Annotated in this window: 46 protein-coding genes and 10 pseudogenes (1 of these 56 running past the window's edge); 26 read left to right on the top strand and 30 right to left on the bottom strand. The window is 61.6% G+C overall.

The window, feature by feature from the left end; genetic code table 11:
- On the bottom strand, positions 1-264 hold a 264-nt coding region (locus BC360_RS32520; protein WP_208858181.1), incomplete at its 3' end, for a hypothetical protein.
- On the opposite strand from BC360_RS32520, the pseudogene BC360_RS15100 reads away from it, so the two are divergent.
- The 3 genes and pseudogenes from BC360_RS15100 to BC360_RS15115 form a co-directional block, all read left to right on the top strand.
- Positions 233-499: pseudogene (locus tag BC360_RS15100) on the top strand (EAL domain-containing protein); the annotation flags it as partial. The gene BC360_RS32520 and the pseudogene BC360_RS15100 overlap by 32 nt on opposite strands.
- Positions 500-1,365: 866 nt before the next feature.
- Positions 1,366-1,842, top strand: a complete 477-nt coding sequence (locus BC360_RS15110; RefSeq protein WP_065795758.1) for a ProQ/FINO family protein — start codon at positions 1,366-1,368, stop codon at positions 1,840-1,842.
- Between the two features lie 332 nt (positions 1,843-2,174).
- Positions 2,175-2,378 carry a cold-shock protein gene (locus tag BC360_RS15115; RefSeq protein WP_065795759.1) on the top strand — a complete coding sequence of 68 codons (204 nt, stop codon included), beginning with the start codon at positions 2,175-2,177 and terminating at the stop codon, positions 2,376-2,378.
- A 573-nt stretch (positions 2,379-2,951) separates the two neighbouring features.
- Here BC360_RS15115 and BC360_RS33145 read toward each other — a convergent pair.
- The 5 genes from BC360_RS33145 to fsa all read right to left on the bottom strand — a co-directional run bounded on the left by BC360_RS33145 (position 2,952) and on the right by fsa (position 6,862).
- A complete protein-coding gene (locus BC360_RS33145; protein WP_083222567.1) occupies positions 2,952-3,278 on the bottom strand; it encodes a universal stress protein in 327 nt (108 codons plus the stop codon).
- 53 nt (positions 3,279-3,331) lie between these two features.
- Entirely contained in the window at positions 3,332-3,709 is a 378-nt protein-coding gene (locus BC360_RS15130) for a GreA/GreB family elongation factor (protein WP_065795762.1), read from the bottom strand.
- A gap of 403 nt (positions 3,710-4,112) precedes the next feature.
- Positions 4,113-4,427, bottom strand: a complete 315-nt coding sequence (locus BC360_RS15135) for a hypothetical protein (RefSeq protein ID WP_065795763.1) — start codon at positions 4,425-4,427, stop codon at positions 4,113-4,115.
- Positions 4,428-4,485: 58 nt separating this feature from the next.
- Positions 4,486-6,021, bottom strand: coding sequence for an FAD-dependent oxidoreductase (locus tag BC360_RS15140; protein ID WP_065795764.1), 1,536 nt, complete (start codon positions 6,019-6,021; stop codon positions 4,486-4,488).
- Positions 6,022-6,205: 184 nt separating this feature from the next.
- The gene (gene fsa / locus BC360_RS15145) at positions 6,206-6,862 is read right to left on the bottom strand and encodes a fructose-6-phosphate aldolase (RefSeq protein WP_065795765.1); all 657 of its coding nucleotides are present in this window, start codon (positions 6,860-6,862) and stop codon (positions 6,206-6,208) included.
- A 118-nt stretch (positions 6,863-6,980) separates the two neighbouring features.
- Here fsa and BC360_RS15150 point away from each other — a divergent pair, with 118 nt between their 5' ends.
- Both BC360_RS15150 and BC360_RS15155 read left to right on the top strand, forming a co-directional pair.
- Positions 6,981-7,346 carry a DUF488 domain-containing protein gene (locus BC360_RS15150; RefSeq protein WP_065795766.1) on the top strand — a complete coding sequence of 122 codons (366 nt, stop codon included), beginning with the start codon at positions 6,981-6,983 and terminating at the stop codon, positions 7,344-7,346.
- Between the two features lie 239 nt (positions 7,347-7,585).
- On the top strand, positions 7,586-8,437 hold the full coding sequence (locus BC360_RS15155) for a LysR family transcriptional regulator (protein WP_065795767.1): 852 nt from the start codon (positions 7,586-7,588) through the stop codon (positions 8,435-8,437).
- Here the strand turns inward: BC360_RS15155 and BC360_RS33150 are convergent.
- Positions 8,434-8,562: pseudogene (locus tag BC360_RS33150) on the bottom strand (two-component sensor histidine kinase); the annotation flags it as partial. The gene BC360_RS15155 and the pseudogene BC360_RS33150 overlap by 4 nt on opposite strands.
- Positions 8,563-8,624: 62 nt before the next feature.
- Here BC360_RS33150 and BC360_RS15160 point away from each other — a divergent pair.
- From BC360_RS15160 to istB, 3 genes and pseudogenes are all read left to right on the top strand, one after another.
- Positions 8,625-9,329: pseudogene (locus BC360_RS15160) on the top strand (IS6 family transposase).
- 575 nt (positions 9,330-9,904) lie between these two features.
- Positions 9,905-11,443, top strand: a complete 1,539-nt coding sequence (locus BC360_RS15165) for an amidohydrolase (RefSeq protein ID WP_244512734.1) — start codon at positions 9,905-9,907, stop codon at positions 11,441-11,443.
- 10 nt (positions 11,444-11,453) lie between these two features.
- Positions 11,454-11,970, top strand: a pseudogene (gene istB, locus BC360_RS15170) (IS21-like element helper ATPase IstB); the annotation flags it as partial.
- Positions 11,971-12,961: 991 nt separating this feature from the next.
- On the opposite strand, the pseudogene BC360_RS30760 reads toward istB, so the two are convergent.
- From BC360_RS30760 to BC360_RS15185, 4 genes and pseudogenes are all read right to left on the bottom strand, one after another.
- A pseudogene (locus BC360_RS30760) lies at positions 12,962-13,168 on the bottom strand (IS5/IS1182 family transposase); the annotation flags it as partial.
- A gap of 334 nt (positions 13,169-13,502) precedes the next feature.
- Positions 13,503-13,835, bottom strand: a complete 333-nt coding sequence (locus BC360_RS15175) for a cupredoxin domain-containing protein (RefSeq protein WP_083222569.1) — start codon at positions 13,833-13,835, stop codon at positions 13,503-13,505.
- Positions 13,832-14,356 (bottom strand): DUF4142 domain-containing protein, encoded by a 525-nt coding sequence (locus tag BC360_RS15180; protein ID WP_065795769.1) that lies wholly within the window; start codon positions 14,354-14,356, stop codon positions 13,832-13,834. The genes BC360_RS15175 and BC360_RS15180 overlap by 4 nt, the downstream gene beginning before the upstream one ends.
- A gap of 84 nt (positions 14,357-14,440) precedes the next feature.
- Entirely contained in the window at positions 14,441-15,064 is a 624-nt protein-coding gene (locus BC360_RS15185; RefSeq protein ID WP_065795770.1) for an RNA polymerase sigma factor, read from the bottom strand.
- A gap of 194 nt (positions 15,065-15,258) precedes the next feature.
- Between BC360_RS15185 and BC360_RS15195 the strand changes: the two genes are divergently transcribed.
- Together BC360_RS15195 and BC360_RS30765 are read left to right on the top strand one after the other, a co-directional pair.
- A complete protein-coding gene (locus BC360_RS15195) occupies positions 15,259-15,621 on the top strand; it encodes a hypothetical protein (RefSeq protein WP_065795772.1) in 363 nt (120 codons plus the stop codon).
- 194 nt (positions 15,622-15,815) lie between these two features.
- Positions 15,816-16,400, top strand: a pseudogene (locus BC360_RS30765) (transposase family protein); the annotation flags it as partial.
- A gap of 28 nt (positions 16,401-16,428) precedes the next feature.
- Here BC360_RS30765 and BC360_RS15205 read toward each other — a convergent pair.
- The 5 genes from BC360_RS15205 to BC360_RS15225 all read right to left on the bottom strand — a co-directional run bounded on the left by BC360_RS15205 (position 16,429) and on the right by BC360_RS15225 (position 21,428).
- Positions 16,429-17,589 (bottom strand): amidohydrolase family protein, encoded by a 1,161-nt coding sequence (locus BC360_RS15205; protein ID WP_065795773.1) that lies wholly within the window; start codon positions 17,587-17,589, stop codon positions 16,429-16,431.
- 64 nt (positions 17,590-17,653) lie between these two features.
- Entirely contained in the window at positions 17,654-18,703 is a 1,050-nt protein-coding gene (locus BC360_RS15210) for an extracellular solute-binding protein (protein ID WP_065795774.1), read from the bottom strand.
- 18 nt (positions 18,704-18,721) lie between these two features.
- Positions 18,722-19,495 (bottom strand): ABC transporter permease, encoded by a 774-nt coding sequence (locus tag BC360_RS15215; protein ID WP_065795775.1) that lies wholly within the window; start codon positions 19,493-19,495, stop codon positions 18,722-18,724.
- A complete protein-coding gene (locus BC360_RS15220) occupies positions 19,492-20,364 on the bottom strand; it encodes an ABC transporter permease (RefSeq protein ID WP_065795776.1) in 873 nt (290 codons plus the stop codon). Before BC360_RS15220 ends, BC360_RS15215 begins: the two co-directional genes overlap by 4 nt.
- Positions 20,361-21,428 (bottom strand): ABC transporter ATP-binding protein, encoded by a 1,068-nt coding sequence (locus BC360_RS15225; RefSeq protein ID WP_065795777.1) that lies wholly within the window; start codon positions 21,426-21,428, stop codon positions 20,361-20,363. The genes BC360_RS15220 and BC360_RS15225 overlap by 4 nt, the downstream gene beginning before the upstream one ends.
- A 539-nt stretch (positions 21,429-21,967) precedes the next feature.
- Here BC360_RS15225 and BC360_RS30770 point away from each other — a divergent pair.
- Positions 21,968-22,507, top strand: a pseudogene (locus BC360_RS30770) (hypothetical protein); the annotation flags it as partial.
- A 51-nt stretch (positions 22,508-22,558) separates the two neighbouring features.
- Here the strand turns inward: BC360_RS30770 and BC360_RS15240 are convergent.
- From BC360_RS15240 to BC360_RS15290, 11 genes are all read right to left on the bottom strand, one after another.
- On the bottom strand, positions 22,559-23,272 hold the full coding sequence (locus BC360_RS15240) for an IS6 family transposase (protein ID WP_065795780.1): 714 nt from the start codon (positions 23,270-23,272) through the stop codon (positions 22,559-22,561).
- Between the two features lie 165 nt (positions 23,273-23,437).
- Positions 23,438-24,139 (bottom strand): type 1 glutamine amidotransferase, encoded by a 702-nt coding sequence (locus BC360_RS15245; RefSeq protein WP_065795781.1) that lies wholly within the window; start codon positions 24,137-24,139, stop codon positions 23,438-23,440.
- 22 nt (positions 24,140-24,161) lie between these two features.
- Positions 24,162-25,034, bottom strand: a complete 873-nt coding sequence (gene aguB, locus BC360_RS15250; protein WP_065795782.1) for an N-carbamoylputrescine amidase — start codon at positions 25,032-25,034, stop codon at positions 24,162-24,164.
- Positions 25,035-25,059: 25 nt separating this feature from the next.
- The gene (locus BC360_RS15255; protein ID WP_065795783.1) at positions 25,060-26,364 is read right to left on the bottom strand and encodes an NAD(P)/FAD-dependent oxidoreductase; all 1,305 of its coding nucleotides are present in this window, start codon (positions 26,362-26,364) and stop codon (positions 25,060-25,062) included.
- A 1-nt stretch (position 26,365) separates the two neighbouring features.
- The gene (locus BC360_RS15260) at positions 26,366-27,724 is read right to left on the bottom strand and encodes a glutamine synthetase family protein (RefSeq protein ID WP_065795784.1); all 1,359 of its coding nucleotides are present in this window, start codon (positions 27,722-27,724) and stop codon (positions 26,366-26,368) included.
- A 69-nt stretch (positions 27,725-27,793) separates the two neighbouring features.
- Entirely contained in the window at positions 27,794-29,227 is a 1,434-nt protein-coding gene (locus BC360_RS15265) for an aldehyde dehydrogenase family protein (protein ID WP_065795814.1), read from the bottom strand.
- A 42-nt stretch (positions 29,228-29,269) separates the two neighbouring features.
- Entirely contained in the window at positions 29,270-30,940 is a 1,671-nt protein-coding gene (locus BC360_RS15270; protein WP_065795785.1) for an amidohydrolase, read from the bottom strand.
- Positions 30,941-31,023: 83 nt separating this feature from the next.
- Entirely contained in the window at positions 31,024-32,046 is a 1,023-nt protein-coding gene (locus BC360_RS15275; RefSeq protein ID WP_065795786.1) for an extracellular solute-binding protein, read from the bottom strand.
- Between the two features lie 35 nt (positions 32,047-32,081).
- Positions 32,082-32,906 carry an ABC transporter permease gene (locus BC360_RS15280; RefSeq protein WP_065795787.1) on the bottom strand — a complete coding sequence of 275 codons (825 nt, stop codon included), beginning with the start codon at positions 32,904-32,906 and terminating at the stop codon, positions 32,082-32,084.
- Positions 32,899-33,804, bottom strand: coding sequence for an ABC transporter permease (locus BC360_RS15285; RefSeq protein ID WP_065795788.1), 906 nt, complete (start codon positions 33,802-33,804; stop codon positions 32,899-32,901). Before BC360_RS15285 ends, BC360_RS15280 begins: the two co-directional genes overlap by 8 nt.
- A gap of 4 nt (positions 33,805-33,808) precedes the next feature.
- Entirely contained in the window at positions 33,809-34,861 is a 1,053-nt protein-coding gene (locus BC360_RS15290) for an ABC transporter ATP-binding protein (RefSeq protein WP_244512735.1), read from the bottom strand.
- Between the two features lie 437 nt (positions 34,862-35,298).
- Here BC360_RS15290 and BC360_RS15295 point away from each other — a divergent pair, with 437 nt between their 5' ends.
- Positions 35,299-35,979 carry a GntR family transcriptional regulator gene (locus tag BC360_RS15295; RefSeq protein ID WP_244512736.1) on the top strand — a complete coding sequence of 227 codons (681 nt, stop codon included), beginning with the start codon at positions 35,299-35,301 and terminating at the stop codon, positions 35,977-35,979.
- Positions 35,980-36,031: 52 nt separating this feature from the next.
- Here the strand turns inward: BC360_RS15295 and BC360_RS15300 are convergent, their stop codons facing one another.
- Complete coding sequence (locus BC360_RS15300) at positions 36,032-36,361, bottom strand: hypothetical protein (RefSeq protein WP_065795791.1); 330 nt, start codon at positions 36,359-36,361, stop codon at positions 36,032-36,034.
- 171 nt (positions 36,362-36,532) lie between these two features.
- On the opposite strand from BC360_RS15300, the gene BC360_RS15305 reads away from it, so the two are divergent.
- Positions 36,533-37,396: a Ku protein gene (locus BC360_RS15305; protein ID WP_083222570.1), complete on the top strand. Its 864-nt coding sequence runs from the start codon at positions 36,533-36,535 to the stop codon at positions 37,394-37,396.
- A gap of 3 nt (positions 37,397-37,399) precedes the next feature.
- A complete protein-coding gene (locus tag BC360_RS15310; protein WP_065795792.1) occupies positions 37,400-38,206 on the top strand; it encodes a Ku protein in 807 nt (268 codons plus the stop codon).
- 448 nt (positions 38,207-38,654) lie between these two features.
- On the opposite strand, the gene ligD is transcribed toward BC360_RS15310, so the two are convergent.
- A complete protein-coding gene (gene ligD / locus BC360_RS15315) occupies positions 38,655-41,291 on the bottom strand; it encodes a DNA ligase D (protein WP_065795793.1) in 2,637 nt (878 codons plus the stop codon).
- Between the two features lie 394 nt (positions 41,292-41,685).
- Between ligD and BC360_RS15320 the strand changes: the two genes are divergently transcribed.
- From BC360_RS15320 to BC360_RS15335, 4 genes are all read left to right on the top strand, one after another.
- A complete protein-coding gene (locus BC360_RS15320; protein WP_083222571.1) occupies positions 41,686-42,384 on the top strand; it encodes an ABC transporter ATP-binding protein in 699 nt (232 codons plus the stop codon).
- A complete protein-coding gene (locus tag BC360_RS15325) occupies positions 42,381-44,792 on the top strand; it encodes an FtsX-like permease family protein (RefSeq protein WP_065795794.1) in 2,412 nt (803 codons plus the stop codon). The genes BC360_RS15320 and BC360_RS15325 overlap by 4 nt, the downstream gene beginning before the upstream one ends.
- Before the next feature lie 31 nt (positions 44,793-44,823).
- A complete protein-coding gene (locus BC360_RS15330) occupies positions 44,824-45,855 on the top strand; it encodes a lipocalin-like domain-containing protein (RefSeq protein ID WP_167590839.1) in 1,032 nt (343 codons plus the stop codon).
- A 569-nt stretch (positions 45,856-46,424) separates the two neighbouring features.
- On the top strand, positions 46,425-48,050 hold the full coding sequence (locus BC360_RS15335; protein ID WP_139110062.1) for an ISL3 family transposase: 1,626 nt from the start codon (positions 46,425-46,427) through the stop codon (positions 48,048-48,050).
- A gap of 288 nt (positions 48,051-48,338) precedes the next feature.
- On the opposite strand, the gene BC360_RS15340 is transcribed toward BC360_RS15335, so the two are convergent.
- A complete protein-coding gene (locus BC360_RS15340) occupies positions 48,339-49,223 on the bottom strand; it encodes a LysR substrate-binding domain-containing protein (protein ID WP_065785866.1) in 885 nt (294 codons plus the stop codon).
- 113 nt (positions 49,224-49,336) lie between these two features.
- Between BC360_RS15340 and BC360_RS15345 the strand changes: the two genes are divergently transcribed.
- The 8 genes and pseudogenes from BC360_RS15345 to BC360_RS15375 form a co-directional block, all read left to right on the top strand.
- Positions 49,337-50,530, top strand: coding sequence for an aromatic ring-hydroxylating oxygenase subunit alpha (locus BC360_RS15345; RefSeq protein WP_065785867.1), 1,194 nt, complete (start codon positions 49,337-49,339; stop codon positions 50,528-50,530).
- Positions 50,531-50,537: 7 nt separating this feature from the next.
- Complete coding sequence (locus BC360_RS15350; RefSeq protein WP_083222573.1) at positions 50,538-51,509, top strand: PDR/VanB family oxidoreductase; 972 nt, start codon at positions 50,538-50,540, stop codon at positions 51,507-51,509.
- A gap of 92 nt (positions 51,510-51,601) precedes the next feature.
- On the top strand, positions 51,602-54,025 hold the full coding sequence (locus BC360_RS15355; RefSeq protein WP_065795796.1) for a GcvT family protein: 2,424 nt from the start codon (positions 51,602-51,604) through the stop codon (positions 54,023-54,025).
- A gap of 58 nt (positions 54,026-54,083) precedes the next feature.
- Positions 54,084-54,221 (top strand): annotated as a pseudogene (locus tag BC360_RS31585) (DeoR family transcriptional regulator); the annotation flags it as partial.
- Positions 54,222-54,435: 214 nt separating this feature from the next.
- Complete coding sequence (locus BC360_RS15360) at positions 54,436-55,275, top strand: DMT family transporter (RefSeq protein ID WP_065795797.1); 840 nt, start codon at positions 54,436-54,438, stop codon at positions 55,273-55,275.
- A 197-nt stretch (positions 55,276-55,472) separates the two neighbouring features.
- A pseudogene (locus tag BC360_RS33055) lies at positions 55,473-56,495 on the top strand (putative 2-aminoethylphosphonate ABC transporter substrate-binding protein).
- A 449-nt stretch (positions 56,496-56,944) separates the two neighbouring features.
- The gene (locus BC360_RS32525; protein ID WP_065795798.1) at positions 56,945-57,253 is read left to right on the top strand and encodes a hypothetical protein; all 309 of its coding nucleotides are present in this window, start codon (positions 56,945-56,947) and stop codon (positions 57,251-57,253) included.
- 80 nt (positions 57,254-57,333) lie between these two features.
- A pseudogene (locus BC360_RS15375) lies at positions 57,334-57,671 on the top strand (IS110 family transposase); it runs 680 nt beyond the window's last position.

Below are 57,671 nucleotides of genomic sequence, written 5' to 3' on the forward strand. Positions count from 1 at the left end.
CTCGTGGTTGGGCTCGCAACCCTCGAAGCGGCACGAATATTTCTGTCGGTGCTCCTTGCTGGCTGCATGACAGCTATCACGCTTCAGGATTGGCGAAGCCTCAGGGTTTCGGATTTTACCAATGCGCTGGTCGCCGTTATCGGCATCACAGCATGGTTCGTTGGCGTCGATCCGGTGGGAGTGGCGACGTCGCGAACTCTCCTTCAGATCGCCCGCGATGCCGCACTGACCGGCGGTCGACGAAAGCAACCAGGCGGCCACCATCGTGCGCGCCGTCCTCGGTCTCGGGCGGGGTCTTGAGCTGCCTGTGCTGGCCGAAGGCGTCGAGACGGCCGGAGAGCACGCATTCCTCGACGCCGAGGCCTGCCAGGAAATACAGGGCTATTTCCTTGGCCGGCCGCAACCGATCGAGGCGTTCCGGCGCGTGACGGGCGGCGATTCGAGCTCCCCGGCCCTGTTGCAAAGCGCGATGGCGGGTGCAGAACGGGCTCCTGGTTGATGCTTCAGGCCGACATTTTTGCAACAGGGTCAGTTTACGAGGTTCTGTCGGAAACCGAGCGGTCAAAAATAGCGGCCTTGCACGCCGGCCGGCAGGGCGAAGGCGCCGATCAGGACGCGACAACCAATGCCAGATCATATTCGATGCGCCCGGGAAGGCCGCCATCCCTTTATAAGGCAGGACCGCGATGCCGCCGCCGACAATCAGGCCCCCGAACCAGCGGGCGTATGCGACGGTTGCGACTGCGGCCGCCAACCGGGCCCTGATTGGCAGGCTGGCACTGATCGGCATGACAGCCGGCCGGATGGGCCTCGTAGACCCCATCTGGCCGGCTGTGGCCATCGCCTTGGCAGGCTCATGGCTCGGGTCCGCCACAACTTGGACGGCCCGCTTGTACCGGATGGCTGGAGTGGTGTCGATCCTCGAACTCGGCTCTTCAGTCGTCCGAATCGGGTTTCAACGCCACCGTGATCTTATCGCAACGGTACGCCAATGCCCACGGTGGGGAATAAAGCAGAGATTGGAGTAGATCTGCCACCCCAAGGGTGTCGACGGCAGAGTAAAAGCCGGCCACGAGGGCGTAACCCGAGCGGGGTCTCCGGCGCGCGGCGATTTTGTTAAGAATTGCTGGTGGCCTTGCGGGCTCGGCTTTGAGCGAGGCGGCAACAAGATGATCCTGCTGCGGCAGGGGCAATCGCCTGCCGTCGCCTCGACGATCCGTTACCACGAAGATAAGGCGTGCAGCGATCTGTTCTCGCATTCCGTAGCAGTGCGGCTAAGGTCTTCACCGAGGTCGGACGTCGCTGGCTTTTCGTGTGGCGTGACAATACATGACAATTGCCAGATTGCTGCGGGTAACAACTGTGATGCGTGAGAAGCCCTTCCCAACGAAATCTCTGCGAGACACCTCCGGCCCGGTGGTGGCACGCGAGAAGGACGTCTTCAAAGCCGCGGCGATCAATGCGCTTCTCACCCGGCCGATCGCCATCCTTCCCGGCAAGGTTAGCGATCCGATCCGGCCATTCGCCCTCGGTCTCTGGAATGACATTCGATGCCTGCTGAAGCCGGAGATCAGCGTCTCGACATTGCGCAAGGCGATCGGAGCCTACGTGTACTCGAGGAGCTATCAGGTTGCGATCGCACGCCCAGGTTCCGTCCGCCATGACGTCAATGGAGCACCCGTCGCCAGTGTCTCGCACGCGGACAGATTGGACGCCCAGCAGAAATATGAAAGTCTGAGAACAGGCGATGGGTCGCGCAACACAAAGGCAGCATCACCTCTTGCTCGCCCAACCTCGCTGTCAAAGGCCGGGATGATCCGCGGCGTGGACACGAAGGAGTGAGTTGCTCAGCCGCGCGCCCTCTGTTTTTGCCGAACCGTACCGGAATCCGGGAAACAGACCTTCCCTTCCCGTCGATTTCATCGATAACTTGTCCCCGTTTCTGTTGGGGCTGTTTTCCCCCGCGTCCAGCGAGCCATCTGGATGCGATCCTCGCCCCGCCTAATCGGCGGGGCTTTTTCTCCGGCACACATCGACCTCGACCGACGCGGGTGACAATTGGCTCACCGAGCGCGCTGGCTCCCCTTTTTGCACTGGCGAAAGGTTGCAGGCGGCCCGGGCTATGAATAAGCTCCGCCGGCGGCGCACAGGCCGCTCAGTTGACGAGGATGAACATGACGACCGGTACCGTTAAGTTTTTCAACCAAGACAAGGGTTTTGGCTTCATCACGCCCGACAATGGCGGGGCAGATGTTTTTGTCCATGTGTCGGCGGTGCAGGACTCCGGACCTCTTCGAGACGGACAGAAAGTCAGCTACGAGCTGGGACAGGACCGCAAGACCGGGAAGTCAAAAGCGGAAAACGTCCGGTCGGTCTGACCTCCAGTTGTCTCACTCCAACATGAACGCTCATGCCGCTGTCTGTTCCAGGTAGCGGCAGCGCTCGCCGCGCAAGGCCTGGCACGTGCGCGCAGCGGCGCATTGAGAATGCAGCACCTGGAGCCGCGCTGCAGCGGGACCATCGCGCGCGAGGCCGCTGCCGCGATCGCCGTTCCGAGGAGGAACTGGCCGGGCGAGAAGGATGTGAGCAGCATCCACATCAACACGAGTGCAGCCGCGGATAGGGTAGCACTCGGCTCATCTGGCACTGCCCCCGGCGTGGTTCGCTCCCAGCGCGCCTCGGATGTAGCTGGATTGATGATGCAGCGAGCGGGCCGCAGGCTCGGTGTAACTGATCTTCGCGCCTCCCTCGACCGGGGCCCGGGTGTCACCGGTCACAGAATTTCCGCACCGGGCAATGATATCGAATTTCGCGTCCGCATTCTCGCCGGCCACATCCTGGACAAAGTTCCGGCATGCGCGATCGCTGACGCCTCGAACTGGATGTCGAAGGCCGCCCTGTCATCCACCCAGCCGCGATATGGGGGTTCGAACGCATGAAAAAGGGGCAGATTACGAACTGGAAACCATTGCAGGGCGACTCTCATATATCAGGGCGGGCTTAGATGAGTCCGACAGATCGGTCGCCACCGCTGCCCTAGCGTCAGTGTCAAGCACCTTCTTCTTGACGACCAGAAGATGGACGGGGGACGTTCGTGCGAGCGTGGTGGCGGTGCTTCCGATCAGCCCTTGCGCCAGGGGGCCGGTCCTTCCTATGCCGATCACAGTCAGTTCGGCCCGCTCCCTGGCCACAGCAGCCAGAATCACGGCCTCTGCCGGCCCCTCCTCCACTACCACCAACGAGCGGAGTCCTTCAGTATAGGCTAGTTCCTTGCGCAGGAGATCCGCAACGTCGAGGTGACCACCTTTGAGGTGCCTGGAAGGCTAAGAGCTTAGAAATCAAGCCTAATCACATTGATCTTCTGTAAGCCGCCCGTTTCTGTTTCCACGGCAATTGCCCGACCCGCTCTCAGGCCGAGCAGCCCCAACCCCAAAAGCGACTCTACTGAGACAGTGTAATTGGGAAAGTCCTGGCTCTCATTCCGGACCACATTGGCTGTTCTCGGAACACCTGCATCGACGCAGAAGGTCACGCGACTGTTTATCGTCACGACATCATCGGGGACATTCCTAGCGGAGCAAATTTCCGCCTGCGCCAGCTTTCTTTTAAGCAATCGGCCGTAGGCGTTGTCGCGAGGCGCCTGATCAAGAATTTCCCTAAGGATCGCATGGTCTTTTGTCGTTAGATAACACTGCGGCCGCTTGGACATGGTATGACTCCTCGGAACGCCTCAGCTCCGGCAAATAAACTGGATCTCAATTCGATTAGTCGATTACCCTGGCCGCTCGGTTCTCTGGTGCCAGGGCTCACGGTCCTGAAATGGAGCTACCGCCTTGAGCCAGAAAACGACGGAGTCGTTGAGAAAGCAGGACGAAATCCGGGTCCTTTGCAGCTATTAGACGATAGACAGCCTGCCAGTCGGAACTTGGATACTGCGTCGGCTCGCGGCATCGTAGCATCCGGACTTCGGGCAAGGCGGACATTGGTTCGCTCCGCAGGTCGACTGCATTTCGATACACTATCAGCGCTGAGTCGCCTCACTAAGGCTTCTTACACTTAATGCAGGCTGGTTAGGATTCTTCACCCCACTACCACTCGCTCAATTTGCGTCATTACCAGTCCTCTCCGGTTCGCTCGAAGACGAGCCACGCGGTTCCCTTTTGCGCGATCCGCGTCCTGCGGGCCTCCTGAACCCGCTCCGCCTGTCGTTTGGTGAAGGGCCCCATTGGCCGGGTCTTCTGTTCGCCGCAACGGACCTGGCAGTACCATTTGTTGCCATCGTGCGAGAAGATATCGACCGAGGTAGACGTCCCGTGCGGCTCGTGCTTGGCGATCTCGTCGATGAAAATGATTGACCTTGAGTAATGCCTGGCGGGCGCGGGCATATGCACGCCGGCAGCCAGATCACGATCGGGCAACGTTGGCATAGTTCAACTCCTCTTCTTCGCTGTGGCGGTGCCCGAGCCTTCGGCGCCTGTCTTGTCGTCAGAAGGCCATTTCATGCTCCATCGCCAGCTCGATCATCAGATTTTCGATGTCACGGGATATCGAAGCGGCAGCCAGTACGCGTCCGTCGCGCTTGAAGCGCAGCAGACAGTCCCTGCCGGCTATGTCGCCTTCGACCATGATTTCGTCCCATCGTTCCGCATGGCCGACATAATTGATGCTGACGTCGTAGTGCTGGCTCCAGAAGAACGGCACGGCTGTAAACTTCTCGCTCCGGCCGAGCATATTGAGCGCCGCGGTCTGCCCTTGCCGTTCGGCCACCACCCAATGTTCGACGCGAATGTTCTCTCCGCTATGGGGATCGGGCCAGCGCGCGATGTCACCGGCCGCGAAGATCCTCTGTTCGCTGGTTTCCAGAAATCCATTCACGACGATGCCGCGGTCCGTTACCAACCCTGCCGTTTCGGCGAGCCCCGTCCGCGGCCGTACGCCGATGCCGGCGACAACGAGGTCGGCGGCCAGCGTGTCGCCGCTGCGAAGCTTCACCTCGCCGCCATTGATGCTGCTTGCAGTCTCCTCGAGGTGGAAAACGACTCCGTTCTTCTCGTGAAGGGTCCGGATGAAGTCGCCCATCTGCGGACCCAGGACCCGCCCCATTGGGTGCTTGTCGGGTGCGACGACATGGACTTCGACGCCGCGAGCGCGCAGGGCCGCGGCGACTTCGAGGCCGATGAAACTCGCTCCAAGCACGACCACCCGGCGGGCCGTCGCGGCCTGCTCGATTATGGCCCGGCAGTCGGCGAGCGAGCGCAGCGTGTGAACATGGGGCTGGTCGGCACCCGGAATCGTCAGGCGAACCGGCTCTGCACCGGTCGCCAGCAGCAATCTGTCATAAGGGACCGAGTATCCGCCTGCGAGGATGACCTCGCGGGTCCGCGGTTCGATGCGAACCGCTTGCGTCCCGAGACGCAGGTCGATCTGGTTCTTGGAATAATAGCTCTCCCCCCGCAGTGGGACCCAGCTCTCCGGCGCCTTGCCGGCAAGGTAGTCCTTGGAAAGGTTCGGCCGGTCGACAGGCGGCGCCTCGTCGTCGCTGAGCATGACGATGCTGCCGGCATATTGCTCTCGCCGCAGCATTTCCGCGGCGGCAAAGCCGGCCGCGCCGCCGCCGACGATGACGATCTTCTCCGGCATTGCCTCGACGGGACGCTCGCTCGTTGCCGCTTCCGCATGCTTGCGCTGGCCGACGACGAAAATATGGCCGTCGCGCTGTTCCACCCACCAGCATGCCAGCGACCTGAAGGCGGGTGCGCGCAGGGCCTCCCCGGTCCTCAAGCTGAAACATGCGTGATGCCATGGGCAGCGGACGGTGTCGCCGGCCACCAGCCCGTCGGCGAGCGGACCGCTGTAGTGCGTACAATGCGCGTCAACGGCGAAAATCTCAGCCCCGCGGCGCACAAGCAGCACCTGCGCATCGCCGCAATGGCCGACCAGCTGGCTGCCGTCAGGAAGATCGGCAAGTCTGATGCCCCGCGCCAGATCAGGCCTAGTCATGCTTCTGTGCTCAGCAGCCATTCGGTTCTCCTTGGCTATCGAGATGGCGCCCGCTGCGAGGGCTGAAAGCTCCTTTGCGGGTCGCGGCCTTTGATCTCGCCAGCCAGTTTGTGGCCGCTGCGTTTGTTAAGCAAACGAATATAATCGTCCATTGCGTGCAGTTTTTCTGCTGGATCGCTCATGACAAGCGGCGAACAGGACATCACTAAAGAATGACTTGCCCCGTCCTGCCCCAGTCGGCGAGGAAGGACGCCAGTCCCTTCTCGGTGAGCGGATGTTTGGCCAGATTCCTAAGTACTCCCGGTGGCACCGTCGCAATATCGGCGCCTGCCATTGCAGCCTGTGTGACATGCAGAGGCGTGCGAATTGAGGACGCCAGAATTTCCGTATTGAAGGACTTGTCGTTGTCGTAGATCGCCCGGATTTCCCGGACGACTTCCATGCCATCGAGGCCGATATCGTCCAGCCGTCCGACGAAAGGCGAGATGTAGGCCGCACCGGCTTTCGCCGCGAGCAAAGCCTGGTTGGCTGAAAAGCAGAGGGTCACATTGATCCTCAGCCCGCGTTCGCTGAGTGCCCGGCAAGCCCTGAACCCATCCCAGGTGGATGGCACCTTGACGGCCACATTGGCAGCTATGCTGGCCAACTGCTTCCCCTCGGCGACCATACCGTCGAACTCAGTCGCGGTGACCTCCGCTGAGACCGGGCCCTCGATCGCCGTGCAGATTTCCTTGATGACCTCCCGGATCGGTCGGCCGGTCTTTGCGATCAACGACGGGTTGGTGGTCACCCCGTCGACAACGCCTGCGGAGGCAAGCCCGCGGATTTCGGCAATATCGGCTGTGTCGACAAAGAACTTCATCGCTTTTCTCCTGGCATAGTCGCGTGATGCGTTGGCAACGCGATTTTCGAGGTGATTTGGTCGTGGCAGATGTGAACGCGCGCCCTATGTCTGCGAAGGCAGGCGAGGGAGCACGGGCATGAGCATCTCCGAGAAGGACGTCAAACTGAAGCGTGCCTATGAGAGTCCGACGGACAGTGACGGCAAGCGTGTCTTGGTTGACCGGCTGTGGCCGCGCGGAGTCAGGAAGACCGATGCGGCAATTGACTATTGGGCGAAGGAACTGGCGCCAAGCACTGAGCTGCGGAAATGGTTCGCTCACGATCCCTCCCGATGGGCGGAATTCCGCCGGCGATACACCGCGGAGATCGAGGCGCATCGCGAAGAATTTGATCGGTTGCGCAGCCTGGCGCTTAACGGCCCGATCACTCTTGTCTACGCGGCGCGCGACGAGAGGCACAACGATGCTGTTGTCCTCAAGGAAATCTTGCTGGAACATCGATAAAACTGCCCTCCCGAAAGTGTCAGGATCGCGACGCGGGTGTCGGCCGTGGCGACCCCGCGCCAACTGGCTCGTCCCGCAATACCTTGGCTGAGTGCTCACTGCCGGCCCAGACGCGCCGGTTGAGTAGCTACGCAGCATGCGGCGCACGACTGGTGGATTTCACCCAAGCTTACGGACCAGCTAGTATCTAGCAAACGAATTTGATTGACATTTAAGCGCAACTTTTATGCTATACTTTGATGGACATTGAGCTCGCCCGGACGTTCTTGGAAATAGTTTCAACGGGAAGTTTTATTCGAGCCGCGGAGCGCTTGAACGTTGCTCAGACGACGGTCAGCGCGCGGATTCGCCACCTCGAACAACTGCTTGGCCGGCCGCTGTTCATTCGGAACAAGGGCGGCGCGTCACTGACGCCGGCGGGCGAGCAGTTCCTGCGCCACGCGCCAATCTTTGTCCAGTTATGGCAGCGCACCCGTCAACAGGTCGCAGTGCCGGCAGGGCGCCGGGCGGTGCTGACGGTCGGCAGCGAAGTCACTCTTGCGCAACCACTGCTGCTGAGCTGGGTCAGATGGATTCGCCGGTTTCTTCCCGATATCGCGCTTCGCGTCCATGTCGACGTGCCCCAGGATCTGATCAATCAGGTCGCCTCGGGAATGGTCGACGTGGCGATCATGTATGCTCCCCAGCATCGCCCCGGACTTAGAATCGACCTGCTGATGGAAGAAAAGCTCGTGCTTGTGACAACCGATCCGGAAGCGAAGCGCCTTGAGGAGACGGGCTACGTCTACATCGATTGGGGGCCAGATTTCGGGCGGCAACACGACATGAATTTCCCAGATGTCGCACCGGACCTCTCTTTCGATCTCGGTCCCCTCGCTCTCGGCTATGTCCTTGCGAGCGGCGGTTCAGGTTATTTCAGGATGAGCGCGGTGGAGCCGCATTTAGCGGTGGGTGAGCTCCATCTCGTACCCGACATGCCGCAATACTCCTATCCGGTTTACTCGGTGAGGTCGGCAAATGCCGATGAGAGTGTCGTGGGACCGGCCCTTGCCGGCTTGCGCGCGATCTCCGACGGCAACATCGAGGCCTAAGCGGCCGCGTCGGTCGATGGAAACAGCAGATCGACCGTGGTTCCGGTCCCTCGCTCGCTGGCAATCTGCAGATGGCCCCCGACCATCTGCATGAAAGTGCGCACCTGCGCTAATCCCATTCCGGTACCGTCCTCGCGGTGTTGTCACATAAACGGGATTTCAGTGGGCGAGGCATAGAACCGGTGGGATGAAGAATTCATTCATCAGTTACAAGCGCCACCGCTTCCCGCAACAGATCATCGCCCATGCGGTCTGGCTGTATTTCAGATTTCCCTTGAGCCTGCGGCTGGTCGAGGAGCTGCTGTTGGAGCGCGGGATCATCGTCTCGTATGAAACGATCCGGCGATGGGGACGGAAATTCGGACCGGCCTATGCAAAGCAACTGCGCCGCAAGCGTCCTTCACGCCAGGACATCTGGCACATGGACGAGGTGGTGATTTCCATCGCCGGCCAAAAGCACTGGCTTTGGCGTGCCGTTGATCAGGATGGCTACGTTCTCGACGAGATCGTCCAAAGCCAACGCAACACCAAGGCTGCAAGGCGATTGCTACTCAGGCTGCTGACGAAGCAGGGCTTGCCGCCCAAGCGGATCATCACCGATAAACTCCGCTCCTATAGTGCGGCCAAACGTGACTTGATGCCGACGGTTGAGCACCGGTCCCACTAGGGCTTGAACAATCGGGCAGAGAATTCTCATCTGCCGCTACGAAAACGGGAGCGAGCTATGCAGGGTTTCCGATCAGCCGGAGGACTGCAACGGTTCATTTCGATCTTTTCGACCCTCCGCAATCTATTCGTTGCCCCGCTTCACAATCGTTCCGCGCTCGCCACTCACATTCATCGCATCCGCGCCATGGCGCATTGGAAAGCCGTGACCGGCGCCGTTGCCTGATCTCGGAAAACCGGCGGGATTGCTCGCTCACCGTTCGATAACGTGACAACTCCGGACATGCCTTCAAAGGGCGTGTAGTCGCAGGCGCCGTGCAGGTCGCGCGCCTGTACCGTTCGTTCCAACTGAGGATCCCAAATAACGAGTATTTACATCTTCCGCTCAGGCGGGGCCAAACCGAGGAAATGCTCGCCGTTCGCGGCATCGGGGTCTCCTCCAGACCGGCACGGAGTGGGCCGGAAAGTTCGGCGGCGAATACGCACGCTGGATCCGATGAATGTCCAAAGCGCCTTCGCCGACACGTGCGATGAGATGGTGGTTATGATCAAGAGAACAAAGCACTGGCTGTGGCAGGCCATCGATGCAGGAGGTTATGGCTCGACACTCTGATGCAGGGCAGAGAGGCGGTGGCACGGTCGGTTCCGGTAGTCGAAACGGCGTCCGCATTCGATCACGAAGCGCGCTATTGAGGGTCTGCCAGCCGGACCTGCATGAGCATATGGGCACCGCGCAACGACCACCGCATGCATTCTTGGTCATTCGCATACCCGACAAGCGAGGCTGACTCGGCCCGGTGGTTGGACACAACCCGGCCCTTACCTGGTCGGTCCTCGACCATTGACAGCCGCCACCCCTACAATAAACTATCCATCTTGTTGGTATTGTCTCCTCGCATTGTCAAGAAGGACGCGAACATGGGCAATTCACAATCGGGGCTGTCTCGGCGCAGTTTTATGGGCAGCGTTGGGGCTGGAAGTCTGGTGCTGGGGGTGGGCCTGAGTAGCGGCGCTAGCGCAACGGAGACCAAACCGATCGATGTTAGTACTGTCACCACCCCGGTCACCGACGTGGAGAAACTGCCAAACGCTTATTATCTGTCCAACGTCCGTCTTGAGACCGGCTTTGTCGAGGAAAAGAAGGCGTGGCTCGATGCACCCGTCGTCACCCATACCAATACCGAGTTGAAGACGCTACGCATCGCCGACGGCAAGATCGCCGAGATCCTCGATGCGAAGGCGGAAGTTCCGGCCGGCGCGGCGGCTTTTGACGCGCAGGGCCAGCTCCTGCTGCCGACCTTCCGTGACATGCACATCCATTTGGACAAGACCTTCTATGGCGGTCCCTGGGAGGCAACGCTTCCCACACAGCATGGCCGGGCGGATCGTGTCGCCCAGGAGCGTGATCTCCTGCCCAAGCTTCTGCCGTCGGCCGAAGAGCGTACGGCTGCGATGATCCGTCTGATGCATTCGCACGGCACCACGGTCTGCCGCACCCATTGCAACGTCGATCCCGTCAGCAAGCTGGGCAATCTCGAGCACCTCAAGGCGTCGCTCGATCGTTTCAAGGATACTCTCGAGTCCAAGATCATCATCTTCCCACAACACGGTCTGCTGGCCTCCGACAGCGTCAGCCTGATGCGCGAGGCGCTAAAATCGGGCGGCGTCAGTTATGTCGGCGGCGTCGACCCCACCTCTTTCGATCATGCGCTGGAAAAGTCCGTTGACACGACGGTTCAGCTCGCCATCGATTTCAACGTCGGGATCGATGTTCATATCCATGAGGCGCGTGAGACGGCCATTCCTGCGTTCAATCGCATCATGGATCACATGGAGAAGAACAAGCAGTTGCAAGGTAATGTGACTTTCAGCCACGCCTATTCGCTGGCCGAACTCTCCAAGGAAGAACTCAACGACATTGCGACCCGCATGAAGGCGCTGGGCGTCACCCTGGCCAGCGCAGTTCCGTTGGGCAAGGGCTCCATGCCGTTGCGCGAACTGCATGAGGCCGGCATCGAGATAATCTGCGGCACCGACAGCGTGATGGACTGGTGGAATTCGTTTGGCAATTGCGACATCCTGCAGAAAGCTAACGAAATCGCCCGACTCCAGTATCGCAGCACGGAGTATGATATCAGCCGCACGCTGGGTTATGCGACTGGCTTCGTCACTCCGCTGAACGACAAGGGCGAGCAGGCGTGGCCGAAGGCCGGCGACGACGCGAGCTTCAACCTCCTGCCGGCGAGTTGCTCGGCTGAAGCGGTTGCGCGCCTGCCTGCCCGCAACGCGGTGTTCCACAAGGGCAAGCTCGCCTACGGTGCCGTCTCCAAGGCCGCATGATGCCGCCGCCCGCGGCCTCGACCGCAATCTCTTCATGAAGCTGGCCGGCTGCGACTGGGTCAGGCAGCGCCACAGCCTGCTGTTGATCGGACCCGCCGGCGTCGGAAAGAGCTGGCTTGCCTGCGCTCTTGGACACAAGGCATGCCGTGGGGACCTCTCCGTTGCCTATCATCGCCTCCCCAGGCTCTTCGCCACACTTGCCCTGGCGCGGCGACGGCAGGTATCCGAAGGTCCTAAAGGCCCTGGCCAGGACCGACCTGCTCATCCTCGACGACTGGGGTCCGGAGAAGCTCAACGACGAGCAGCGTCGCGATCTCCTGGAAATCATCGAGGACCGCTACGAGAAGCGATCCACCATCGTCACAAGCCAGGTTCCCATCGATCACTGGTACGACATGATCGGCAATCCAACCATTGCCGATGCTATCCTCGACCGCCTCGTACACAATGCCTATCGCATCGAGCTCAGCGGCGAGAGTATGCGAAAACAGAAAGCCGTGACCACAGACCAAACAACCCTGGTTTGATCGCGAAATGGGTTCAGGTCAAAAACACACACGACCCAGGGGCACGTCAACTGTCCGGCTTCAGATTGGAATAGCCGTCCGGCATCACCGGAATACGCAGTCAGTTCACTACCGCTATGTCTGGAACGGTGCTCGAATATTTCTACTGTGTGCCTTTGATGACGCAGGCAGAGAGGTCCTGCCGGAAGCCTTGTGTGGCGTGGAGGATGTCTTCGCGGCTTGATCTTAAACCAGGATTTCAGCTGCGCGAAAGGACGCCGAAGTGACCCACGAGTGGCAACAGACTTTGTTGAGCGAGGAAGCTCTCGTGAAACGAGCTACCGCGACCGTGCCAAGAATCTTAGCGCATCCGGCGATCACCCCCGATCAGGTGTCACGTCTCCGCATCGCAAGACTCGATACCTTTGGCGGGCGACATGGCGCTGGCTGGCGCCGACCACGTCTGGATTGAGGCCATAGAGGCTATGCGCAATGTCTAGGAAAGCCTCGCGCTCGCGGCGACTGAGCGGAGCGATCATGCGAGACCGTCCTCCTCGACGTTCGACATGCGCAGGGCAGCAGTGCGGGCGGAAATTTGGGACTCTGACGCTTAATGAAGGTTTCGACCTGTGTCGGTCTTTGCAATAGCAACTTGGTTGAGCCTGTCGCCTTGGAAGCTCTTCGCTCCAAGCCGTTCAGCCACGACCCGAGCCGATCATGGCGTCGATTTGGATACGATCGCGCCGATGCTGTCTCGTCGTGGTGAACGTCGCGCCACAGATCGTACGCTCAAGGCAATCGTCAGCACGCTCAGACCGTTAAGCCGATCAGACCGGTCGCTTCGCGACAGCGGGCGATCACTTCGGCGGTGAAATGGAAAGCGTCGAGGAAGTTTTCCGTTCGGTAGCCCGGGTTCTGGAGACGGATCCGGCCGCATGGGCCCGGGTTTCGCCGATGCGTCCGGCAAGCACGAGGCAATGGGCGGCGATCATCAGTGAGCGCGACACCCAGAACTCTGGAACGTCTGCAACAGCATCGCCCGTAGAAGCTTCCCAGGCGGGATCGATGGCCGCCCGATCGGCGAATAAAGCGCCGCAAACTCTCCCGCAAGCGCAACACAATCAACCGGATCGCCCCGCAACCGATGATTGCGCCGAACCCGCGCTTCGAGATCGACGTAGCCGAAAAGGTTTCCCGTCCGATTATCGCCGCCACGCATCCATCAACTCCGAATCTCTTCCAGGCCAATGAATCATGGCCAATGACGCCAGACCGGATCCTTTTTCAACAGCCTGCTTGAAGGACATAGCGGTGATGATGATGGGCGACTTCAAGCTCGCCGAACTGGACCCCCAGCACCGGAACCTGATGCAAGAACCTTCACCGTCAAGGCCACGTCGCAGATTAACGACCGGTCCTCGCTCCGGAACAATGGCTGCGCGAGCCTTGGGCCGAACGGCTCCTCCTTCCAACCCATGGCCCGCCTCGCCACAGAAAGCAGAGGCGGCCCGCCGGACCGTCCCTGCTGCTTTCGAGTGTAGCGGCGAAAACACCTATGCGGTCGTGACGATCCGGCCCTTCATGTTGGGGTGGAAACGGCAGTAGTAGTTGACGCTGTCATTCGCCGTGACCACTCGCGTCGCCTTCGTTCCGGGCGGAATGGTCACCTCCCAGCCGCCCTTGACGGTCGCGGTATGGGCGAACCGGTCGTTGTTGGTCCATTCGATCGTCTCGCCGACCCGAACCTCGACCTCGGTCGGGACGAAGGCGAGGTTTTCGATGGCGACGTGGACCGTGCCGTTATGGGCGCGGGCCAGCGGGCCGCCCGCGAGAACAGCCGCGCCTGAGAGAAGCAATTGCCGCCGGTTGAGAGTCCCCGTCGTCATTTCAGGCCTGCCGCGACATGTTCGGCATGTTGCTCATGACCCTGGAACAGTTTCAGGCCGGTTTCCAGCAAGCTCTTCAGCTCGGCACTCTGCGCCGAAGGGATCAGCAGTGTCTCCAGCGCCGCATTGACCTGCTTGTGATAGGCGACCTCATTCGCGATATAGGCTTTGTCGAAGGCCGCGCCATCGAGCTTGACGAGTTCGGCGCGCATTTCCTCGGCCGCCTTGGCAAGGGCCTGGCTGGTGGCGTTATCCTGCGGCGTCACCTTCAGCTTCTTGACCAGCGCCAACGCCTGCTCATTCACCGCCTCGTGGTCCTTCTGCATCGACTGCGCGAAGGCTTGCACATCCGGGTTTTTCGTTTTCGACAGGGCGAGCTTGGCCGCCTCCACGTCGATCGCCCCGGCGCTGTAGGCGACATGGGCGATCTGCGGATCGCTCGGCGCGTCGGCGGCGTCCGCAAATGGTGCGGTCATGACGAGGCAAACCGCGCCGAGCGCGGCGGTGAGAAAGGTCTTCATCGGGTATCTCCTTGGCCGGTCGTGTCGCCGGCGCCTGTTTGCATTGACACGACATTGGATGCCGGGCCGCCGGCGAGGTTCCCGCTATTTTTCGAGACCGAGTTTTGCGAGCACCGCTTCGGTTAGGCGATCGCACCGCGTGCCTGCGAAGGGAAAGGCATCGAGCAGTACCGGCCCGATCTGCGCCTCCAACCGGTCCCGGACCAGCCTGCGCGCGCGGTGAAGGCGCGTCTTGACGGTGGCGGACGGCAGGTCGAGCAGTGCCGCCGTTTCCTCGACGCTCAGCCCTTCGATCACCCGGGCGACGAACACGACGCGGAAGGGCTGCGGGAGGTCGTCCGTCACCTGCTCGACGAGATGCAGAAGCTGTCGCTGGGCCATGGTGCGCTCCGGATCGTCGTTGGATACCGGCACGGGAAAGGCAATGATCTGCGCCTCTCCGGCCGCCTGGGCGGAGGGAGCGGTGCGTTTCAGCCGCCTTTGCGACCGCATCCGCGCTAACGCCTCATTGAGCACGATGCGCGACAGCCAGGTGGAGAGGGACGATTCCCCGTGGAAACTCCCCAGACTCGCAAAGGCCCGGAGATAAGCCTCCTGAAGAACCTCCTCCGCATCTGCATTGCTGCGAACCACTGCCCGCGCCAGCCGATACAGGCGTTGATTATGGGCTTTAATGATCTGCCGAACGGCGTCGGCCTCGCCCAGCACGGGCTACGGCCTGGAGCCCGGCTGCGATGCCACCTTCCTTTTGGTGCGAGCCGAAACGCCGGCCGACGCCGTCGCATCCCGCCCCGTGCAACGGGCGGTCTACCGCAAGGGCATTCAGGTCGCAAAGGACGGCACGCTTATTGCCGCCTAAGCAAAAAATACGCATTCAAACATCGGCAAGAGGAGGAGCCAATATGTTGAATAAATTCGGTAAAACAGTCACCACCGCCCTCGGCATCGCGCTGCCGCACCATGTCTTCGTGACCAAGAACTATCTCGGCATCGCCCAAGCCGGCGAGGACGAAGGGATCGAGATCGGCACGACGATGAACCGCGGCACGCAGAGCGACCTCATCACCTTCAAGGACGGCATGGCATCCGTCTGCATGGTGACGCCGCCCGGCCAGAGCGGCTTCATCAGCCCCGCGGGTGAGAAGTCACCGCAATACGACGACCAGTTGAAGCTTTACGAGGCCTTCACCTGCCGCCCGCAGGCGCTGACGCGCAACGAGGTCGAGAGGGTGGCCGTCGAGACCCTGAAGCTGACGGTCGATTGATGCCCGGGCGGAATGGGCCGGTCAGAGCGGTCTGCCGGATGCCGGCACGGCTGACGCATCTGCGTCACGCTTAAACGTCTCGTCGAGATCCCATTGAAAAAGCCTACATTTCAGGGCTGCTCTCGGTGCGCCGCCCTGACATGCTTTTCCGACTGCCTGCCCTTGCGCGGTGGCACATACGCTGACAGTCGCCGATCAAAGGGCCGTTCGGCACTTGCCCAGATTGCGGGCGGCGGACCCGACATCGCCATGGCTGGTCCACCCGAAGCCTCCAAGATCTGTCGGTCCAGGGCAGAACCGTGACGGTGAAGCTTCGGTTGAGCCGCTGGCGGTGTGCGCATCAGCAATGTGAATGACAAACGTTCACCGACCGACTGCCGACGATTGCTTCCCCTTATGCGCGCCGGACAAGGAGGGTTGCGGAGATTGTCGGTCTGCTCGGTCATAGCGCCGGCGGCCGTCCTGGCGAACGCTTGATGCGACGGCTCGGCATGCCGGTTGGCGACGACATGATCCTGCGGCAGATGAAGCGGGATGCCGCCCTAGCTCCCTGCGTCTCCACGATCCGCGTCGTCGGCATAGATGACTGGAGCTGGCGGCGATCGTGGCGCTACGGCACGATGATCGTCGACCTGGAGCGCCGCTCGGCTGTCGACATCCTTGACGATCGGAGCGTGGCGAGTGCGGCGCTATGGCCGGAGCGGCACCCTTCTGTCGAGATCGTGAGCCGAGACCGATGCGGGCTTTACGCGCAGGCTGTTCGCCAGGGTGCGCTGCAGGGCGCGCTACGTCGTTCGGCCCGCCGCCTCAGGCGGAAATGATGGTGCCGCAGCGCACGACCCGGCGGCCGGCGGGGCGGCGGCAGATCGCATCGCCCACATTGACGGCTTCGATCATCACGAAATCGGCGCGGGCGCCAGCATGGAGGCCGTAATTTTCAAGCCCTATGGCGCGGGCGGCGACGTCGGTGGCGCAGGACAGGGCCCGGCGGAAATCCTCGTCACGGTTCCAGTCGAAGCGATAGGCGGTGAGGAAGGCGCGCTCCAGCATGTCGCCATTGCCGAGCGGCGACCAGGAATCGCGAATGCCGTCCGAGCCGCAGCAGATGGTGACGCCGAGTTCCGTCAGCCGCTCGACCGGCGGCACAGCGATATCGGCGGGGGCCGAGGTCATCAGCGATATCTTGAGGTCCGCAAGGCGGCGCCCGATGGCGTCGAGCCGTCGTTCGGAGATCATGCCGAGGCAATAGGCATGGGAAATCATCACCCTGCCGGTGAGGCCCGACGCTTCGGCGTAGTCGGCGATGCGCTCGACCTGCCAGGCGCCGAGATCACCGGTATCGTGCAGGTGGATATCGACGCCCGCGCCCTTTTCCACGGCGAGGTCGAAGACGAAGCGCAGCTGGCCGTCCGGGTCGCCGTCGATGCCGGCCGGATCGAGCCCGCCGACCGTCTCCACGCCCATGTCGATGGCTGCGCGGATCAGCTCCGCCGTGCCCGGCCGCGAAAGCAGGCCCTGCTGCGGGAAGGCGACGAACTTCAGGTCCACCCGGTCGCGCCATTCCTCGCGCACGCGGAACATCGCCTCCACATGGGAGAGCCCCATGTCGGGCGCGACGTCGATATGGGAGCGCACGGCGGTGGTGCCGTGACGCAGCATTTCAGTCAGGATCCGCCCTGCCCGCACCTCCGGCGGCGTCGGGACGGCGGCGAGCACCTTGCGCTCGTTTTCGATGTAGTCGCGCAGGCGCGCGACACGCGGGCCGGGCTGCCACGGCTCGCCCCACAGGATCTTGTCGAGATGGATATGCGGCTCGACAAAGGCCGGCACGACGAGCCTGCCTTCCCCGTCCACCGCATCGAGCGCATCGACGCCGGGGCCGACGGCCTCAATGACGCCGCCGGCGCAGCGGATGCCGATCGCCTGCCCGTCCGGGTCGATGAGGTTGGAATAGGTCGTAACGGTCATATCTGCCTCCTGTCAGCCGGAAGCGCGGCCCCGCAAGGCCGCGCTCGTTCTCGTTTGCGGGCACTCAGCCCTTAAGACGCGTCCAGATGCGGTCGCGGAGTTCACGCGCCTTGCCGGTGCAATCCTGCGTCGGCACGAGGCGCGAGGCGAATGCCTCCGGCATGTTGATCGCGTCCATCTTGCGCCACTGCTCGCTCAGGAACTGGTCGGACTTCGTGGCATTGGCATAGGCGATGGAATTGGAAACGAAGGCGGCATTTTCCGGCGCCATCATCCAGTTGATGAAGATCTTCGCATTTTCCGGGTGGGGCGCGTTGGCCGGCACCGCGAAATTGTCGCGGAACATCGGCGTGCCTTCCTTCGGGTAGATGAAGCGGATCGTGTCACGCTGGGCGGTGGCGCGGGCCGTCGCGCCGTTCCACACATGGTACATCGCCACCTCGCCGGCGGCCATGCGGTCGACCACGCTGTCGGAGGAATAGAGCTTCAGCTTCGGCTTCAGCCCCTTGAGCAGCTTAAGGATGTGGGCGGCGTCCTCGTTGCTCTCGGTGCACTGCGGAATGCCGAGATAGAGCGAGGCGGCGAGGATCTCGTCGCTGCCCGTATCGAGCGCGGCGATCTTGCCCTCCAGCTCCGGCCGCGGCTCGAAATATTCCTTCCAGCTATCCTCTAGCTTACCGCCCTGCACCTGGGCGCTGTCATAGGCGATGCCCGTCACGCCCCAGAGATAGGGCGCGGAATATTCGTGCTTGGGGTCGAAATCCGGGTTTTTGAAGGCGTCCTTCAGCGTCGCGTAGTTCGACATGGAATGGGTGTCGATCTTCATAAGCAGCCCATCCTTGAGGAGGCCGGGGATGACGTAGTCGCTCGGCACGATGACGTCGTAGGACGCACCGCCCGATTGCAGCTTGGCCAGCAGCGTCTCATTGCTGTCGTATCCGTCGAGGATGACCTTGATACCGGTCTCCTTCTCGAACTTCGCCAGCAGCTCGACCGGGTAATAGTCGGTCCAGTTGTAGAAATAGAGGGTCTTTTCCGCATCTTGCGCCGCTGCGGGTTGCACGAAGAGGGTGGCGGCCGCAATGGCCGCCCCGAGGCAGGATTTCAGGTTCATTGCAAGGCTCCTCCAGGGTTATCGGCGCAGGCGGCCGAGGAAAAACGAAAGCGACACGAGCAGGACCGAGACGACGAGCATCACCGCCGAAATGGCGTTGATCTCCGGCGTGATGCCGGCCCGGATCGCGGAGAAAATGTAGACGGGCAGCGTCGTCAGGCCGGGTCCTGCCAGGAAGAACGAGGTCAGGAAGTCATCGAGGCTGGTGACGAAGGCGAGCGTGAAGCCGGCCATGACGCCGGGCCAGAGCAGCGGCATCGTCACCCGGCGGAAGGTGCGGAAGCGATTGGCGTAGAGATCGTGCGCCGCTTCCTCATAGGTGCCGCTGATGCCGTCGAGCCGCGCGCGGATCGGCAGGTAGGCGAAGGGAATGCAGAAGGCGGTATGGGCGGCCACCATCGCGCCGAGGCCGAGCTTCACGCCGAGCGAGACGAAGAGCAGCAGGGTCGCGACCGCCACGGCGATCTCCGGCAGGATCAGCGGCATGTTGAGGATCGCCTCGGAGGCTCCGCAGCCGAGGAAAGCACGCCGGGTGGCGAGAGCCGCGAGAAGCGCGAGGACCGTCGCCGCCGTCGCCGCCGAGACGGCGATGACAAGCGAATTCCACGCCGCCGACTGGATCGACGGGTTGACGAGGATGCGGCCGTACCAGTCGAGGGAGGCGTGGGTCCAGACCGTCGCCGTGCGGTTGGCATTGAACGAATAGGCGATCAGCACCACGACGGGCACATAGAGATAGGCCAGCACGAACAGCGAAGTTTCGCGCGTGAAGGGAAAACGCTGCGGGTTCATGCGGTCCTCCTGTTGCGCCAGAGCGCCATGGCGGTCATGACGACGAGCATGATCGCGAGCAGCACGACGGCGAGCGTCGCGCCGAATGGCCAGTTGCGCGAAGCGCCGAACTGCATCTGGATGATGTTGCCGAGCATCAGCGTCTTGCCGCCGCCGAGCAGGGCGGGCGTGACGAAAGCCCCGAGGCAGGGAATGAAGACGAGCAGCGCGCCCGCCACGATTCCGGGCGTGGCGATGGGCAGCACGACGCGGAGCAGCGCCCGCTTGCGCGTCGCGCCGAGATCGTGCGCGGCCTCCAGCAAGCGCCAGTCGAATTTCTCGAAGACGGTGTAGAGCGGCAGGATGGTGAAGGGCAGGAGGGAATAGGTCAGGCCGATCGCCACCGCCGCATCGTTGTAGAGCAGCTGCACCGGCCAGGGCGAGATCATGTTGACGAACCTGGAGACCCAGCCGTCCTCGCGCAGGATGATCAGCCAGGCGTAGTTGCGCACCAGAAGGTTCGTCCAGAACGGAATGGTGATGAGCAGCAGCATGATGTCGCGGCCGGTGCGCGAGAGGCTCGCCATCCACAGCGCCACCGGCAGGCCGAAGGCGAGGCTGAGCACGGTAGTGACAGCGGCCAGCGACACCGAGCGCAGGAAGATCACCAGATAGCTGGTGTTGAGGATCATCGTGCCGTCGAAATCCTCCTCCCAGGCAAGGCGGACATAGTTGGCGGACGAGGGGGCGGAAGACCAGTCGACGCCCGATGTGCCGCCCTTGTCGAGCAGCGAGACCCAGGCCATCAGGCAGAGCGGCACGCCGATCAGGAAGAGGATGACTGCCAGGGCCGGCGACAGGAGGAAGAAGCGGCGGAGCGCGGCGCTCATCGGTCGAGCACCCGCAGCGCTTCGGCGGGCAGCGCAAGGCCGACGCGGCTTCCCGCTTCGGGCGCGGCCTCCGTCGGATCGGACTGGCGAAGCAGGAACGTGCCGCCGCCGGGAAGATCGAGTTTGTGCAGCATCGCCGTGCCGAGATAGGCCGAGTGCACCACCGTCGCCTCCAGTGCGCCCTCGCCCGCCGGCGCCAGCCGGGCACGCTCGGGGCGGATCGCGACCGTCACCTTGCCGGACGCATTGTGCGGGGCGGACAGCACGGTACCGCCCTCGAGGCGGACACCGCCGCCTGGCAGCGCCTCGCCATCCAGGAGGTTGATATCGCCGATGAAATCGGCGACGAAACGGTGCGTCGGCGTCTCGTAGATCTCGCGCGGCGGTCCCATCTGGAGGATGCGACCCGACTGCATGACGGCGACCCGGTCGGAGAGCGTCAGCGCCTCCTCCTGATCGTGCGTGACGAAGAGGAAGGTGATGCCCGCCTCTTCCTGCAGCATCTTCAGTTCGATCTGCATTTCCTTGCGCAGTTTCAGGTCGAGCGCCGACAGCGGCTCATCGAGCAGGAGGACCCGCGGCCGCGGTGCAAGCGCCCTAGCAAGCGCCACGCGCTGCTGCTGACCACCGGAAAGTTCCGCCGGCTTGCGCTTGGCGAAACTGCCCATTCGCATCATTTCCAGCGCCTCGCCGACACGCTTGCGGATGGCGTCGCGGGCCATGCCCTGCTCTTCCAGCGCAAAGGCGACGTTCTGCTCCACCGTCAGGTGCGGGAACAGGGCGTAGCTTTGGAACACGGTGTTGACCGGGCGGTGGAAGGGTGGGCGGGCGGTAACGTCCTCACCCTCGATGGAGATCGCGCCGCTATCGGCCGTCTCGAACCCCGCGATCAGCCGGAGCAGCGTGGTCTTGCCGCAGCCCGAGGGGCCGAGCAGCGTGAAGAACTCGCGCCGTCCGATATCGAGCGACACATCGTCCAGCACGCGGAAGGCGTAGATGCCCTTCCCGAAACTCTTGGCAACATTTCTGATGGAAACCGCGGGGGGACTGGACGCTTGGGTCATGTTTTCCTCTTGGGCGTTTCACCAAGCGTCATGCATGATATCACAATTGTCAATATTGTATGCAAATTTGAAAAATATTCGGATACAATTTGGTACGCCACGCCATTTGCGTGCGCGCGCATCTGAACCTGTCGGAGGTGGCCCTGCCCTCATTCACGGAATTGCTTCTGGCTCTGCATGGTGCAATATATCTTATTGATTTATAACATCTTCTACAAATTCCGTTTCTCCAATCAGGGAGATCAAAGCCCGCTTCGACCCTCTGGATCGTGAATTCCTTATGCGCATTGCAGCATAAGATCGTATGCGGCGCCTAATTTTTTTCGGGATATTACCTCGGAATATTAGCAAATTATTCCATAAATCCCGCAGTATACGCCGGCAAATTGTATACATTGCAGCGTAGCATTCCGCGCGGCTTAGCGGCCGCCTAATCAACGCTGAACCAAACGCTCATGTCAGCGCTTTTTTCCTTCCACTACACATCGGCAAAGGCTGGCCGCAGGGCTGGCGTTCCGGGGAATGGGAAGGAAAGCGACATGGCAGTGGAAAAAGTGGATACGCTCGTCATCGGCGCCGGCCAGGCGGGCGTCGCGATGAGCGAACATCTCGGCAAGCGCGGCATTCCCCATCTCGTTCTCGAAAAGGCCCGCATCGCCGAGAGCTGGCGCACCGCCCGCTGGGACAGCCTCGTCGCAAACGGCCCCGCCTGGCACGACCGCTTTCCTGGCATGACCTTCCCCGGCCTCGAAGACGACGCCTTCGCCCCCAAGGAGCAGGTGGCAGATTACTTCGCAATCCCGGCCAGATGCCCGAGGGCGCGGTGCTGGTGATCGGCGCCGGATCCTCCGGCACGCAGATCGCCGACGAACTCTTGCGCGCAGGCCGCCGCGTCTACCTTTCCATCGGCCCGCACGACCATCCGCCGCGGCGCTATCGCGGCAAGGATTTCTGCTGGTGGCTCGGCGTGCTCGGCATCTGGGACCTCAAGGTGCCCGCGCCGAACACCGAACACGTCACCATCGCCGTCAGCTTATGGCGGCAACACTGTCGACTTCCGCCGCCTCGGCAACCGCGGGTGGCGTCGCCTTAATTGATTGCGCGGTGCAAGGGAGCCTTCTGCATTGCTTTCAGGCCTCGATCGACAAGGTGACCTCTCTCCAGGTCGTGACGGCATGGGCACGAAGTTGGCGATAATCGGCGGCGGTCAGATGTTTTCGATGAAGATGGAAAAGATTGGCAATCTGGCTATGGGCTGAGACGAAACGTTGGCATTGTCGCGGCGACTTGAAGCGCATCATGCGCCGCTCTCGTCGGCGCACAGGAAGGTGAGAATTCTCAGCACGGTTGTTGAGCCCTTTGTGTGAGCGATGCTCGACGCTCGGAATAAATTCAGCCTTGGCGGCCGAGTAGGAGCGCAGCTTGTCGGTCACCATCACCCGTGGCACGGCGCCCTGGCTTTTCAGCAGCTTGCGCACCAGCCGGAGAGCGGCCTTCCTGTTCCTGTGGCTTTGAAGGAGAGCGTCGAGAATGTAGCCATTGGCATCGACGGCGCGCCACAGCCAATATTTCTTCCCCTTGATGGATACGACCATTTCATCGAGGTGCCACTTGTCGGTAAAGCTGCCCCGCGACCGCCGCCGGAATTGATAAGCGAATTTGAGACCGAACTTTGCGGCCCACTCCGAGACGGTTTGGAACGAGACATCGATGCCGCGTTCGGCAAGCAAGTCTTCGACGTCGCGCAGGCTCAACGGGAACCGATAATAGAGCCATACCGCGTGGGCGATAATCTCGGCAGGAAAGCGATGGCGCCTGTAGCGGGTGATCGGGACTTCGGTCATGGCGCTCGGATACCATTCCAATCAGCACCAATCGGTTAAGGCGACGCCACCGTCTATTGGTCAACGGCAATGGGCGCATCCTGCATTTAGTTAAGGCGACACTACCACAACGGCGATGACGGGCCCCCGACCGTGTCGGGCAGGTCAGCGCTTGCGCACTTTGCGTCAGCGTGTAGTTTTCTGCTTGACGGGAACAGCTGTCAAGAATTCTGCAATTTCCTTGACGATCTCAGCCCGTGCCAACGAAACGTCGACCGGCGCAGCAGTGACGCGCCGCAGGTTCGCCGGGAGCACGTCCCCGCGCTTCAGAATGAGGGCATCAAAGAACGCTGGCGTGAATTCCGGATGCGGCTGAAAGGTTAGCGCCCGATCGCCATAGCGGAGCATTGCATTGGCGCAGAACGGGGTTGAGCCGATCACCTCCGCGTCTTCAGGCAGATCAACGACCTGATCCTGATGCCAGGCAAGCAGCGTCTGCGAGATGCCAAGATCGTGCCGCCGGTACTCGACCGGGCCGACCGACCACCCGCCCTGGTATTTTTCGACTTTTCCGCCGAGCGCCTGCGCGATGATTTGATGGCCGAAGCAGATGCCGACCATGGGCAGTCGCCGTGCGTAGATCTCACGCACCAGCGTTTCCAGCGGCCCGATCCAGGGATGCGGCTCGTAAACCGCAAACCTGGATCCCGTGATCAGCCACGCATCCGCGGCAGCCGGCCCTTCCGGAAAGACGCCGTCGACGACCGAATAGGTTACGAATTCCGCCTCTTCGCCGGCAAGCAGCTTGACGAAGAAGTCGCTGTAGTCGCCGTACGTTTCGATCAATTCGACCGGCGCATGCCCGGTCTGGAGAATCCCGATTTTCATGTCTTTGTGCCTAGCGTTCCTATCATGTCCGCCCATCGAGCGTGGCGATCGGCCCGTAGAGCTCAGGACGGCGGTCGCGAAACACGCCCCAGGAGCGGCGCTGCCTTTCGACCTCGTCGAGATCGAATGTCGCGGTCAGCACTGCTTCGCCCTGTCGGGCGGCTTCCGCCACTTTCAGACCGGTTTGATCGGCGATGAAGGAAGAACCGTAGAAGGTGATTTCCGTTCCCGCCTTGCCGGGCTCCGTCCCGATCCGATTGGCGGCGACGAGCGGCATCATGTTGGCGGCTGCACTGCCCTGCATCGTCCTTTGCCAGTGGCCGGCGGAATCCATATCCGGAACGTGCGGCTCGGAGCCGATCGCCGTTGGATAGAACAGGATTTCTGCGCCAAGCAAGGCCATCGTACGAGCGGCCTCAGGAAACCATTGATCCCAGCAAATTCCGACGCCGATCGAAGCATAACGCGTTTGCCAGACCTTGAAGCCTGTGTCGCCTGGCGAGAAATAGAACTTCTCGGTGTAGCCGGGTCCGTCCGGTATGTGGCTTTTGCGGTAGACGCCGAGGACGCTGCCATCCGCGTCGAGAATGGCGACGCTGTTGAAGTAGGCCTTACCCTCTCGCTCGAAAACGCTGATTGGAAGCACGACCTCAAGCTCGGCGGCGAGCCTAGCAAAATGTTCGATCAGCGGATTGCCCTCCACCCGGCGGGCAAGATCGAAGAACTCACCGCGCTGGTCCTGACAGAAATAAGGCGTCTCGAAAAGCTCCTGCAGCAGGATAATCTGGGCGCCATCGGCGGCCGCTCGGCGCACCAGCTTTTCCGCGCTGGCAATATTTGCCGCAATGTCCCAGCTGCAGGCCATCTGGGTCGCCGCGATGGTGACGTTACGCATTCCATGTCCCTTCGTATCTGTTGAATCAGAGGCCGAGTTTGTCGCGCAGCTCATACCACCACGCACCGAGCATGGTGAGCGGAACGCGGAAGGTCCTGCCTCCCGGGAAGGGAAGATTCGGCAGTGAACTCCAGACGTCGAAGCGTTCCGCGTGGCCGGCGACCGCCTCGCCGAGGATCTTGCCCAAGAGATGGGTGGTCGTGACCCCATGGCCGCTGTCGCCATGCGAGAAATATACGTTGTGGCTCAATCGGCCCATATGCGGGATGCGCGTCAGCGTCAGCGCGAAATTGCCGCTCCAAGCGAAGTCGATCTTGACCTTGGCGAGTTCGGGGAAAGTCTTCAACATGTTCGGACGAATAACCCCGGTCAGATCCTTCGGATTCTGCCCACCATAGCCGATGCCACCGCCATAGAGCAGGCGATTGTCGGAGGTACGACGGTAGTAGTCGAGAATGTAGTTGGCGTCCTCGACGCAGTAGTTGGCTGGTAGCAGGGCGGCGATCAGCTTCGGGTCGAGCACCTCCGTTGCCATCACCTGGCTCGACACCGGCATCATTCGGCCGCCGATTTCGGGCAAGAGCTTGCCCAGATAGGCGTTACCGCAGACAAGTACATATTTCGCCCGAACCGAGGCTGTGCGCGTTCGCACCAGCGGAGATGCCCCCATCTCGACCGCGATGGCGCGTGAATTCTCGAAGACGCGACCGCCGAGACCTTCGACCGCCGCCGCCTGACCGAGCACCAGGTTGAGTGGATGGATATGGCCGCCGAGCTTGTCGATCATGCCGCCGACATAGCGATCACTGCGCACATATTTACCTACATCGGCCTTGGAAACGATCTCCAGCCCGCTATGGCCGTGGTTCCGCCAATGCGCCCGGAGCGCCTCCATCTCGCGCACCTGCTTGTCGGTGAAGGCGGCAAAGAAGCCGCCCTCAACGAGATCGCAATTGATTGCGTATTTGCTCACGCGATCGCGGATGATCCGCGCGCCCTCAAGCGACATGTCTGCCAGCTTCGCGCCATTTGCGCGACCGTAGCGCTTGGCAATGGTCCCTAGGTCGCGGCTGTAACCGTTGACTATCTGGCCGCCATTGCGTCCCGAAGCGCCGAAGCCGATGCGTTCGCTTTCGAGCACGACGACGGAAAAGCCGCGCTCGGCAAGTTCCAGCGCCGCTGAAATGCCGGTGAATCCGGCGCCGATCACGCAGACGTCTGCCGTGACCTCCCCTTCCAGGGCAGGTCGTATCCGCTTGTCATTGGCCGAAGCCGCATACCAGGAGGGCACGTGGCCGATGTCGATGCCGGTAGTCGAATTGATGTTCATGTCAGACCGTCCTGATGTAGGCATCGTATTCGACGTCCGTTACCCTGAGAGAAAACTCGGAAAGCTCCTGCTGCTTGCAGGCCGTGTAGAGCGCCCGGTATTTCGGGCCGAGCGTCGCATAGGCGAAGCCGGACCGCGCAAAGCTCTGCAAGGCATGGTCCCAGTTGGTCGGCAGCGCCTCGTGGCTAACGGCATGGTCGTCGCCCGTGATGGCGCCGCCTGGCTTCGTCTTCTCCACCATGCCGGCCAGCGCCGCGCCGAGGATCATGGCGAGAACTAGATAAGGGTTCGTATCGGCGCCGGCGACGCGGTGCTCGATCCGGGTAGCCGGCTTGCTCGTCGTGATGACGCGGACGGCCGCCGAACGATTGTCGAACCCCCAGGAAGCATAGGTTGGCGCATGTTCACTCGGCGTGAGCCGCCGGTACGAATTGGCGTGTGGTGCGAAGATGGCCATGCTCTCATGCATGTTCTCCAAGAGGCCGCCGACTGAATGCATCAGAGTTTCGGCGGGCGAATCGTCGCCCACGAAGATGTTGCGACCGTTTTCATCGAGTATCGAGAAATGCACATGCATGCCGGAGCCGGCCTGCGTGCCATAGGGTTTAGCCATGAAAGTGGCATCGAGATCGTGCTTGCGGGCGACGCCCTTTACGATGCGCTTCAATAGTACGGCATAGTCCGCGGCCTGTAGCGCGTCGGGCACATGGTTGAGATTGATCTCATACTGCCCGGGTCCGTTTTCGCGCAGCGTCGTGTCCGCTGCCACGCCCTGTTCGCGGCACGCTGCCGCTATGCCATGGAAGACATCCTCGAAATCCTGCAATTCGGAAATAGATAGCACTTGGGTCTGACCCGTGTGCCAGCGGCCCTCGCGGGTGTTGGGCGGGCGTACCGGATCGAGTGCCGAGCGAACCGGGTCGATCAGGTAGAACTCCAGTTCTGTCGCCACCACCGGCGTCAGCTTCAGCTTGGCATAGCGCTGCAGCACGTCTGCAAGCGCCTGGCGTGGGTCGCCGTAGAAGGCCGTGCCATCGGGATTGCGCATAGCCAGCATGACCTGTGCCGTAGGACGGTTGAGCCAACTCACGCGCGACAGCGTGCCGGGCACCGGAAAACAGAGGCCGTCGGGATCGCCGGTTCCCTCCGCCAGCCCGGCGCCATTGACGTCGCGCCCCCAAACATCGAGCGCGTAGACGGAGCGCGGAATGGCCATGCCCTTGCTCAACACGTCGAGTGCCCGTTCGCGCGGGATCCACTTTCCGCGCGGTACACCGTTTACGTCGATCACAAAGGCTTCAAGCACCTCAACGTCGGGATTGCGCCTTACAAAATCGGCCGATTCATTCTCATCTATCATAGTCCACCAGTTGTATTGTGCCGGCTGATGTTCGCCGCTATCGGCTAGCCGAGCACTTTTTCTGCCATATCAATTGCACGACGCGTGGCCGATGATGCCCTTTACTTCCAGGAAATCATCGAGCCCGAACTCCGCATATTCCCGCCCATTGCCCGATTGCTTGAAGCCCCCGAACGGCGCGCCCGTATCCCAGTCCGGATAGTTGATGTGGACATTGCCCACCCGCAGAAGCCGTGCGACCCGGCGGGCGCGATCGAGATCGCCGGACTGGACGTAGGCCGCCAGCCCGTAAGGGGTATCGTTGGCAATGCGGATTGCCTCGTCCTCGCTACCATAACCCATGATGCAGAGCACCGGTCCGAAGATCTCCTCGCGGGCGATGCACATCTGCGGCTCGACGTCGCCAAACACCGTCGGCTTGACGAAGTAGCCGCGACCGAGCCCTTCGGGTCGTCCCGCGCCACCCGCCACGAGCGTCGCGCCCTCGTCGATTCCCGCTTGGATCAAGGCCTGGATCTTGCCAAACTGCACGTCGCTGACCACGGGTCCGACATCCACGCCGGGCCGATCGGCGGGGCCGACATTCGGCTCCGCGGCGGCCGCGCGCGCCACCTCCAACGCTTCGGCCATCCGATCCGCCGGCACCAGCATGCGGGTTGGCGCGTTGCAGGACTGACCGGAATTGTCGAAACAGTCGAGCACGCCCTGGCGGACGGCAGCTTTCAGGTCGGCGTCGTCGAGGATGATGTTGGCGGACTTGCCGCCAAGTTCCTGATGCACGCGCTTGACGGTGTCGGCCGCGGCCTTTGCCACCAGCACGCCGGCCCGCGTCGAGCCGGTGATCGAGACCATGTCGACATCCGGATGGCGGGCGAGTGCCTCGCCGACGGTCGGTCCGTCACCGTTGACGAGGTTGAATACACCGGCCGGGATCCCCGCCTCATGCATGACCTCGGCGAAGATCATCGCGCTCACCGGCGCGACCTCGCTCGGCTTCAGCACCATGGTGCAACCGGCCGCGAGCGCCGGCCCGACCTTGCAGGTGATCTGGTTCAGCGGCCAGTTCCATGGCGTGATCATCGCGACCACGCCCACGGCCTCCTTGGTGATGAGCGTCGAGCCCTTGAGCCGATCGAAACGGTAGGTCTTGAGCGTCTCGATCATGGTGCGGATGTGCGCAGCCCCGCTACCGACCTGATTGTTGAGCGCCATCCGGCGCGGCGCGCCCATCTCCTGCGAAATCGCCAGCGCAAGGTCTGCCGAGCGCTTCTCGTAGACCGCCAAAACGCGCTGAAGGAGATCGAGGCGTTCCTCGCGGCTGGTCAGCGAAAAGGCCGGAAATGCTTTGCGGGCGGCCACGACGGCACGATCGACATCCGTCGCATTGCCGAGTGCAATGGTGGCGAACGGCTCCTCGGTGGACGGATCGATAACGTCGAGCGCGACCGGATCGACCGGATCGACCCAAGTGCCGTCGATATAGAACTGCGGATAGTTGAGCATCTTGATGCCTGCCTTCATGCCAAATAGTGGAGGTCGGACGGCTCACGCCTCGTAAGTGAAACGTCCATCGCAGATGGTTGCCAGCGGTCTGATCGCCGCGAGCCCTTCATAGGTGGTCGCTTCGACGTCTCCGTCGAGGATGACGACATCGGCGAGATAGCCGGGCTTCAGCACGCCCTTGCGATCTTCCACGAATTCCACCCAGGCGCCGGTGCGGGTGTAGGCGGCGAGCGTTTCCAGAAGGCTGAGCCTCTGGTCCGGCATACCCTCCTTCCAGGTCTTGCGGGTCATGGCGTCCCGAATGCAGCTCATCGGCGCGAGCGGAGAAACCGGCCAATCGGTGGCGAAGACGATCTTCGCGCCGGCATCAGTCAGCGTTCTCCAGGCAAAGGCGTAGGGCCAGCGCGCCTCGCCGATGCGGCTGAGATAGGGCTCAAGCGGCAGGCCGGCGGAACCCGGCGGATGGGTCGGCTGCATCGAGGCGACGGTTCCCAGCTCGGCGAAACGCGGGATGTCGTCCGGATGGACCACTTCGATATGCTCGATGCGGTGGCGGCTGTCGCGCCGGCCGTTGGCGCGCTCCGCGGCCTCGTAACCGTCGAGGACCAGTCGGACGGCGCCGTCACCGATCGCGTGCACGGCAACCTGGAAGCCCAGCCGGTCCGCCTCGATGGCGATTTGTGCGAAATGCTCGCGCGTGAACAGCGGGGCGCCGCGCCAGCCCGGCTCATCGGCATAGTCCTCGACGAAGACCGCAGTTCCGGATTCCGTGACGCCATCGGCGAAGAGCTTGATGAAGTCCGATTTCAGCCGGTCGCTCGAAAAGCGGGCGCGCCAGGCAGCAGCCTTTTCCGTCAAGATATCCAGCGGCATGAAGTTCTTCATATGGAAGGGGATGCGGGCGCGCACCGGCAACCCGCCATCGCGCTCGATCTCTTCGAGCATCTCGAGCTGGTAGAGGTTGCCATCCATGTTCTGGATCGAGGTGATGCCAAGCGACGCGCAATAGTCGAGTCCACGGCGGATGGCGGCAATATCGCCGGAGCGCTCCTCGGCGGTCACCTTATCCGGCTCGCCGCCGGTCCCGATGCCGAGGCCTTCGCGGTCGCCGCTCTCGCTGAGCTCAGCCACCGGCGTAATCGCGTCGGTTTCCTTGAGCTCGCCGGTGGCAAAACCGTCGTCTCCCATGACGATTTCATTGCCGACGCCGACCTCGCGGCCCTCGAGGATACCCGCCGCCTTCAGCGCTGCCGTATTGGCCCAGGCGGTGTGATGATCGGGTGCTATCATGAGGAACGGCCGGTCGGGCAGGATGCGGTCGAGGTGATGGCGCGTCACCCGCTCTGTCTCCGACAGGATCGTGTAGTCAGCATATTGAGCGACGAGCAGTTTCAGGTCCGGATTGGCGGTCGCATAGTCGCGGACGGCCTCCTGCAGGGCGGCAAAGCCGCGCACGCCGAACAGCGAAAGCTGCGTGAGCCCGACGGAGCCGCCGAAAATATGCATATGCGCCTCGTTGAAACCCGGCAGAACCGTACCGCCTGCCGCATCGAAGACCCGGGTCTTCGGTCCTGACAGGGCCATGATCGTGGTCTCGTCACCGGTGGCAACGATCCGGTTGCCGACGATTGCCAGCGCTTCGGCGCGCGGCGCCTCGGTGTCCATCGTCAGAATGCGACCGTTACGGATGATGATGTCGGCAGTGTCGAGCATGAAGGACCTCGTCAGATCGGGTGCGACTGGCGCAGCCGGCACGGAGGGCGCCGGCTGCGGTTTCCATCAATGAGGGGCGCGCATCACTTGCGCAGATTGGTCCAGATCTTGTTGTAGATCTCGACGACCTCGGCCGGGCACGGCTTGACGAATTCGGCGACGACGCCCTGCGGACGCTTGATTTCCGGAGCCCCGGCGAACTCGGCCGGCATGAACTTGTCCGACCCGGTGACGCCGTTGTCGTATTTGTTGTAGTCGGAGTTCATCCCGGCATTCTCCGGATCCATCATGAAGTTCATGAACAGCTTGGCGTTTTCCAGGTTCGGCGCATCCTTCAAGACGACGACGTTGTCCATGAAGCCCTCGATGCCCTCCTTCGGATAGGCGAACTTCATCGTCGGGCGCTCCAGGCGTGCGCGATAGGCGTTGCCGTTCCACATCATCGAGGCATCGACATCGCCCGACGTCATCAGGGACTGGCCGTCATAGCTGAAGGTGCGCCAATGCGGCTTCGCCTTGTTCAGGAGATCGCTGATCTGCTTCAGTTGCGCCTTGTCGCCGGTGCAACGGGGAAAGCCGAGATAACGCTCGGCTGCATGCATGACCGAGTTCATGTCGTCGAGCATGTTGATGCGGCCCTGCAGCTCCGGCGGCGGGTCGAAGAGAATAGCATAGGTATCGATGTCACCCTTGTAGATCGCCGTATCGACAGCGAACGAGGTCAGGCCATGCATCCACGGAATCGAATAATGCCGACCCTCGTCCCAATAGACATCGACCATGTCGGGCCGCAGGTTCTTGAAGTTCGCCATCGACGCCGGCTCGGTCTTCGCCAGCATGTCCTCGTCGACCATGATCTTCACGGTATAGTCGCTCGGCATTGCGACGTCGTAACCGGAGCCGCCCGCGCGGATCTTCGACAGCATGGTTTCGTTGGAATCATAGGCGTCGATCGTGACCTTGACGTCGTATTCCTTGGAGAACTTCTCGATCATCTTGGGGCTGGTATAGTCGCCCCAGTTGTAGATGTGCAACTCGCCGGCGGCGAAGCAGGTGGTCGCCGAAAGCATCACGGCGGCGGCGGTGAGGTACGAGTGTCTGCGCATTTCAAGGACCTTTCCGTTGAGGGGCAAGTGTGAGGTCAGGCACGGCGGCGGTGCGAGAGGATGAAGGAGAGCACGATGAAGGCGAGCGAGATGAGGAGCAGCAAGGTGCACATGGCGTTGAGCTCCGGTGTCAGCGTGCGGCGAATGCGCCCCCAGATGTAGAGCGGCAACGTCGTTTCCCCTGGGCCGGCAATGAGCTGGGTGATGGTGAAGTCATCGAAGGAAACGATGAAGGCAAGTGCGGCACCGGACGAGATGCCGGGAACGAGCAGCGGCATCGTTACGTAGCGGAACGTTTTCCAGGGCGTCGCGTAGAGGTCGGCGGCGGCGTTGTCGAGCGTGGTGTCCATCCCCTCCAACCGCGCCCGGATCGGCAGATAGGCGAAGGGAATGCAAAAGGCCGAGTGCGCCAGAATGAGCTTCCAGATGCCGAGATCGATGCCGGTCACAGTTGAAAGAAACGCGAATAGGGAGAGCAGCGAGATGCCGGTGACGATCTCGGGCACGACGAGTGGCGTCGTGATCGCGAGATAGGCGGACCCCTGGCCGCGCCAAGGGCGCCCGCGCGTCGTGCCAAGCGCCGCCGCGGTCGCCAGCACCGTCGAGATCAATGTCGCCGCGGCGGCAACGATCAGGGACAGGATGGTCGAGTCGTAGAATTCGGTATTTGCCAGAACGACGTTGTACCAGTTCGAGGTAAAGCCGTGCCATTTGGCGCCGAGATTGTTGGCCGAGTTGAAGGAATAGGCGATGACCACTAGCATCGGCAGGTAGAGGACGGCGATGCAGCTTCCCGCAATGAAGGCGAAGCCTGATTGTTTCTTGATATCCGGTGAACGGATGGCGGCGACGTCAGCCATGGCTCACCCCTCCTGCGTTTTTGCGAATCTGGAAAAACAACGCCAGCATGACGAAGGCCATCAGGATCATCGAAAAGGCCGAGCCGAGCGGCCAGTTGCGCGACGAACCGAACTGCAATGCGATCAGGTCGCCGATCATCAGATGGCGGCCGCCGCCGAGCAGAAGCGGCGTGACATAGGCGCCGAAGGAAGGAATGAAGACGAGCAGGCAGCCGGTTGCGATACCCGGCCAGGTCAACGGGATGATGATCCGGGTCAGCACCTGGAAGCGACTGGCGTAGAGGTCGTAGCTCGCTTCGACCAAACGGAAGTCCAGTTTTTCAAGCGACGCGTAGATCGGCAAGATCATGAAGGGCAGGAAACTGTAGAACAGCCCGAGCAGGATCGCGAAATCGGTAAAGATCATCGTCACCGGCTGATCGACAAGACCGAGCGACAGGAGGATGGTGTTGATCAGCCCCTCGTCGCGAATGATGAACATGACCGCGATCGTGCGCACCAGCAGGTTCGACCAGAACGGAATGGTGATCAGCAGCACCCACCAGTTGCGTGTCTGCGGCGGCCGGGTCGCCATGTGATAGGCAGTCGGAAAGCCGATCAGCAGGCAGATCACCGTGGTGGCAATGCCGAACAGGAAGGTCCGCGCGAAGATGAGCAGATATTCCGACGAGAACGTCAGGCTGTCGTCGAAGATGTCCTTCTGGAACAAGAAGCCGACATAGGCCTCGGTCGAGAATTGCCACTCGACGCCGCCATAGGTGGCCGGCTTCATGAAGGAATAGGCGAGCACCACCAGCAACGGCAGGGCGGCGAAGGCCAGGATGAAGAGCACGGCCGGCAGGGTAAGGAATCGGCGGCGGGCGTCATCGAGGCGTTGCATGTCCTTGATCTCAGCCATCGGGTCAATCCTTCAGAACCTGCGCGACGCCATCGGGGATCGAAAGTCCCACTTCGGTTCCAACATCAGGCGGCGCCGTGCCGTCGCGGCGGTTCTGCTGGCGCACGATCACCGGGCTACCATCCTTGAGCCGCAGATGCACATGGGTGTCGGTGCCGAAATAGACGACCGTCTCGACCGTCGCGCAAAGCGCAGCGTCCTTGTCGGCAGCGATCTGCAGGTGCTCCGGGCGCACGACGATGGTGACGTCGCCGCTGGTCGGTAGTCCTTCCGGCATGGCGGCTGCCACATCGGCCCCGGATTTCAGCCGCACGCGCGCCACCCTGCCTTTCGCCTCGACGATCGTGCCTTCAAGGAAATTTGTTTCACCGATGAAGCCGGCGACGAAACGGTCGGCCGGATGCTCGTAGATGTCGCGCGCCGATCCGACCTGCAACACGCGCCCCTTGCTCATCACCGCGATCCGGTCCGACATGGTGAGCGCTTCTTCCTGGTCGTGCGTCACGAAGACGAAGGTGATGCCCGTTTCCGCCTGCAACCGCTTCAGTTCGATCTGCATCGACTGGCGCAGCTTGAGGTCGAGGGCGGATAGCGGCTCGTCGAGCAGAAGCACCTTCGGCCGCGGCGCGAGCGCGCGCGCCAGCGCGACACGCTGCTGCTGTCCGCCGGAAAGCTTGGTCACCGGTCGTTCGCCGGCGCCTTCAAGCCGCACCAATCGCAGCATCTCCTCGACGACGGGAACGATTTCGTTGCGCCGCCGCCCGAGCATCTTCAGGCCGAAGCCGATGTTTTCGGCAACGGTCATGTGCGGGAAAAGCGCGTAATTCTGAAACACCGTGTTGATCGGCCGCCCGTTCGGGAGCAGGCCCGCGATCGAGCGCTTGTCGAGCAGGATTTCGCCGCTCGTCGGCGTTTCGAACCCCGCCATCATCCGCAGCAAAGTTGTCTTGCCGCAGCCGGACGGCCCGAGCAACGTGAAGAATTCGTTTGGCTCGATGTTCAGCGTCACGTGATCGACCGCCTGGAAGTGGCCGAATTCCTTTTTCACGTTCAGCATAGAGATCGCTCCGCCGGCGATCGCCGCGGTTCGCAATTGTTCCATAGGTTCCCCTACTCAAGGTCAATCGGGGCACGGTTTTCGACGGATTTTCGTCGTCGGACCGCGCGTCCATTGGCGTTGACAGACAGTCGTATTCGGATACGATCTTTAATAATTTGATCATAAGAGGTCACAATGTGATCACATTGTAAAGGGGCAAACTTGCGAATTGTCTAATTTTGATCGACGTGCCAGCGGAGCGCTAGGCTGTGGCCAGCCCTTGGGAGGGGCGCCCCTCGCCCGCGACCGCCATTTCCCTGGCGCATCCTTGCTGCGATCGCTTAAATGCACGCAGCCCTCTTCTTGAGATTGGGAGGATCAGTACAGTGAAAGAAACGAACACACTTAGGCTGGTTCCGGACGACCGGCGTCCGTCCGAAACCGTGAAGCAGTGGGTGTATCGCCGGCTGCGCCAGGCGATCATCACCGGCCGGATTCCGCCGGGCCAGCCGGTCACGATCCAGGGCATCGCGGAAATGCTCGACGTCAGCGCGATGCCCGTGCGCGAGGCGCTTCACCGGCTCGTTGCCGACGGCGCGCTTGAAAATCTTGACAACCGCCGTGTTCGGGTGCCTGACATCGACCCGGACAAGTTCGATGAGATCATAACGGTGCGCATCGCGCTCGAGACGATCGCCGCCGAGCGCGCCATGCCGTTCGTCGACTATCTGCGGCTTGCGCGCCTGCAACAGCTCGACGCGGAGACCGACGAGGCTTACACGGTCGGAAATATCGAACTCGGCATCGAGAAGAATTTCGCTTTCCATCGCTGCCTCTACGAGGTCCGCTCCTCGGCGGTACTGCTGCCGCTCATTGAATCGGTGTGGCTGCGCCTTGGTCCATTCATGCGCGAGGCCACGGAAAATCTCGACGAAAGCTACCGCGTCGACCGCCACGCGGAGGCGCTTGCCGCGATTCGCCAGCAAGATGCCGCCGCCCTGAAGGCAGCCATCGCCGCCGACATTCAGGAAGGGGCCGGGCATCTCGGGCATAAGCGGTTTCTCGACGTCGAGCTGAAGCAGGCGAGGTCGGGGAAGCATCGACCAGGGTGGTCACCTGCGAGCCCAATGAAATGATGGCGACAATTCACCCGGGCGAGTGAAATTTGCAGCAGATCCGTGCCGGTGATCATCGCCCTACTCCCTGCTGGCGAAAGTTGAGCGTCCCGTGGCTTGTCTGCTGCGGCGCTTGATCCGGCTCGGCTGCTTCCTCTTCTTGGATTAGCCTGTGGTAACAAGCCTCAATATCCTGAGCGATGCCTTCGGCATCGTAGAGGTAACCATCCGTGCCGCCGTCGGTTTCGATGATCTCGGCAAGCGAGTTCATCACTGCGCGGCCGAGGCGCTGCAGCGCGTCTCGGTGCAGATCGGCGCCGCCGCTCTCGAACGCTCGATTGGCTTCGTCGAGCGCCTGGTGCATGGCCTGGAATGACCCGTCGATGTGGAGCTTCGTGTTCACAGCACCGCCTCCTTACTCCTGGCTTGGTGCAACAGACTCCTCCAATGCAATACTCGTGGACAGGTCCATCCTACTATCGACAGCCCACTAACCGCCACAATTGATTCGCGTATTAGCCGGAACAAACGTAATCTGCCTCCGTTGAATCCGGATTTACCTGGAGAAATCGAAATGGCCGGACGTGCTCTTTGGAAGGGCTTTCTGAAATTTGGCGAGGTCGCCTGCCCCGTCGCGCTGCACAGTGCGGCGTCGACGTCGGAGCGCGTCAGCTTCAACACCTTGAACCGAAAAACAGGCAATCGGGTGAAGCGAGAGTTCGTCGACGCGGTGACCTATGGCGTCGTCGAGCGCGAAGACCAGGTCAAAGGATACGAGGTCGACAACAACCTCTATGTCGTGTTCGCACCGGATGAGATCGCAGCAACAACCCCACAGAGCGACAAGACGCTGCGCGTCCAGACCTATGTGCCGTGCAGCGAAATCGACGACGTCTTCCTTGATAAGCCCTACTACCTGACGCCGGATCGCTTCGGCGCCGAGACGTTCGTCCTGATCAGGGACGCGATGCGACAATCGAAGGTAGCCGCCATCGCGCAGGCCGTGCTCTTCCGCCGGCTTCGCACGGTGCTGGTGCGCGCCCACGGCGACGGCCTGATCGCGACCACCCTCCACTTTGACTACGAGGTTCGATCGGCCAAGGAAGCTTTCGCCGAAATACCCAAGCTCAAGATCGAAGGCGAGATGCTCGACATCGCCAAGCACATCGTCAAGACGAAGACGGGCGAGTTCGATCCGAAGACGTTCGACGACCGCTACGACGCGGCACTCGCCGAGCTGGTGAAAGCGAAGATGGAAGGCCGGACCATCACCCCGAAGAAGGTTTCGAAGCCCGAGCCCGCAACCAACCTGATGGAAGCGCTGCGCATGAGCGCCGGCTTCGGATCCGCTCGGGCGTCGAAGCCCGTCACAAAGCGCGCCGCAGCCGCACAGCAGCCCGCCGCGGCAAAGCCGTCGACCCGCAGAAAGGCTGGCTGATCGATGGCCGTCAAACCCTACTGGAAAGGCTATCTGAAGCTGTCGCTGGTCATGTGCCCGGTCGCCATGTCGCCGGCAACCAGTGAATCCGAAAAGGTGCGCTTTCACACGATGAGCCGCACCACCGGCAACCGTGTTGTCGCCCGATACGTTGACAGCGTCACCGGCAAGGAAGTTGCCGACCGCGACCAGGTGAAGGGTTACGAGCGCGGCGACGGCGATTACGTCATCCTGGAAGACGACGAGATTGCAGCGGTCGGCCTCGAAAGCACGCGAACGATCGACATCAATCTGTTCACCCCACGCGAGTCCATTCAATGGATCTGGCTCGACACGCCTCACTACCTGGTGCCGAACGACAAGGTCGGAGAGGAAGCTTTTGCGGTCATCCGGGAAGCGATGAAAGCCGAAAACATGGTTGGAATATCGCGGCTGGTCTTCGGCCGCCGTGAGCACGCCGTCATGCTCGAGCCGCGCGACGAAGGCATCGTTCTATGGACGCTTCGCTATGGCGATGAGGTGCGACCGGAGACGGAATATTTCTCAGACATCAAGGCGGAGAAACCAGACCTCAGCCTCTTGCCGTTGATGCAGCAGCTCATCAAACAGCACACGCAGACGTGGTCGCCCGACCTCATCACCGATCCGGTGCAGGACCGACTGCTCGAGCTGATTGCCCTCAAGAAGAAGTCGATCAAGAAGTCGGCAAGGGCCAAGACAAAGGAAGCGCCAATCGGCGGAAAGGACAACGTTGTCGATCTGATGGCCGCTCTGAAAAAGAGCCTTGAGGCGAAGAAGCGCGCCCATTAACTGCGGGAACAATGCTGCGCCTTAACGACTATATTAGTGCACGCGCGAAAGCGATCCAGATGATGATCCGTCGGGATCGTGTGCAAGGATGGCTTCCGCCAAGGAGGTCATCCTTTTCGTTGCGCGTCCTGACGACGCTTGAAGGAGCAAGCCCTCCATGAGCACGATTGATCCCACGCTCACTTGAAAAATGGAACTTCTGCGGAAAGCCCAGCCAGGAGTAGGACCTTGGTCCGACACGGACCGGCAAAGGTCGTAGGTGCGTTGTCGAATCTCACGCCCCATGCATACTCGGACAGGCAAAGCGCCCACGGAACAGCGGCCCGCCCCGCCGCCGTGAGTGCGAGTGGTCCCAGAGCGACGCCCCCAAAGCCCCATACCGTACCGCTCTGGGACCCGCCTACCGATGCATCTGACCACGTTCGATACGCCGAACATCTTCTCACGTTCAGGTCTCCAGTCGCTTGATCGCCTCTGCAAGCGGTCGCTGCCCGTCGCAATAATCCTGCCAAGCCGTGGTCGCCTTCAACAGCTTCGGCACGGTTCGGATCGTGAAACGCTTCGGGTCAAGGCCTTGTCTGACCTGTGTCCAGGTAAGCGGCATCGAAACCGTAGCCCCGGGACGGGCCCGCGGAGACAGAGGGGCGACCGCAGTCGACATCCTGTCGTTGCGCAAATAGTCGAGGAAGATGCGGCCCTCGCGCTGATTCTTCGCCATTTTGATCAGGTAGAGTTCCGGATTGTCGCGGGCCATCCGCTCACAGACATCGTGGGCAAAAGCCTTCGCTTCATCCCAACTCAGTTTCTTTCCGCGTGCCGCCGCAAGAGGAGTAACGACATGCAGTCCCTTGCCGCCCGTCGTCTTGCAGAAGCTGGTGAGTCCAAGTTCTTCCAGCCGATCGCGAATCTCGCGCGCTGCTTCAATGACGTTGGAGAATTCGACGGCCGGCCCCGGGTCCAGGTCGAACACCAGGCGGCCGGGCACTTCCGGCTGACCGGGCTCGCAGTTCCAGGGATGCAGTTCGACACCACCGATCTGGGCGATGGCCGCAAGGCCCTCGACGCGGTTGATCTGCAGATAGGGCTTCTTGTCTCCAAAAATCTTGACGAACTCCAAGAGGTTGGACGTCCCCGGCATGGCATGGCGCTGGAAGAATTGTTCCCCGCCAATGCCATCTGGCGTTCGCATGATCGAACAAGGGCGCCCCTTGATATGGTCGACCAGCCAGGATCCGACAGCTTCGTAGTAGCGGGCTAGATCCACCTTGGTCACCGGCTTCCCATCGCCGCCATCCGGCCAGAGCGGCTTTTGCGGACTCGAAATCAGCGCGCCCATGACCTCCGCCTTCCCGTCCTTGCGGAAACGATTGGGCGCGGGGTTTGCCGTCGATGGATCGGGCACTTCAACTTTCGCAGGTGCCACCGGCTTTTCCGCCTCGACCTCGGCAGCCGGCTTGTCCTCCCGCAGCCCCTTGAAGGTGGCCTGGCGCACCTGACCGTCGGCCGTCCAGCCCGCGAACTCGATCTCGGCGACAAGCTCCGGCTTCAGCCAGACGACATTCGGATCCTTCTGGGGCGCCCCGATGCCCGTGAAGGGCGACCTAGCTGTCTTCAGCTCCTGCAGCTTTGGCAGCAGGGCTTCGACGGTCTTGGCGCCATAGCCTGTCCCGACCCGGCCGACATAGACGAAATGGTCGCCGTGATTGACGCCAACAAGCAGAGAGCGGAATTTACCGTTGGTCTTGGCATAGGCGCCAATGACGACTTCATGACCCGCCCGGCATTTCGATTTCGCCCAGGTGTCGGTGCGTCCGGACTGGTAAGGCGCATCCAACTTCTTCGAAACGATGCCTTCAAGCGAAAGCCGACAGGCCGAGCGCAAGACGGCATCACCGCCAGTCTCGAAATGCACGACGAAACGCAGGCGCGGATCGTCGCCCGCTTCCGACAGCATCGTTTCCAGCCGGTTCTTTCGTTCCGCCAGCCCAAAGTCACGCAGATCGTCATTGCCGGCATACAGAAGATCGAATGCAAAATAGACCAAGGCGTCGGTCTTGCCTTCAGAAAGCGCTGCCTGAAGTGCTGCGAAATCCGGCATGCCGTTTGCGTCGAGTGCACAGATCTCCCCATCGATGACTGCATCAGGAAGGACTGCTCCTGATCTGGCGATCGCGGAAAATTTAGCGGTCCAGTCGAGACCCTTGCGGGTTTTTAGCGTTACCTTGCCATTCTCGATCCGCAACTGGACGCGATAGCCGTCAAACTTGATCTCATGGATCCAGCCTTCGGCCGCTGGCGGGCGTGCCAACGTTTCGCAAAGCTGCGGCTCGATGAAGTCGGGCATGCCGGATTTCTGGCGCTTGCCGGGTGTCGGCTTTTTCCTGGTCTTGGTTCCTGCCTCACGCGCCTCGGCTGCAAAACCACGATTGCTGTCCCATACGGCGTCCGCATCAACCGCGCCACCCTTTAACATGAAGGGTTTGGGCTTCCTGCCCTTGCCCGATGCGATCACCTGCATTGAGCGTCCGGAGGCGACCGACGTGTCATTCTCCTCAAGGACCGCCGCACCATTCTGCTCTACTGAGAAATCATCGTGATGCTTGATCAGGAGCCAATTGGTCCGTTTGCCACCATCGCGATCGTGCCGCATGCGAACGAGCACGAAGCTGCCTTGCAGCCGCGTTCCCTCCAACGTGAACTTGAAATCACCCTTGGCGAGCGCCTCTTCCGGCGTCCTGTCTCCCTGAGGCTCCCAATATCCGCGATCCCATAGCATCACCGTGCCGCCGCCGTACTGGCCCTTCGGAATGGTGCCTTCGAAGTCGCCATAGTCGAGCGGATGATCCTCGACCTCGACGGCCAGGCGTTTGTCCTGGGGATCGAGTGACGGTCCCCTCGTCACGGCCCAGGATTTGAAGACGCCGCCGAGCTCGAGACGGAGATCGTAGTGAAGCCGCGTGGCGTCATGTTTCTGAATGACGAAGCGCCGCCGATTGGACGGGTTCAGCTTACGCGATCCGCTCGGCTCCTTGGTCAGGCTGAAATCGCGCTTTTGCTTGTACGTCGACAGTCTATCGCTGGCCATTGCCGTCCCCAGTACATCTCCACCAACCCACCGATTTCTTCCGCTGCGGATCGAGCGGGCACCATCGCACTCGACCGCAAAAATCGTCGATCACGATCATAGGCTGCAAAAGGACATCTGTGTTCACCGCCTTGTCACGCTTGGCTGGCGCGGCTCGCGACCTCAGCAGACAAAAGTTTTTCAGACGCATTTGGTTCCTCTCGCGATGCTTGAGATTGCATGGAGGTCGCAGAAAATCGGCGAGCGCTGCAAGCACTTCATCGGTGCCTCTTCGGCGATGTGGTGGCCTCCATGCATTCGCTCGGCGTCTTTGCGACGAGCCGATCTGCGAAGAACCCGACCTTCGAAGAGGTCGGCATTCGCATCTCCTCGCCGTGGGCCTTTCCAAGCGGCCATGGAGCGTTACATATGTGCAATCGTCCTGATCCTGGCCGCCATGGTGATCGCACTCCGCAATCTTAGTAAGTCCTATGAGACTGCCGAAGGGCGGCTTGAAGTGTTGAGAGGGATCGATCTCGATCTCGGGGCGGGAGACAGCGTTGCCCTGACAGGGGAGTCTGGCAGTGGTAAGAGCACCCTGCTGCATCTCGTAGCCGGCCTCGACCGTCCGGACTCAGGCGAGATCGTGGTCGGGGGCCGCGACATCTCCAAGCTGGATGACCGGGGACGCGCCGCCTACAGGCGGACAGAAGTCGGCCTTGTATTTCAGCAGTTCAACCTTGTCCCCTCACTGGACGTGGCGGCGAACCTAGCCTTTCACGCCAAGCTTGCGGGACGCCACGATCCCGCTTGGGAAAATGAACTGGTGGAGCGCCTCGGAATCGGGCCATTGCTGACCAGATATCCCGAGCAGCTTTCCAGCGGACAACAGCAGCGAGTGGCGATCGGACGGACGCTTGCCGCGCGTCCCGGCTTGGTTCTGGCAGACGAACCCACAGGAAATCTGGACGAGACCAACGGAGACGCTGTCCTGGAGCTGATGCTCTCGCTTTCGAAGGGAACCGGATCGACGCTGCTCATGGCGACGCATTCGCAAAGACTGGCGGATAGGCTCGATCGGCAGCTCCATTTGCGGTCCGGGAAAATCACATGACGACTTGGACCCTAGCCACGGCACTCCTGTCCCACTGGCGACGACGGCCGCTGCAGTTCGGTGCTCTCTTGTCGGGCCTGGCGCTGGCGACTGCCCTGTGGTCCGGAGTGCAGGCGATCAACGCAGAAGCCCGCGCGAGCTACGCCCGCGCCGCGATTGCGCTCGACCAGAACGGGTTGGCAAACCTGGTTTCTCCGAACGGCGGCTCGCTTCCCCAGTCCGCCTTCGTGCGGCTCAGAAGGTCGGGCTGGAACGTGTCGCCAGTTTTGGAGGGGGACTATCGGTTCGGAACCACCCGGTTAAGGGTGATCGGCATCGAGCCCCTGACGATGCCAGCGGAGGCGCAGACCGTCGATCTGGGGAATGCCGGGGACTTGCTTTCCTTCATCTCGCCTCCGGGCACGCTGGTTGTCTCTCCTGGAACAGCGGAAAAAATACGAGGGCAGACCGACCTCGCACTGCGTGTTTCGGATCGGATGCTGGACGGGGCCGCCTTCGTCGATATTGGTTTGGCCCAGAGTCTACTAAGAAGAGACGGCGAACTCAGTCGGATTGTGATCGCCGAAAACCAACGTCCCGGTCTGGAGCCGTTTGGAGCGCTTGTCCCGGCGCTCACGGTTCGCGAGCCGAACGCACAAACAGACATCGAGCAACTTACCGAGAGCTTTCATCTCAATTTGACGGCTTTCGGCTTGCTTGCCTTCGCCGTCGGGCTGTTCATCGTGTACTCGACGATCGGCCTCGCCTTCGAGCAACGGCGGCCCACCTTCAGAACCCTTCGCTGTCTTGGCGTGTCGTTGAGGGTGCTTGCGGTTCTGCTGCTCGCCGAGCTGGTCCTTTTCGCCCTCGCCGCCGGGGCGGTCGGAGTCGCTATCGGATATCTGGTCGCGTCACTGCTGCTGCCCGGAGTGGCCGCAACCCTCGAAGGACTTTACGGAGCCAGCGTGCCCGGCACGCTTTCCCTGCGTCCGGAGTGGTGGCTTTCGGGCTTTGCCATCGCAATGGCCGGAACATTGGTTTCGTCGGCACAGAGCCTGTTGCGCTTGATGCGGGTGCCTTTGCTCGCGGTGGCCCAACCCCAGGTATGGGGACGATCGTCCCAAGCGGGGCGGCGGATTCAGGTGCTGGCCGCAGCGGCTTTGCTAGCCCTCTCGGGAGCTCTTCTTCTGTGGGCTGATGGACTCCAGGCGGGCTTTGGCATCCTTGGCTGTCTTCTGCTCGGGGCGTCACTACTTCTCCCCGCCGTGCTCTCCGGATTCCTCACCGTGATGCAGCGGACGTCTTCGGGTGCGCTCGTCACGTGGTTCTGCGCCGACACCCGGCAGCAACTCCCGGGACTTTCCCTTGCCCTCATGGCATTGCTTCTTGCTCTGGCGGCAAACGTAGGCGTCGGAACCATGGTGTCGAGCTTCCGTCTCACGTTCGTCGGCTGGCTCGACCAACGCCTCGCCGCGGAGCTTTACGTCGCCGCCCGGACCGAGCCCGAGGCAGACAGGCTCAGGGCATGGCTCGCAACGAAGGTGGAATCGGTGCTGCCGATCTCCAGCGTAGACGCCGAGATCCGGGGGCAGTCGATGCAGATCTTCGGCGTCGTTGACGATCCGACCTACCGGAAGCACTGGCCCCTGATCGCCGGCTTGCCGGACGTCTGGGATCGGGTGGCTTCCGGGGAAGGGGTGTTGGTCAACGAACAGTTCTGGAGGCGGGAGCGGCTCCGCATCGGCGATCAGCTAGATCTGGCCAACGACTGGAAGTCGACGGTTGTCGGCGTCTATTCGGATTATGGAAACCCAAAGGGCCAAGTCATCGCCGGAATAAACGCCCTGACCTCTCGGTACCCGCAAGTCTCGCGCTTGCGCTACGGTCTGCGGGTCCAGCCTGATCAGGTTGCCGACCTGCGGGCGAGCCTCTCGGGCGAATTCGGGCTACCACCGGATAACATCGTCGATCAGGCGGCACTGAAGGAACAGTCACGGCGGATCTTCGATCGCACATTTTTGGTCACTGGCGCATTGAACATATTCACGCTTGGGGTTGCAGCATTGGCTATGTTCTTAAGCCTCCTCACGCTTTCGGAAATGCGCCTCCCGCAGCTTGCGCCCGTATGGGCCATGGGGGTCACAAGACGCGATCTCGCTCTTCTTGAGCTTCTGAGACCGCTGGTGCTCTGGCTGACGACATTTATTGCCGCTTTGCCACTCGGCCTGGCGCTGGCGTGGGTTCTTCTCGCGGTGGTGAACGTCGAAGCCTTCGGCTGGCGTCTGCCGATGCATATCTTTCCTTACGAGTGGGTCAGGCTCGGTCTCGTCGTGCTCGCCGCTGCGGTCGTTTCCGTATTCATCCCGCTTCGCCGGCTGGCGGGGCTCGCGCCGTCGGAACTTCTGAAGGTATTCGCCAGTGAGCGTTAGATCGATTGCGATCGCCTTGGCGGTGATGACCATGGCCAGCTTGTCCGGAAGCCAAGCGGCCTCCGAGGGTTTTGCTGGCCTCGGCTCGGCGGCCGAAGGGTTTTCGGTTCCGCAGCCCGGCCTGCCGTTCCGTTTCCCCGCCGACCACGGCCCACATACGGACTTCCGGATAGAGTGGTGGTATCTAACGGCCAATCTTGAAGCTCCCGACGGGACGCAATACGGCGCGCAGTGGACCCTTTTCCGGTCAGCGCTTGCTCCAAGGGAGGCGAACGGGTGGTCGAGCCCACAGCTTTGGATGGGTCACGCAGCCGTCACGACTTCCGGAGACCACTTCGTGGCAGAACGTATTTCACGCGGGGGAGTGGGACAGGCTGGCGTTGTCGCGGAGCCTTTCTCGGCCTGGATCGATGACTGGCAGATGAAGGGACTTGCAGCCCCGGGATCGGATCAGCTGGCCGAACTCAACGTGACTGCAGCCGCAAAGGACTTCAGTTACGAACTCCGCCTGTCGGCCACCGGCCCGCTCGTGCCGCATGGCGATAACGGCTATTCGGTGAAATCGGCGAAGGGACAGGCCAGCTACTATTATTCGCAACCGTTCTACGCGGTGACCGGCTCGCTTGCGCTGCCCACCGGGAATGTCGCCGTGACGGGGAAGGCCTGGCTTGACCGCGAGTGGTCGTCACAGCCGCTCGCGGAAGATCAGACGGGTTGGGACTGGTTCTCGCTGCATCTCGATACAGGGGAGAAGCTCATGGGCTTCCGTCTTCGAGACGCTGGAGAGGGATTTACCTCGGCGACCTGGATCACTGCCGAGGGCCGACCGGAGCCCTTACCCGCGGGAACTCTCCAGATCGTTCCCGTCCGGACTGCCAAGGTCGCAGGGCGTCGGATTCCAGTGGCCTGGAACGTACGAATTCCCAGTCGCGGCTTTGATGTCACGACCAGGCCGTTGAACGACCAAGCATGGATGGCAACGTCCACACCGTATTGGGAAGGCCCGATCAGCTTTGGCGGCAACGTCGGCGGGAGGGGGTATCTGGAGATGACTGGGTACTAAACACCTAGATAACCCTTGACCCCAAAATCCTGATGTGAACCCGATCGAACCAAGGATCCGTCGTTCTTTTTCAACCGAACTTCACGCTCTGTTGTTGCGACGCAAGTTATAGGTTGATTTTTAGAAAGCATACGTCAGCCTACAGGCTGATTCCTTCAGATCCTCTCTCAGTTTACAGACTGATCCGATGATCTCTCCAAGACCACCGTCACGGGCGTATGGGTGCTCGTTTCAGCGGTCGCCATCGCGTTCTACTACATCTGGAGCGCTGAACTGACGGACAGTATGGCACCCTTCCGGTAAATGCCCCGGCGGGCTTTGTCGCGATCCCGCCATTGGCTGGTTGGGAAATGGCGAACACCGTCTACGAGACCACCGTTCAGGCGGCATGGACTACCGTCTATCTCGGTGTGATGATCACTGTCGCCGGCCTGCAGATGCCGATCCTGACCGATTGATTGACGACATTGACTATTCCGATACCCACCTTCGCGATTCCAACAATCCGCGGTTCTTCCTCAATTTCTGTGGTTAACAGAGTGTTAGCGCCGCGACTGCTATCTGCGGTGATGCGAGCGCAATTGAAATGGTCACCCGGCCCAGGGGTCAAAGTTCTGGGTATCACCTTTCAAGATGAAGAAAACTGGGTTGTTTCTGCCGCTGCGAAACCTGTCGGTATCTGCCCGGTTTGCGGAACGCGAAGCCGGCATCGGCATGGCTGGCACAACCGCCGCCTCCAGGACTTGCCTGTTCAGGGTCAAGCTGTGAAAATCAAACTCGCGCTGAACCGGTGGCAGTGTAGACACCGGAAATGCGGGCGACGAACCTTCACCGACAGGTTGCCCGAGATTGCTTCACCCTACATGCGAAGAACTGAACGGATGACTGAGATTGTAGGCTTGATTGGCCACAGGATGGGCGGTCGCCCCGGAGAGCACTTGATGCATCGGCTCGGCATGCCGGTCAGCGACGACACGATCTTGCGGCAATTGAAGCGCAAGAATCCGGCGTCCATGCAAAAAGACAATATTCGGGTTGTGGGTATTGATGATTGGAGCTGGCGGCATTCCTCGCGGTACGGCACGATCATGGTCGATCTTGAGCGTCAATCGGTCGTCGATGTTTTGGACGACCGCAGCGTTGAGAGCGCAAGAGCATGGTTGCAAGAACGTCCGACTATCGAGGTTGTTAGCCGAGACCGCTGTGGCCTGTATGCCCAGGCAGCCCGGGAGGGCGCACCGCAGGCCCGCCAGGTGGCTGACCGTTTTCATCTGGTCCAAAATCTCAGGGCGGCGATCAAGGAACAGATGAGCGTTTATGGTCACGCCCATGTGAGACCCATTCTCTCCGAAGATGCTATCGCCAGCGCTACGGCACGACACCGCCGCGCCCGCTTGGCGCACAGACAATCCCGTCAGGAAATATTTGAGACGCTTCAAGCTTTGCGCCAGCAGGGCCTCACCTACAGCGAGATTGCAAGGCGGACCGGATACGAGCGCCGCAGCATCGCGAATTGGCTTACTTCTAACGCACCTCGAGACAGAAACCGGGCAGCATTGAATCCGACATCGCCATTGTATTTTGAAACTTTTCTGGCTGAACGCTGGAAGAATGGAAACCGCATTGGGCGCCATCTGTTTTACGATATCAAGAACCGCGGCTATACGGGCAGCCGTTCCAATCTGGAGCGCTTGTTGAAGGTGTGGCGTGAAGTCGAAAACATCCAACCCGACGACCCGCCTCCCGATGTGGATGTTTCAGAACCCGTCCGCGATCCTGAAACCGGCCATGTGATCTCGTCTGTGGTGGCCGCAGCTTTGTGCATAAAACCGCGCGGTCTGCTGACAGATCGTCAGGCCAGAAAGGTCAATGCATTGAAGCAGGGCTCGACAGCGTTCGCCATAATGCGTGGCTTGGCCATGCGCTTCAACGGCATCTTGCGCAGCAGGAATTCGGAGGCACTGGATAAATGGATCGATGATGCCATTGATACCGAACTCACGGCAATCATGCGTTTCGCCAGCGTTTTGCGCCGGGATATTGATGCCGTCAAAAATGCGATCGAACTCCCGTGGAGCAACGGTCAAGCCGAAGGGCAGATCAACCGCCTCAAGATGCTGAAGCGAGCAATGTACGGTCGCGCCGGCCCAGAACTGATGAGGGCGAGAATGCTGCCGCTGAATCACAGAAATTGAGGATGAACCCATTTACCTGCCAAGCGACACATCCTTTCCCATCGGTTGCTCCTATTCCAATTCTCGCGTGTCATCCTCAAAAGCCAAGAACGACCGCTCCCCCCCGTCAGCCCTGCTCCAGCGGCGGTCTTTTCGGAAAATCCAGCCAGTGCTACGACCTCCGTCCTGCACGGGCCGGCAGAGGTCATAGGTGCACTGTCGAATCTCACCCGCATGCATACTCGGGCAGACAAAGCGCCTACGGAACGCGCTGTGAGCGAATGCGGCGAAATTCCGCGTTTGGGGCACTCAGTGCTCCCCGGCTCCCGCTGCGGAGACCGTCTGCAGCAGCCAGTCTTGGAACGCCGAAACCTTCGGCATTTTGACCTTTTGCGCTGAGGCCACGAACCAGTATCCCCCCGAACTCTGAAGCCGCTCCTTGAACGGGGCGACGAGCAGGCCGGACCGCAGCTCCCGCTCGATCAGCGTCGAGCGTCCGAGTAGGATGCCCTTGCCTTCGATCGCCGCCCGGATCGCCATAATCGACTGATCGAAGGCAGCACCCGCAGTGGTGTCGATGTCCGCGATGCCGGCGTGGGCGAGCCAGGCGTCCCAGTCTTCCGCATAGCCCGGCACATGCAGGAGATCGCTGCCGCAAAGCGCACCGGCGCTCGGGAGCTCGGCCGCAACCTTCGGCGCGCAAACCGGAAAGATCTCGTCGCGCATCAGCAAGACGGCCTCCTGTCTCGGCCAGTTGCCCCAGCCGTAGCGGATCTCGGCATCCACCTTGCCCTGCCCTTGATCAAGCGCCGTCAACCTGAGATCGATGTTGGGGTGCGAAGCACGGAAAAGATCGAGCCTTGGGGCAATCCATTGGCTGGCAAATGATGTCGGCACGTGCACGACAAGCACGTCGCGCGCGCCCCGGTCGTTGAACTTCTGCGTCGCTTCCTCAATCAGCGCGAAGGCGCGCCCCAGATCCTCGGCGTATCGGCGGCCGGGGCCTGTGAGCCTGACACCGTTTGCATGGCGGTCGAACAGGTCCTTCGCAAGACGCTGCTCCAGGACGCGAATATGCTGGCTGATTGCCGACGGCGTCACATGGAGTTCGGCGGCCGCAGCCGCAAAGCTGCCGAGCCGGGCGGCGGCTTCGAAGGCACGGAGCCAGTTCAGGGGAACGCGTTCGGCAGGCATGGCACCCTTAGATTTTCTTGCTCTGACCCAAAGGTATTCGCGTTTGCGCGACGGAACAAGAGGCATGTAGCCTCGCCTCCACTCGACCAAGGTTCTGTTGGAGAGGTGCCGAAATGGATATGTTTTCGACCTATTGTCCTGGGAAGGGGCTGCCGCGCGAGTTCTATCTGAGCGAAGAGATTTTTGCCGCCGAGCAGCAGAAGATCTTCCGCAACAACTGGTTCTTTGCCGGCCACACGGTCGAGTTGCCGAAGCCCGGAGACTATATCACGCTCGATGTCGGTGGTGCGCCCGTCGTCCTCGTGCGAGACCGTAGTGGCAAGGTGCACGCCCATCACAATGTCTGCCGACACCGCGGCTCGATCATCTGCACCAAGGAAAAGGGCACGGCTGCGCGTCTTGTCTGCCCCTACCACTCCTGGTCATACGCCCATGACGGCGCGCTGATCGGCGCACCGATGATGGGCGAAGAATTCGACAAGAGCGCCCACGGGCTGAAGCCGGTTCATGCGGAGGAATCGGATGGACTGATCTTCGTCAATCTCTCCGAGACGCCTTCCCCGTTCAGCGAGTTGCGCGACCACCTTTCGCCAATCCTGAAATCCCAGGGCGTCGCCCGCGCGAAGATAGCGCTCATCCGCGACTATCATCTCGACGTGAACTGGAAGATCGTCGTCGAGAACAACCGCGAGTGCTACCATTGCGAGGCCAACCATCACGGCTACGTCTCGGTTCAGTACGACACCGAGAATGATAATCCGGCGCTCAAAGGCGAGATCGCCGAACGCCTCGCCGATTGCACGATCCGGTGGGAAAAGGCGGGCCTCGACGTCGCCCGGGTCAACACCTCGTCGAACAACACCGCCGAATGGTTCCGTGCTAACCGCACGCCGGTGCGCAAGGGTATGGTCACCGAAAGCCCGGACGGCCAGCTGGTGTGCAACGTGTTGATGGCCGGTTTCGCCGACCCCGACATGGGGACGGCCCGCGCCAACACGAACATCAATTTCTGGTGCCACGCGAACTCCGACTATGCCCATACGGTGCGGATCACTCCGGTCTCGCCGACGAAAACGATCGTGCGCGGCTACTGGCTTGTCGATGAGGCGGCCGTCGAGGGCCGCGACTATGATCCCGAGAAGGTCGCGGCCTTCCACGATCAGGTGATGTCGGAGGACTGGGAGATCTGCCGCCGGCAATGGATCGGCGTCACCTCGCCCGGCTTCGACCCCGGCCCCTATTCGCCGACGAAGGAGCAGAACGTCGATCGCTATATCCGCTGGTATGCCCGGCGGATGAGCGCATGATGCTCCCATGATGGTGCCAGCCATGCTCTCCAGGCCGGAAATCCTGCTGCAAGTCGCCGATATCGAGGCGCTGACTGCGCGAGTCTCGGCCTACAGGTTGGTCTCCCCTTCTGGCGAGCACCTGCCGGCCTGGGACGCGGGCGCTCATCTCAACTTCCACCTGCCAAGCGGCCGCTCGCGTTGTTACTCGCTGTGTGGCGACCCCGCCCGGACGTCCGAATACTGGATCGCCGTCCAGCGCGAGGAACAGGGCGAAGGCGGCTCGCTGGAGGTGGCCAGAACTTTTGCGCGCGGGGTCGTGGTGCGCGCCGACCGGCCGCGCAACGGTTTTGCGCTGGCCGAAGATGCCCGGCGTCATGTCCTGATCGCCGGCGGCATCGGTATCACGCCGATCATCGCGATGATCCATCATCTGCGGCAGGCCGAGGCGGATTATTTCGCCCATGTCTGTGCGCGCGCTCTCGAAGAAACAGCGTTCCGCGCGCTCGTTCTCGACGAAGTCGCCGCCGGCCGCGCAGCGCTCCATCACGACGGCAACGATCCCGCCCGCCGTCCCAACATGGCCGCACTGGTCGGCGAGGCTGCCGCCGGAGCCCATGTCTATGCCTGCGGCCCGGCAGGGTTCCTCAAGGCATTTGGCAAGGCGACCGAAAGCTGGCCGCGTCATCAGATACATGTCGAAAGTTTCGTCCCCAACGAGCGCCTGGGCGACGGCGACCAAGGGTTCGAGGTCGAGATAGCCTCGAGCCGCGAGGTCATTGCAGTGCCGGCCGACAAGACGCTGCTCGCAGCGCTGGCCGAGCGCGGACATGGTATCGCGACGAGCTGCCGGCAGGGGATCTGCGGCTCCTGCATGGTGCGCTACCTCGACGGCATTCCCGATCATCGCGACGAGGCACTCTCCGAAGTCGAACGGCAGGAATACCTCACTGCCTGCTGCTCACGCGCGCTTTCACCAAGGCTCGTCCTCGACCTCTGACGAATTTGCGTTGCGCCGGCGGGAGGCCGTCTCAACGGGCAAACAAACCGGCAATCTCTCGCTGTCGTAAGCTCAATCCGGAAAGGCCGAAAATGTCTAGCAAAGTTCCCGCGCACGCCCGCATCGTCATCGTCGGCGGCGGCGCCATCGGCACCAGTATCGCCTACCATCTTGCCCAAGCGGGAGAGAAGGATGTGCTCCTCCTCGAAAAAACCGCGCTGACCGCAGGCTCCACCTGGCATGCCGCCGGGCTGATGGGGCAGCTGCGCAGCAAGGTCAACCTCACCCGCCTGATGCAGTACAGCGCCGACCTCTGCGCCCGGATCGGCGCCGAGACCGGCCAGGACGTTGGCTGGAAGAACGTCGGCAGCCTCAGGCTTGCCGCCTCCGACGCGCGCTGGGAGGAACTGAAGCGCGCCCATACGGCCGCCAAGAGCTACGGCTTCGACATGGAACTGATCGGCCCCGATGAGATCAGGCGGCTGTTCCCGCTCATCGACACCAAGGGGCTACGCGGTGCGACCTGGATCGCCTCGGACGGCCATGTCGATCCCTATTCGTTGACCCATGCCTATGCCAAGGGTGCGCGCGCCGGCGGTGTGCGCATCGTCGAGGGGGTCACCGTCACCGGTTTCACTATCAAAGACCGCCGCATCACCGCCGTGAAGACGAGTGAAGGCGAGATCGGTTGCGAGATCGTCGTCAACGCTGCGGGCCTCTGGGCGCGCCAGCTCGGCGAACTCGCAGGCATCGATCTACCAATCACCGTGGTCGAGCACGAATACTTCGTCACCGAGAAATCGCCCTTGGTGCCGGACGACCTGCCGACGCTGCGCGACCCCGACGCCAATTTCTACGTCAAGCCCGAGCCGGGCGCGATGGCGATCGGCGGCTGGGAGAAGGAGACGCGCGCCGCCTACGGCCTCGGTAAGTTGCCGATGAGCTTCGGCCAGGAGCTGTTCGCCGACGACCTCGAGCGCATCGCCGAAGTGATCGAAGGCGCCTCGAACCGCATTCCGATGCTCGGCGAACTCGGCGTGCGCTCGGTGGTCAACGGCCCGATCCCGATCTCCGCCGACGGCGAGCCGGTCATGGGCCTTGCCGGCGACTTCGAGAACTTCTTCGTCGCCTGCGGCTTCACTTCCGGAATCGCAGCCTCGGGCGGCGCCGGCCGCGCCATGGCCAACTGGATCCTGGAAGGCGATCCTGGCATGGACCTCTGGGCCTTCGACCTTCGCCGCTTCGGGGGGCCGCACGGCGGACTTGCCTATCTGCGCGACAGCGCCATCGAAGCCTATTCGAAATATTACGCCATCGCCTGGCCGGAAGAGGAACGCTCGGCCTGCAGGCCGCTGCGCCGCTCACCGCTTTATGAGACCCTCACGGCCAAAGGCGCCGTCAACGGCGTAAAGTTCGGCTGGGAGAGACCCAACTATTTCCTGCAATCCGGCGAAGCAAAACCGCCGCTTGAAACCTTCGAGCGCGCACCTTACGCCGAGGTCATCGGCCGCGAGCACAGTGCCGTGCGCCAGCGTGTGGCGCTGGTCGACCAATCGTCCTTCTCCAAATTCGAGGTGACGGGCCCGGGTGCGCTTCGTTACCTGCAGTGGCTGGCGGCCGCCAATGTCGACCGCAGTGAGAACGCCGTGATCTACACGCAACTGCTCAACAGGCGCGGCGGCATTGAGGCCGACCTCACCATCATGCGGCGACGCGAGGATGTCTTCCATGTCGTCACCGGCTCGGCCTTCGGCACGCGCGACGGCGGCTGGATCCGCAGCCACATGCCGCGCGACGGTTCGGTTCAGGTGCAGGAGGTGACCGGCGCCTACGGCGTCATCAACCTGTGCGGCCCGCTTTCGCGCGACGTCCTTGCCAGGGTGAGCGAGGATGACGTCGGCAACCACGCCTTCCCCTACATGACGTGTCGCGACATCCGTATCGGCTGGGCGCCGGTCATGGCCGCGCGCGTCACCTATGTCGGCGAGCTCGGATGGGAGCTACATGTGCCGACCGAATACATGGCTTACGTCTACGAGCTGTTGAAAGAGGCGGGAGCCGCGTTCGACATCGCCGACGTCGGTTACAAGGCGATCTCCAGTCTGCGCATGGAAAAGCGCTACCTCTATTGGGGCGCCGACATCACTCCCGACGACTCGCCCCTGGAGGCGGGACTGGGCTTTGCCGTGTCGATGAAGAAGGGCGATTTCCACGGTCGCGACGCGATCGCCGCGCAGAAGGAGGGGGGCATCGTCCGCAAACTCGCTTGCTTCCGGCTCGATGAGCCTCTGCCGGTATATGGCGGTGAAGCGATGTCGGTGGACGGCCGCGTCGTCGGCATGACCACCAGCGGCGATTTCGGCCACACCGTCGGCGCTTCGCTCGTGTTCGGATATCTCAAGGGGGAGGACATGGCGCTCAGTGAAATCGAAGTAGAGGCGTTCGGCCGCCGCAGCAGAGCAAGGGCCGTCGAGCGCTGCGCCTATGACCCTTCCGGCGAGCGTATCCGCATCTAGCTTCGTCGCAAACGAACCAGTTTCCACAAATTGCAACATTTCTTTGCCCTGGCGAATGATGTTGCCGCATGTCCGACTCGCAAAACCTCGGGCGCTCGCGCCGCGCCGCCACGACGAAATACTAAGGCGCGTCGCGACCGACGGCTCCGTGAGCATCACGGAGCTGGCAACATTCTTCGACGTGTCGCGGGAGACGAAACAATGAAGAGCTACACCAGCGTCAAGACCTATTCGCTGCCATGGCCCTCAACGAGAACGTTACATCATAATCGCGAGGGCGCCGCCTCGGCGCCCTTGCTCCCGTCCATCGGGATCTCCAAGAAAAGTCCGTGCACTTGCACCTATCCCAATGCGCTCGACTCGGCGGCTGATCTTTCACCGCTCCACCCCTCCTGCCCCGGGTTTGGCCCATGTCAACCTTTGCGCTTACCATTGTGCTTGTCGCGGCTTTCCTACATGCGAGTTGGAATGCCTTGGTCAAGGCGGCGACAGACCGCGCCGTCGTGCTTGCGGCGGTTTCCGCCATGCACACCGTGCTCGGCGCGGCACTCGTACTTATTGCCGAGCCGCCGGCGCCAGCCAGTTGGATCTGCATCTTCCTGTCGACGGTCATCCACTACGGCTACTACGTTTTCCTCTTCCACTCCTACGGGATCGGTGACCTGTCGCAGGTCTATCCGATCTCCCGCGGACTCGCACCGGCGCTCGTGGCCGCCAGCTCATTCCTCCTGATTGGCGAGAACCTTTCGCCCACGGGCTGGGCCGGCCTGGCGGCAATTTCGGCCGGCATAGGGTATCTCGCGATCCAGAGGGGAGCCGCCGGGGCCGATCCACGGGCAGTCGGCGTGGCGGCAATCAGCGGCCTGCTGATCGCCGCCTATTCGGTGGTCGACGGCATCGGCGTGAGGCTGAGTGGCAATCCCTTCGGCTATATGGGTTGGCTCTTCCTGCTGGAGCTGCCGGTGTCACTCTGCGTATTCGCCCGCAAATGGCGCGGCTCGGCCACCATAGAGAGCCGCACCGTTGCGCTCGGCCTCGTTGGCGGCGTCGGAGCCGTCACCGCCTATGGCCTCGTCATCTATGCCAAGACGGTCGCTCCGCTCGGAGCGGTATCGGCGGTGCGAGAATCGAGCGTAATCATCGCGGCACTGATCGGGCTTTCCATCTTCGGCGAGAGGCCATGGCTCGGACGAATCGTCTGTGCAGCGATCGTCGCCGGCGGTGTCGTCACCCTCGCGTTTTCTGCATGACGTACGTCCGGACACGCTGCAGAAAGTATAAATTCTACCTTCCATGTTATAAAAATAATAGATTTTACTTATTGACTGCCGGTTTCCAGTATCAAGTCGGACGAGGCGTAATTCCAGGCATCTGCTATGCTCAAATGCCAGTTGAAGCCTCTCCCAAATGCATCGCGCTTAAAGCCGAAAAAGGGGAGCAGATACAAATGCATCAGCAGAAATCTGTCGTACTTGCCGCCTTCGCCGCAACGCTAATGTCGACGGCTGCATTGGCCGAGAATCAGCTAACGGTCTACACTGCCATCGAGGCCGAGGACCTCAAGCGCTACGCCGAAACGTTTAATCAGGACCATCCCGACATCAAGCTCAACTTCGTCAGGGATTCCACCGGCGTCATCACTGCCAAGCTTCTCGCCGAAAAAGACAATCCGCAGGCCGACGTTCTCTGGGGGCTCGCCGCCACCTCGCTCCTCGTCCCGAAGGCCGAAGGCATGCTCGAGCCTTACGCGCCGAAGGGCGCCGAGCTTCTCAAGCCGAAGTTCATCGACAAGGACACGCCGCCAAGCTGGGTCGGCATGGATGCCTGAGCGGCCTCCATCTGTTTCAATACCGTCGAGGGACAAAAGCTTGGCCTGACCGCACCGAAGAGCTGGAAGGATCTCGCGAAGCCGGAGTATAAGGGCCATGTGGTAATGCCCAATCCAGCCTCGTCCGGTACCGGCTACCTCGACGTTTCGAGCTGGCTGCAACTCTTCGGCGAGCAGCGCGGCTGGGCCTACATGGACGAGCTCCACCGGAACATCGCCACCTACACGCACTCCGGCTCCAAACCGTGCAAGATGGCGGCGGCCGGCGAAGTTCCGATCGGCATTTCCTTCGAGTTCCGGGCGGCCAAGTCGAAGGCGGAAGGCGCGCCTCTCGACATCATCATTCCCGAAGAAGGCATTGGCTGGGACATGGAAGCCTCTGCGATCGTCGCCGGCACTGCCAACGAAGAGGCGGCCAAGACGCTCCTCGACTGGTCCGTCAGCAAGAAAGCCAACGAGATGTACAACGTCGGCTACGCCGTTGTGGCGATGCCGGGCGTCGCCAAGCCAGTTCCGCACCTGCCCGCCGACATCGAAGACAAGATGATCGACAACGACTTCGAGTGGGCTGCCAACAATCGCAAGGCGATCCTCGAGGAATGGCAGAAGCGCTACGACAGCAAGTCCGAGCCGAAGGGTTGACACAGTCGACCAGGTGGCGGGGCGTCGTCGCTGTCGGCGCCCCGCCGCGCGCTGAACGCACCCGATCGCCCCAGAAACCGGAGAGCGCCACCAAGATCGGGGCCGAACGCGCTTACCTCAGAATAAACAAGGCCTGGAAAGGCCTCGGCAGTTTCAGAGGCTGAAGAACATCTCGCTTGAAATGAAGGAGCGCGACTTCATCTGCGCCCCTCGGCCCTTTCGGCTGCAAGATCAGCGTTTCTCAGAGCGTTTGCGGGATTCGATGCGCAGGCCGAGACAACCGCCTTCCCGGCGCGATTGCCGCATCGTCTTTCAGCCCTAGGCATATCCGAAGACTGGAATTGAACTGACAGCAACATGAGACAGGAAATCGCCACATCTAAAGAGCGCACATGGACGCCCTTGCCCGCACGAAAACGCTGGGGCCGGACGGCACAGGGAGAAGGCCGATGACGACTGAAACGAACACCCAGCCAAATCCTCGCGAAACCCAATCGTCGCTCGCTGCTCACCTAGCGGAACGCGCGACACGCATCGTGGATCTCATGCGGTCGATCAATGACATCGCCCGATTGAATGCCGGTATCCGCTCCTTGCTACCCGATCCGACATCGCCACCACAGGGCGTTGCCGGATCGTTCGCCCGCCTCAGGCAGAGGATTGGCCAAGGCGTCGATCGTTGGAGGCTGACCGAGAACGACGGGAACGGTCTCACCCCCCCGGCGCGGAGGAGTTTCTGGCCGTTAGACGGTCTTTGATCCACCTGACTTGGCGCGGTCGCAAGGAGATCATCGCCGCGGCCGCGCAGAAGCACTACGCCGAGTCCGAAGGCGGCCCGATCACGATCGGATTGGATTTGGGCCAAGTCGGTCTTCCAGGTTCACGCCGTCACTGGAGACGGACATGTTGCTGTCCGACGTACGTTGCGGCGATCGCAGGTGCTGGAGTTCTTTCGAGGCCTCGGTCCCTGTCTGGTCGGCCTCGAGGCTTGCGGGAGTGCGCATCACTGGGCGAACGCGATCAGCGAAATTGGCCATACCGTGAGGTTGATGCCGCCCGCCTATGTGAAGGCCTATGTCAAACGTAACAAGACCGACGCAGCGGATGCTGAGGCGATCTGCGAGGCCGTAACGCGCCCGACGATGCGCTTTGTGCCCATCAAATCGGCTGAGGAGC

The organism is Ensifer sp. LC163 (genome assembly GCF_001695855.1).
Taxonomy (GTDB): domain Bacteria; phylum Pseudomonadota; class Alphaproteobacteria; order Rhizobiales; family Rhizobiaceae; genus Ensifer.

What these genes read in the sequence shown, in the direction of transcription:
- BC360_RS15110 (WP_065795758.1), top strand. Translation starts at nt 1,366, where the DNA reads ATGCGTGAGAAGCCCTTCCCAACGAAATCTCTGCGAGACACCTCCGGC.
- BC360_RS15115 (WP_065795759.1), top strand. Translation starts at nt 2,175, where the DNA reads ATGACGACCGGTACCGTTAAGTTTTTCAACCAAGACAAGGGTTTTGGC.
- BC360_RS15130 (WP_065795762.1), bottom strand. Translation starts at nt 3,709, where the DNA reads ATGTCCAAGCGGCCGCAGTGTTATCTAACGACAAAAGACCATGCGATC.
- BC360_RS15135 (WP_065795763.1), bottom strand. Translation starts at nt 4,427, where the DNA reads ATGCCAACGTTGCCCGATCGTGATCTGGCTGCCGGCGTGCATATGCCC.
- BC360_RS15140 (WP_065795764.1), bottom strand. Translation starts at nt 6,021, where the DNA reads ATGGCTGCTGAGCACAGAAGCATGACTAGGCCTGATCTGGCGCGGGGC.
- fsa (WP_065795765.1), bottom strand. Translation starts at nt 6,862, where the DNA reads ATGAAGTTCTTTGTCGACACAGCCGATATTGCCGAAATCCGCGGGCTT.
- BC360_RS15150 (WP_065795766.1), top strand. Translation starts at nt 6,981, where the DNA reads ATGAGCATCTCCGAGAAGGACGTCAAACTGAAGCGTGCCTATGAGAGT.
- BC360_RS15155 (WP_065795767.1), top strand. Translation starts at nt 7,586, where the DNA reads ATGGACATTGAGCTCGCCCGGACGTTCTTGGAAATAGTTTCAACGGGA.
- BC360_RS15175 (WP_083222569.1), bottom strand. Translation starts at nt 13,835, where the DNA reads ATGACGACGGGGACTCTCAACCGGCGGCAATTGCTTCTCTCAGGCGCG.
- BC360_RS15180 (WP_065795769.1), bottom strand. Translation starts at nt 14,356, where the DNA reads ATGAAGACCTTTCTCACCGCCGCGCTCGGCGCGGTTTGCCTCGTCATG.
- BC360_RS15195 (WP_065795772.1), top strand. Translation starts at nt 15,259, where the DNA reads ATGTTGAATAAATTCGGTAAAACAGTCACCACCGCCCTCGGCATCGCG.
- BC360_RS15205 (WP_065795773.1), bottom strand. Translation starts at nt 17,589, where the DNA reads ATGACCGTTACGACCTATTCCAACCTCATCGACCCGGACGGGCAGGCG.
- BC360_RS15210 (WP_065795774.1), bottom strand. Translation starts at nt 18,703, where the DNA reads ATGAACCTGAAATCCTGCCTCGGGGCGGCCATTGCGGCCGCCACCCTC.
- BC360_RS15215 (WP_065795775.1), bottom strand. Translation starts at nt 19,495, where the DNA reads ATGAACCCGCAGCGTTTTCCCTTCACGCGCGAAACTTCGCTGTTCGTG.
- BC360_RS15220 (WP_065795776.1), bottom strand. Translation starts at nt 20,364, where the DNA reads ATGAGCGCCGCGCTCCGCCGCTTCTTCCTCCTGTCGCCGGCCCTGGCA.
- BC360_RS15225 (WP_065795777.1), bottom strand. Translation starts at nt 21,428, where the DNA reads ATGACCCAAGCGTCCAGTCCCCCCGCGGTTTCCATCAGAAATGTTGCC.
- BC360_RS15240 (WP_065795780.1), bottom strand. Translation starts at nt 23,272, where the DNA reads ATGACCGAAGTCCCGATCACCCGCTACAGGCGCCATCGCTTTCCTGCC.
- BC360_RS15245 (WP_065795781.1), bottom strand. Translation starts at nt 24,139, where the DNA reads ATGAAAATCGGGATTCTCCAGACCGGGCATGCGCCGGTCGAATTGATC.
- aguB (WP_065795782.1), bottom strand. Translation starts at nt 25,034, where the DNA reads ATGCGTAACGTCACCATCGCGGCGACCCAGATGGCCTGCAGCTGGGAC.
- BC360_RS15255 (WP_065795783.1), bottom strand. Translation starts at nt 26,364, where the DNA reads ATGAACATCAATTCGACTACCGGCATCGACATCGGCCACGTGCCCTCC.
- BC360_RS15260 (WP_065795784.1), bottom strand. Translation starts at nt 27,724, where the DNA reads ATGATAGATGAGAATGAATCGGCCGATTTTGTAAGGCGCAATCCCGAC.
- BC360_RS15265 (WP_065795814.1), bottom strand. Translation starts at nt 29,227, where the DNA reads ATGCTCAACTATCCGCAGTTCTATATCGACGGCACTTGGGTCGATCCG.
- BC360_RS15270 (WP_065795785.1), bottom strand. Translation starts at nt 30,940, where the DNA reads ATGCTCGACACTGCCGACATCATCATCCGTAACGGTCGCATTCTGACG.
- BC360_RS15275 (WP_065795786.1), bottom strand. Translation starts at nt 32,046, where the DNA reads ATGCGCAGACACTCGTACCTCACCGCCGCCGCCGTGATGCTTTCGGCG.
- BC360_RS15280 (WP_065795787.1), bottom strand. Translation starts at nt 32,906, where the DNA reads ATGGCTGACGTCGCCGCCATCCGTTCACCGGATATCAAGAAACAATCA.
- BC360_RS15285 (WP_065795788.1), bottom strand. Translation starts at nt 33,804, where the DNA reads ATGGCTGAGATCAAGGACATGCAACGCCTCGATGACGCCCGCCGCCGA.
- BC360_RS15290 (WP_244512735.1), bottom strand. Translation starts at nt 34,861, where the DNA reads ATGCTGAACGTGAAAAAGGAATTCGGCCACTTCCAGGCGGTCGATCAC.
- BC360_RS15305 (WP_083222570.1), top strand. Translation starts at nt 36,533, where the DNA reads ATGGCCGGACGTGCTCTTTGGAAGGGCTTTCTGAAATTTGGCGAGGTC.
- BC360_RS15310 (WP_065795792.1), top strand. Translation starts at nt 37,400, where the DNA reads ATGGCCGTCAAACCCTACTGGAAAGGCTATCTGAAGCTGTCGCTGGTC.
- ligD (WP_065795793.1), bottom strand. Translation starts at nt 41,291, where the DNA reads ATGGCCAGCGATAGACTGTCGACGTACAAGCAAAAGCGCGATTTCAGC.
- BC360_RS15320 (WP_083222571.1), top strand. Translation starts at nt 41,686, where the DNA reads ATGGAGCGTTACATATGTGCAATCGTCCTGATCCTGGCCGCCATGGTG.
- BC360_RS15325 (WP_065795794.1), top strand. Translation starts at nt 42,381, where the DNA reads ATGACGACTTGGACCCTAGCCACGGCACTCCTGTCCCACTGGCGACGA.
- BC360_RS15330 (WP_167590839.1), top strand. Translation starts at nt 44,824, where the DNA reads ATGGCCAGCTTGTCCGGAAGCCAAGCGGCCTCCGAGGGTTTTGCTGGC.
- BC360_RS15335 (WP_139110062.1), top strand. Translation starts at nt 46,425, where the DNA reads ATGCGAGCGCAATTGAAATGGTCACCCGGCCCAGGGGTCAAAGTTCTG.
- BC360_RS15340 (WP_065785866.1), bottom strand. Translation starts at nt 49,223, where the DNA reads ATGCCTGCCGAACGCGTTCCCCTGAACTGGCTCCGTGCCTTCGAAGCC.
- BC360_RS15345 (WP_065785867.1), top strand. Translation starts at nt 49,337, where the DNA reads ATGGATATGTTTTCGACCTATTGTCCTGGGAAGGGGCTGCCGCGCGAG.
- BC360_RS15350 (WP_083222573.1), top strand. Translation starts at nt 50,538, where the DNA reads ATGATGGTGCCAGCCATGCTCTCCAGGCCGGAAATCCTGCTGCAAGTC.
- BC360_RS15355 (WP_065795796.1), top strand. Translation starts at nt 51,602, where the DNA reads ATGTCTAGCAAAGTTCCCGCGCACGCCCGCATCGTCATCGTCGGCGGC.
- BC360_RS15360 (WP_065795797.1), top strand. Translation starts at nt 54,436, where the DNA reads ATGTCAACCTTTGCGCTTACCATTGTGCTTGTCGCGGCTTTCCTACAT.
- BC360_RS32525 (WP_065795798.1), top strand. Translation starts at nt 56,945, where the DNA reads ATGACGACTGAAACGAACACCCAGCCAAATCCTCGCGAAACCCAATCG.